Origin of the sequence: Rhodovulum marinum, from assembly GCF_004343075.1 — a bacterium.
GTDB classification, from domain to species: Bacteria; Pseudomonadota; Alphaproteobacteria; order Rhodobacterales; family Rhodobacteraceae; genus Rhodovulum; species Rhodovulum marinum.
In genome coordinates, this window is sequence record NZ_SLXP01000005.1 from 187711 (window position 1) to 243549 (window position 55839).

The 55839-nt window shown below is 68.6% G+C and carries 54 protein-coding genes, 1 tRNA gene, 1 pseudogene and 1 riboswitch (2 of these 57 cut by a window edge); of the genes and pseudogenes, 31 read left to right on the forward strand and 25 right to left on the reverse strand.

The window, feature by feature from the left end:
* The 13 genes from rpsA to miaB form a co-directional block, all read right to left on the reverse strand.
* Positions 1–491 carry the beginning of a 30S ribosomal protein S1 gene (rpsA, locus tag EV662_RS09910; protein WP_132462000.1) on the reverse strand. Its footprint begins 1192 nt before the window's first position, so only the first 491 of its 1683 coding nucleotides appear in the window; the start codon lies at positions 489–491; its stop codon lies off the left edge, out of view.
* Positions 492–721: 230 nt separating this feature from the next.
* The gene (locus EV662_RS09915) at positions 722–1720 is read right to left on the reverse strand and encodes an aldo/keto reductase (protein ID WP_132462001.1); all 999 of its coding nucleotides are present in this window, start codon (positions 1718–1720) and stop codon (positions 722–724) included.
* A 1-nt stretch (position 1721) separates the two neighbouring features.
* Complete coding sequence (gene cmk, locus EV662_RS09920) at positions 1722–2339, reverse strand: (d)CMP kinase (RefSeq protein ID WP_132462002.1); 618 nt, start codon at positions 2337–2339, stop codon at positions 1722–1724.
* A complete protein-coding gene (gene aroA, locus EV662_RS09925; RefSeq protein ID WP_132462003.1) occupies positions 2336–3688 on the reverse strand; it encodes a 3-phosphoshikimate 1-carboxyvinyltransferase in 1353 nt (450 codons plus the stop codon). Before aroA ends, cmk begins: the two co-directional genes overlap by 4 nt.
* 144 nt (positions 3689–3832) lie before the next feature.
* Entirely contained in the window at positions 3833–4555 is a 723-nt protein-coding gene (gene trmB, locus EV662_RS09930; protein ID WP_132462004.1) for a tRNA (guanine(46)-N(7))-methyltransferase TrmB, read from the reverse strand.
* Positions 4556–4703: 148 nt separating this feature from the next.
* Positions 4704–5870 carry a methionine adenosyltransferase gene (gene metK / locus EV662_RS09935; RefSeq protein ID WP_132462005.1) on the reverse strand — a complete coding sequence of 389 codons (1167 nt, stop codon included), beginning with the start codon at positions 5868–5870 and terminating at the stop codon, positions 4704–4706.
* A 7-nt stretch (positions 5871–5877) separates the two neighbouring features.
* A riboswitch (SAM-SAH riboswitch) is annotated at positions 5878–5926 on the reverse strand.
* Between the two features lie 41 nt (positions 5927–5967).
* Positions 5968–7482 (reverse strand): apolipoprotein N-acyltransferase, encoded by a 1515-nt coding sequence (gene lnt, locus EV662_RS09940; protein WP_132462006.1) that lies wholly within the window; start codon positions 7480–7482, stop codon positions 5968–5970.
* Between the two features lie 4 nt (positions 7483–7486).
* Positions 7487–8377: a transporter associated domain-containing protein gene (locus tag EV662_RS09945; protein ID WP_132462007.1), complete on the reverse strand. Its 891-nt coding sequence runs from the start codon at positions 8375–8377 to the stop codon at positions 7487–7489.
* Between the two features lie 37 nt (positions 8378–8414).
* Positions 8415–8915 (reverse strand): rRNA maturation RNase YbeY, encoded by a 501-nt coding sequence (gene ybeY, locus EV662_RS09950; protein ID WP_132462008.1) that lies wholly within the window; start codon positions 8913–8915, stop codon positions 8415–8417.
* 170 nt (positions 8916–9085) lie between these two features.
* Positions 9086–9523 carry a GFA family protein gene (locus EV662_RS09955; protein WP_132462009.1) on the reverse strand — a complete coding sequence of 146 codons (438 nt, stop codon included), beginning with the start codon at positions 9521–9523 and terminating at the stop codon, positions 9086–9088.
* Positions 9524–9873: 350 nt separating this feature from the next.
* A complete protein-coding gene (locus tag EV662_RS09960; RefSeq protein ID WP_165915573.1) occupies positions 9874–10890 on the reverse strand; it encodes a PhoH family protein in 1017 nt (338 codons plus the stop codon).
* Positions 10891–11049: 159 nt separating this feature from the next.
* A complete protein-coding gene (locus tag EV662_RS09965; RefSeq protein ID WP_132462011.1) occupies positions 11050–11523 on the reverse strand; it encodes an NUDIX hydrolase in 474 nt (157 codons plus the stop codon).
* A 253-nt stretch (positions 11524–11776) separates the two neighbouring features.
* Positions 11777–13099: a tRNA (N6-isopentenyl adenosine(37)-C2)-methylthiotransferase MiaB gene (gene miaB, locus EV662_RS09970; RefSeq protein ID WP_132462012.1), complete on the reverse strand. Its 1323-nt coding sequence runs from the start codon at positions 13097–13099 to the stop codon at positions 11777–11779.
* 128 nt (positions 13100–13227) lie between these two features.
* On the opposite strand from miaB, the gene EV662_RS09975 reads away from it, so the two are divergent.
* The gene (locus EV662_RS09975) at positions 13228–14106 is read left to right on the forward strand and encodes a glycosyltransferase family protein (protein WP_132462013.1); all 879 of its coding nucleotides are present in this window, start codon (positions 13228–13230) and stop codon (positions 14104–14106) included.
* A gap of 10 nt (positions 14107–14116) precedes the next feature.
* A complete protein-coding gene (locus EV662_RS09980) occupies positions 14117–14713 on the forward strand; it encodes a DUF2238 domain-containing protein (protein WP_132462014.1) in 597 nt (198 codons plus the stop codon).
* Between the two features lie 6 nt (positions 14714–14719).
* On the opposite strand, the gene irr is transcribed toward EV662_RS09980, so the two are convergent.
* On the reverse strand, positions 14720–15163 hold the full coding sequence (gene irr / locus EV662_RS09985) for a Fur family transcriptional regulator Irr (protein ID WP_132462015.1): 444 nt from the start codon (positions 15161–15163) through the stop codon (positions 14720–14722).
* A gap of 154 nt (positions 15164–15317) precedes the next feature.
* Here irr and fabA point away from each other — a divergent pair, with 154 nt between their 5' ends.
* From fabA to EV662_RS10005, 4 genes are read left to right on the forward strand one after another with little or no spacing between them, the layout of a single operon-like run.
* Positions 15318–15827: a bifunctional 3-hydroxydecanoyl-ACP dehydratase/trans-2-decenoyl-ACP isomerase gene (fabA, locus tag EV662_RS09990; protein ID WP_132462016.1), complete on the forward strand. Its 510-nt coding sequence runs from the start codon at positions 15318–15320 to the stop codon at positions 15825–15827.
* A 41-nt stretch (positions 15828–15868) separates the two neighbouring features.
* Positions 15869–16345 (forward strand): YfbU family protein, encoded by a 477-nt coding sequence (locus EV662_RS09995; protein ID WP_243695821.1) that lies wholly within the window; start codon positions 15869–15871, stop codon positions 16343–16345.
* A 1-nt stretch (position 16346) separates the two neighbouring features.
* Complete coding sequence (gene fabB, locus EV662_RS10000) at positions 16347–17576, forward strand: beta-ketoacyl-ACP synthase I (RefSeq protein ID WP_132462018.1); 1230 nt, start codon at positions 16347–16349, stop codon at positions 17574–17576.
* Between the two features lie 6 nt (positions 17577–17582).
* Positions 17583–18371 (forward strand): enoyl-ACP reductase FabI, encoded by a 789-nt coding sequence (locus tag EV662_RS10005; protein ID WP_132462019.1) that lies wholly within the window; start codon positions 17583–17585, stop codon positions 18369–18371.
* Between the two features lie 33 nt (positions 18372–18404).
* Here EV662_RS10005 and EV662_RS10010 read toward each other — a convergent pair whose 3' ends face one another.
* The 4 genes from EV662_RS10010 to EV662_RS10025 all read right to left on the reverse strand — a co-directional run bounded on the left by EV662_RS10010 (position 18405) and on the right by EV662_RS10025 (position 21647).
* Positions 18405–18860, reverse strand: coding sequence for a hypothetical protein (locus EV662_RS10010; protein WP_132462020.1), 456 nt, complete (start codon positions 18858–18860; stop codon positions 18405–18407).
* 122 nt (positions 18861–18982) lie between these two features.
* Positions 18983–19933: a 1-phosphofructokinase family hexose kinase gene (locus EV662_RS10015; protein WP_132462021.1), complete on the reverse strand. Its 951-nt coding sequence runs from the start codon at positions 19931–19933 to the stop codon at positions 18983–18985.
* Positions 19934–20206: 273 nt separating this feature from the next.
* The gene (locus EV662_RS10020) at positions 20207–21133 is read right to left on the reverse strand and encodes an MBL fold metallo-hydrolase (protein ID WP_132462022.1); all 927 of its coding nucleotides are present in this window, start codon (positions 21131–21133) and stop codon (positions 20207–20209) included.
* Positions 21134–21236: 103 nt separating this feature from the next.
* Positions 21237–21647, reverse strand: coding sequence for a metallopeptidase family protein (locus tag EV662_RS10025; protein ID WP_132462023.1), 411 nt, complete (start codon positions 21645–21647; stop codon positions 21237–21239).
* A gap of 81 nt (positions 21648–21728) precedes the next feature.
* Here EV662_RS10025 and gltX point away from each other — a divergent pair, with 81 nt between their 5' ends.
* Positions 21729–23048: a glutamate--tRNA ligase gene (gltX, locus tag EV662_RS10030; protein ID WP_132462024.1), complete on the forward strand. Its 1320-nt coding sequence runs from the start codon at positions 21729–21731 to the stop codon at positions 23046–23048.
* 104 nt (positions 23049–23152) lie between these two features.
* On the opposite strand, the gene EV662_RS10035 is transcribed toward gltX, so the two are convergent.
* Entirely contained in the window at positions 23153–24811 is a 1659-nt protein-coding gene (locus EV662_RS10035) for an NAD+ synthase (protein ID WP_132462025.1), read from the reverse strand.
* A 199-nt stretch (positions 24812–25010) separates the two neighbouring features.
* Here EV662_RS10035 and EV662_RS10040 point away from each other — a divergent pair, with 199 nt between their 5' ends.
* The 3 genes from EV662_RS10040 to EV662_RS10050 all read left to right on the forward strand — a co-directional run bounded on the left by EV662_RS10040 (position 25011) and on the right by EV662_RS10050 (position 28538).
* Positions 25011–26387 (forward strand): 2-isopropylmalate synthase, encoded by a 1377-nt coding sequence (locus EV662_RS10040; protein ID WP_132462067.1) that lies wholly within the window; start codon positions 25011–25013, stop codon positions 26385–26387.
* Between the two features lie 148 nt (positions 26388–26535).
* A complete protein-coding gene (locus EV662_RS10045) occupies positions 26536–27003 on the forward strand; it encodes an NUDIX hydrolase (RefSeq protein ID WP_132462026.1) in 468 nt (155 codons plus the stop codon).
* Between the two features lie 53 nt (positions 27004–27056).
* The gene (locus EV662_RS10050; RefSeq protein ID WP_132462027.1) at positions 27057–28538 is read left to right on the forward strand and encodes an inorganic phosphate transporter; all 1482 of its coding nucleotides are present in this window, start codon (positions 27057–27059) and stop codon (positions 28536–28538) included.
* A 9-nt stretch (positions 28539–28547) separates the two neighbouring features.
* On the opposite strand, the gene EV662_RS10055 is transcribed toward EV662_RS10050, so the two are convergent.
* The 3 genes from EV662_RS10055 to EV662_RS10065 form a co-directional block, all read right to left on the reverse strand.
* Entirely contained in the window at positions 28548–29819 is a 1272-nt protein-coding gene (locus tag EV662_RS10055; protein WP_132462028.1) for an NAD(P)/FAD-dependent oxidoreductase, read from the reverse strand.
* A gap of 160 nt (positions 29820–29979) precedes the next feature.
* Positions 29980–31509 (reverse strand): cryptochrome/photolyase family protein, encoded by a 1530-nt coding sequence (locus EV662_RS10060; protein WP_132462029.1) that lies wholly within the window; start codon positions 31507–31509, stop codon positions 29980–29982.
* On the reverse strand, positions 31503–32174 hold the full coding sequence (locus EV662_RS10065) for an SDR family oxidoreductase (protein WP_132462030.1): 672 nt from the start codon (positions 32172–32174) through the stop codon (positions 31503–31505). The genes EV662_RS10060 and EV662_RS10065 overlap by 7 nt, the downstream gene beginning before the upstream one ends.
* Positions 32175–32490: 316 nt before the next feature.
* Here EV662_RS10065 and EV662_RS10070 point away from each other — a divergent pair, with 316 nt between their 5' ends.
* The 7 genes from EV662_RS10070 to EV662_RS10100 all read left to right on the forward strand — a co-directional run bounded on the left by EV662_RS10070 (position 32491) and on the right by EV662_RS10100 (position 40845).
* Entirely contained in the window at positions 32491–34050 is a 1560-nt protein-coding gene (locus EV662_RS10070) for a 2-isopropylmalate synthase (protein WP_132462031.1), read from the forward strand.
* A gap of 252 nt (positions 34051–34302) precedes the next feature.
* Positions 34303–35340, forward strand: a complete 1038-nt coding sequence (locus EV662_RS10075) for a rod shape-determining protein (protein ID WP_132462032.1) — start codon at positions 34303–34305, stop codon at positions 35338–35340.
* A 36-nt stretch (positions 35341–35376) separates the two neighbouring features.
* Positions 35377–36294 carry a rod shape-determining protein MreC gene (gene mreC / locus EV662_RS10080; protein ID WP_132462033.1) on the forward strand — a complete coding sequence of 306 codons (918 nt, stop codon included), beginning with the start codon at positions 35377–35379 and terminating at the stop codon, positions 36292–36294.
* The gene (locus EV662_RS10085; protein WP_132462034.1) at positions 36287–36826 is read left to right on the forward strand and encodes a rod shape-determining protein MreD; all 540 of its coding nucleotides are present in this window, start codon (positions 36287–36289) and stop codon (positions 36824–36826) included. Before mreC ends, EV662_RS10085 begins: the two co-directional genes overlap by 8 nt.
* A complete protein-coding gene (mrdA, locus tag EV662_RS10090; protein ID WP_132462035.1) occupies positions 36823–38769 on the forward strand; it encodes a penicillin-binding protein 2 in 1947 nt (648 codons plus the stop codon). The genes EV662_RS10085 and mrdA overlap by 4 nt, the downstream gene beginning before the upstream one ends.
* Positions 38766–39911 carry a rod shape-determining protein RodA gene (gene rodA, locus EV662_RS10095; protein ID WP_132462036.1) on the forward strand — a complete coding sequence of 382 codons (1146 nt, stop codon included), beginning with the start codon at positions 38766–38768 and terminating at the stop codon, positions 39909–39911. Before mrdA ends, rodA begins: the two co-directional genes overlap by 4 nt.
* Position 39912: 1 nt before the next feature.
* Positions 39913–40845: a 2-hydroxyacid dehydrogenase gene (locus EV662_RS10100; protein ID WP_132462037.1), complete on the forward strand. Its 933-nt coding sequence runs from the start codon at positions 39913–39915 to the stop codon at positions 40843–40845.
* Between the two features lie 111 nt (positions 40846–40956).
* On the opposite strand, the gene EV662_RS10105 is transcribed toward EV662_RS10100, so the two are convergent.
* Together EV662_RS10105 and EV662_RS10110 are read right to left on the reverse strand one after the other, a co-directional pair.
* Positions 40957–41733 (reverse strand): SseB family protein, encoded by a 777-nt coding sequence (locus tag EV662_RS10105; RefSeq protein ID WP_132462038.1) that lies wholly within the window; start codon positions 41731–41733, stop codon positions 40957–40959.
* A 37-nt stretch (positions 41734–41770) separates the two neighbouring features.
* The gene (locus EV662_RS10110; protein ID WP_132462039.1) at positions 41771–42370 is read right to left on the reverse strand and encodes a uracil-DNA glycosylase family protein; all 600 of its coding nucleotides are present in this window, start codon (positions 42368–42370) and stop codon (positions 41771–41773) included.
* A 79-nt stretch (positions 42371–42449) separates the two neighbouring features.
* Between EV662_RS10110 and EV662_RS10115 the strand changes: the two genes are divergently transcribed.
* The 14 genes from EV662_RS10115 (at position 42450) to EV662_RS10180 (ending at position 55063) form a co-directional block, all read left to right on the forward strand.
* On the forward strand, positions 42450–42794 hold the full coding sequence (locus tag EV662_RS10115) for an ArsR/SmtB family transcription factor (RefSeq protein WP_132462040.1): 345 nt from the start codon (positions 42450–42452) through the stop codon (positions 42792–42794).
* The gene (locus EV662_RS10120; RefSeq protein ID WP_132462041.1) at positions 42787–43830 is read left to right on the forward strand and encodes a permease; all 1044 of its coding nucleotides are present in this window, start codon (positions 42787–42789) and stop codon (positions 43828–43830) included. Before EV662_RS10115 ends, EV662_RS10120 begins: the two co-directional genes overlap by 8 nt.
* A gap of 77 nt (positions 43831–43907) precedes the next feature.
* Positions 43908–45200 (forward strand): Na+/H+ antiporter NhaA, encoded by a 1293-nt coding sequence (locus EV662_RS10125; protein ID WP_132462042.1) that lies wholly within the window; start codon positions 43908–43910, stop codon positions 45198–45200.
* A gap of 179 nt (positions 45201–45379) precedes the next feature.
* Positions 45380–46039 (forward strand): ABC transporter ATP-binding protein, encoded by a 660-nt coding sequence (locus EV662_RS10130; protein ID WP_132462043.1) that lies wholly within the window; start codon positions 45380–45382, stop codon positions 46037–46039.
* Positions 46023–47654 carry a KpsE/RkpR family capsule polysaccharide export protein gene (locus EV662_RS10135; RefSeq protein WP_425057006.1) on the forward strand — a complete coding sequence of 544 codons (1632 nt, stop codon included), beginning with the start codon at positions 46023–46025 and terminating at the stop codon, positions 47652–47654. Before EV662_RS10130 ends, EV662_RS10135 begins: the two co-directional genes overlap by 17 nt.
* Position 47655: 1 nt before the next feature.
* The gene (gene kdsA, locus EV662_RS10140) at positions 47656–48489 is read left to right on the forward strand and encodes a 3-deoxy-8-phosphooctulonate synthase (RefSeq protein ID WP_132462045.1); all 834 of its coding nucleotides are present in this window, start codon (positions 47656–47658) and stop codon (positions 48487–48489) included.
* A gap of 82 nt (positions 48490–48571) precedes the next feature.
* A tRNA-Gln gene (locus EV662_RS10145) sits at positions 48572–48646 on the forward strand.
* A 449-nt stretch (positions 48647–49095) separates the two neighbouring features.
* The gene (locus EV662_RS10150; RefSeq protein ID WP_207903608.1) at positions 49096–50097 is read left to right on the forward strand and encodes a TRAP transporter substrate-binding protein; all 1002 of its coding nucleotides are present in this window, start codon (positions 49096–49098) and stop codon (positions 50095–50097) included.
* A gap of 1 nt (position 50098) precedes the next feature.
* Entirely contained in the window at positions 50099–50602 is a 504-nt protein-coding gene (locus EV662_RS10155; RefSeq protein ID WP_207903609.1) for a TRAP transporter small permease, read from the forward strand.
* Positions 50599–51852, forward strand: a complete 1254-nt coding sequence (locus EV662_RS10160; RefSeq protein ID WP_132462046.1) for a TRAP transporter large permease — start codon at positions 50599–50601, stop codon at positions 51850–51852. Before EV662_RS10155 ends, EV662_RS10160 begins: the two co-directional genes overlap by 4 nt.
* A gap of 277 nt (positions 51853–52129) precedes the next feature.
* Complete coding sequence (locus EV662_RS10165; protein WP_132462047.1) at positions 52130–53134, forward strand: AraC family transcriptional regulator; 1005 nt, start codon at positions 52130–52132, stop codon at positions 53132–53134.
* A gap of 108 nt (positions 53135–53242) precedes the next feature.
* Positions 53243–54070, forward strand: a complete 828-nt coding sequence (locus EV662_RS10170) for a Rossmann-fold NAD(P)-binding domain-containing protein (RefSeq protein ID WP_132462048.1) — start codon at positions 53243–53245, stop codon at positions 54068–54070.
* A gap of 25 nt (positions 54071–54095) precedes the next feature.
* A complete protein-coding gene (locus EV662_RS10175) occupies positions 54096–54524 on the forward strand; it encodes a DUF4345 domain-containing protein (RefSeq protein WP_132462049.1) in 429 nt (142 codons plus the stop codon).
* Positions 54525–54604: 80 nt separating this feature from the next.
* Complete coding sequence (locus EV662_RS10180; RefSeq protein ID WP_132462050.1) at positions 54605–55063, forward strand: GNAT family N-acetyltransferase; 459 nt, start codon at positions 54605–54607, stop codon at positions 55061–55063.
* Between the two features lie 127 nt (positions 55064–55190).
* Here EV662_RS10180 and htpX read toward each other — a convergent pair.
* Positions 55191–55839 (reverse strand): annotated as a pseudogene (gene htpX / locus EV662_RS10185) (zinc metalloprotease HtpX); it runs 233 nt beyond the window's last position.

Sequence of the window (55839 nt, forward strand, 5' to 3'; positions counted from 1 at the left end):
ATCTTGAGGATCTGGAAGGGCTGTTTCAGACCCATCAGCGGGCCGGCATCGCGCACCGGGCGCACATCGACCTGGCTGCCGGGCAGGAACGCCACGGCGCCGCCCAGATCGACGGTGAAGCCACCCTTGACGCGGCCGAAGATCGCGCCCTCGACGCGGGCCTCGCCGGCATAGGCCTTTTCGAGACGGTCCCAGGCCTCTTCGCGGCGGGCCTTGTCACGGCTGATCGACGCCTCGCCCCGGGCGTTCTCGACCCGGTCGAGATAAACCTCGACCTCGTCGCCGACGGCGATTTCCGGGGCCTCGCCCGGGTTGGCGAATTCTTTCAGATCGACGCGGCCTTCCATCTTGTAGCCGACATCGATGATGGCCTGGCCCGCCTCGACGGCGATGACCTTGCCCCTGACGACGCTGCCCTCGGCAGGCGTGTCGATTTCGAAGCTTTCGTTCAGGAGGGCTTCGAATTCCTCCATGGATGCGTTGCTAGCCATACGGTCTAAAGTGTCCTTCTGGGGTTTTCCGGCCGCGCGGTTGTCTCCGCCGGTCTTTCAGTTGGTCTGCGGCGCCGTCCGAAGAGGATGGAGGGGTTTCAATACGACAAAAGGGCCGGTGCAGTCCCCGACCCTGCTCGTCGCATCGTCTCCGCGGTTCTTCGTCCGTCTCGACGCGCGCCTTTTAAAGGGGTGCGGGCCATGAATCAAGGGGAAACGGGGCGCGGCGATCAGCAATACCGCTCGATGCCGACCCATTGCATCGGGCCGTAGCGGTCACCATGGGCCCAGCCCACCGGCAGCGCGGCCTCGATCGCGGCAAGGGCGTCCGGGGCCAGCCGCAGGCCGGCGCCGCAGGCCAGGTCGCGGAAATGCGCGACCGACCGGGTGCCGGGGATCGCCAGCACATGGCCCCCGCGCGACAGCACCCAGGCGATGGCAAGGGCCGCGGCCGGTTCGCCCATCTCGCGGGCCAGCGCGCGCAGCCGGTCGGTGGCGGCGATGTTGGCCGCGTGGTTGGGCGCCTGAAAGCGCGGGTTGCCCTTGAGAAACGGCAGGCCCTGCGCCACGTCCAGCGGGATCGGCGCATCGGTCAGCAGCGACCGGCCCACCGGCGAGAAGGCGACCAGCGCGGTGCCCAGGTCCGCACAGGCCTGCACCAGGCCCAGCTCGGGCGCGCGGGTGGCCAGCGAATATTCCGATTGCACCGCGGCCACCGGATGCACCGCCGCCGCCCGGCGCAGCGAACCCGGCGCGATCTCGGAAAAGCCGATGGCGCGCGCCTTGCCCTTGCGCACCAGCGCGGCGAGCGTTTCGGTGACCTCTTCGATGGGCAGGCGGTCGTCGCGGCGGTGGACATAGAACAGGTCGACCGCCTCGATGCCCAGCCGCGCCAGGCTCTGGTCCAGCTCGCCCTCGAGATAGGCGGCGGAATTGTCGATCACCCGCCGGCCCTGCGCATCGCTGGTGATGCCGGCCTTGGTGGCGATGGTGAAATGGGCCCGCGCGCCCTGCCGCGTTTTCAGATAGCGCCCGATGGCGGTTTCCGACCGGCCCGCGCCATAGACATTCGCGGTGTCCAGATGGGTGATGCCCAATTCCATCGCCGCGTCGAGAATGGCGTGGCTTTCGGCCTCGGTCGTGGGGCCGTAGAAATCGGCGAACGACATGCCGCCGATGCCCAGCGCCGAAACCTCCGCGCCGTCGCGGCCCAGCCGGCGGCGGTCCATCTCAGCCCTGCCCGGCGCGGCGGCGGTCGATCTCGGCGATGGCGGCGGCCACGGCCTGGTCGATGGACAATTGCGAGGTGTCCAGGATCACCGCGTCCCCGGCCGGTTTCAGCGGCGCGGCGGCACGCTCGCTGTCGCGCGCGTCGCGCTCGCGCATCTCGGCCAGCACCTCGTCAAAGGTCGTCTCGATGCCCTTTTCGGCCAGTTCGCGATACCGGCGTTCGGCGCGCACCGTGTCCGAGGCCGTCACGAACAGCTTGGCCGCCGCCTCGGGGCAGATCACCGTGCCGATGTCGCGCCCGTCCAGCACCGCGCCGCCCGCACGCGCGGCAAAGGCGCGCTGGAAATCCACCAGCGCCGCGCGCACCTGCGTGATCGCGGCGACCTTGCTGGCGGCCTGCGCGACCTCGGGGCGGCGCAGGTCATCGCGGTCAAGGTCGGCCGGATCCAGCGTTTCGGCCGCCTCGACCGGGTCCAGCCCGTCCAGCATCCGCGCCCCGACGGCCCGGTACAACAGCCCCGTGTCCAGATGGGCAAAGCCGAAATGCGCGGCCACCGCGCGGCTGATCGTGCCCTTGCCGGCGGCGGCGGGGCCGTCGATGGCGACCGTGAAACTCATGCCTCGGCCCGCGCGAAGACCGCGCCCAGCCCTTCCATCAGCGGCTCGAACACCGGGAAGGAGGTGGCGATGGGCGTGCAATCGTCGACGGTGACGGGGTTTTGCGCCGCCATCCCCGCGCAAAGGAACGACATCGCGATCCGGTGGTCCAGGTGGGTGGCACAACGCGCCCCCCCGGGCAGCCCCCCCGGCCCCATCCCGGTGACCGCCATCCAGTCCTCGCCCGTCTCGACCCGCGCCCCGCAGGCGATCAGCCCCTCGGCCATGGCCGCGATCCGGTCGCTTTCCTTGACCCGCAATTCCCGCACGCCGCGCATCATGGTCACCCCTTCGGCGAAACAGGCCACCACCGACAGGATCGGGTATTCGTCGATCATGCTGGGCGCGCGCTCGGGCGGCACCTCGATCCCCTTCATCGCGGGCGAGAAGCGGGCGCGCAGGTCGGCCACCGGCTCGCCCCCCTCCTCGCGCGGGTTCTCATAGGTCAGGTCCGCCCCCATCTCGCGCAGCGTGTCGAACAGCCCCGCCCGCGTCGGGTTCAGCCCGATGCCCGGCACCAGCACGTCCGACCCCTCGGTGATCAGCGCGGCACAGACCGGGAAGGCGGCGGAACTGGGGTCGCGCGGCACGGCGATGGTCTGCGGACGCAGCTCCGGCTGGCCGGTCAGGGTGATGACGCGGCCCTCGTCCGTGTCCTCCACCCACAGCGCCGCGCCGAACCCCGCCAGCATCCGCTCGGTATGATCGCGCGTCGCCTCGCGCTCGATCACCACGGTTTCGCCCGGCGCGTTCAGCCCCGCCAGCAACACCGCCGATTTCACCTGCGCCGAGGGCACCGGTACGGCGTAACGCACCGGAACGGGGTCCGCCGCCCCCACGATGGTCATCGGCAGCCGCCCGCCCGCGCGCCCATACGCCGCCGCACCGAACAGCGCCAGCGGATCGGTCACCCGTCCCATCGGACGGCCCCGCAGCGAGGCGTCGCCGGTGAAGGTCGCGGTGATCGGCGACGTCGCCATCGCCCCCATGATCAGCCGCACGCCGGTGCCGGAATTGCCGCAATCGATCACGTCCCCGGGTTCGGCAAAGCCGCCCACGCCCACGCCATGCACCACCCATTCGCCCGGGCCCAGGTGGCTGACCTCGGCCCCGAAGGCGCGCATCGCCCGGCCCGTGTCCAGCACGTCCTGCCCTTCCAGCAACCCGGTGATCCGCGTCTCGCCCACCGACAGCGCGCCCAGGATCAGCGCGCGGTGGCTGATCGACTTGTCGCCCGGCACCTCGGCGGTACCGCTCAGCGGCCCCGCGCGCCGCGCGGTCATCGGGATCGGGTCGCCATGGGCGGACATCGGTAGGCTCCTCTCGCACGGGATCGCGCCCCAGCGGATTACCTAAACCGGACGGGTGCGTCCAGCCTCGCCCGCCCCCCCTTCAGGTCAGCGCGCGCCCCTGCCCTTCTTCTTGGTCCAAATACCCATGCCCCCGGCCCCGCCTCACCGACGCCGGAAGGTCAGGTAATGCGGCACCCGCCCCTCGCGCAGGGCCTTCTGCTCGTAGCGCGTCGAGATCCAGTCGCCCCACGGCGCCCGCCAGTCCGCCGGCCCCTCGGCCAGCCAGTCGAACCCGGCCCGCGGTACCTCGACCAGGGTCTGGCGCACGTAATCGGGAATGTCGGTCGCCACCCGCAAAACCGCGCCGGGCCGCATCACCCGGTGCAGCGGGCCCAGGAACTCGGGCGTGACGAAACGGCGGCGGTGGTGCTTCTTCTTCGGCCAGGGATCGGGATAGAGCAGGAAGGCGCGGGCAATGCTGGCCTCGGGCAAGACGTCGAACAGGTCGCGCACGTCACCCGGGTGGACGGCCACGTTCTCCACCCCCGCGTCGCGGATCTTGCCCAGCAGCATCGCGACGCCGTTGATGAAGGGCTCGCAGCCGATGATCCCCACCCCGGGGTTTTGCGCGGCCTGGTGGACCATGTGCTCGCCCCCGCCGAAACCGACCTCCAGCCAGACCTCGCGCCCGCCGAAGCGCGCGTCCAGGTCCAGCGGCCGGCGCTCGGGGTTCGCATCCCAATCGACCGGACCGGGCGAAAGCGCGTCCAGGTCGCGGTCCAGGTAATCCCTCTGGCGGTCGCGCAGGGTCTTGCCATGGCGGCGGCCATAGAAATTGCGCCATGCGCGGCGCGGGCGATCGGCGGTCGGGCGGGTGTCGGTCATGGGGCGCGGCCATAGGCCCCGGCCGCGCGCGGGTCAAGCCTCGGCCGACAGTGGCACGCCGGGGCGGACGGGGCGCAACGTGAAAAGGGGGCGCGCGCCGCAAGGCGCGCGCCCCCCCGGGCGACGGGCGTCAGCCCGGCGCAATCCCTCAGATCGCGGCCTTCAGCTCCGCGGCCAGGTCGGTGCGTTCCCAGCTGAACCCGCCATCGGCCTCGGGGGCGCGGCCGAAATGGCCATAGGCCGCCGTCCGGGCATAGATCGGCCGGTTCAGGGTCAGGTGCTCGCGGATGCCGCGCGGCGTCAGGTCCATCACCTGGGCCACCGCCTTCTCGATCACCTCGTCGGGCACCTCGCCGGTGCCGTAGCTGTCGACATAGATCGACAGCGGCTTGGCCACGCCGATCGCATAGGACAGCTGCAGCGTGCATTTCTTCGCCAGCCCCGCCGCGACCACGTTCTTGGCAAGATACCGCGCGGCATAGGCCGCCGAGCGGTCCACCTTGGTCGGGTCCTTGCCGGAGAACGCGCCGCCGCCATGGGGGGCCGCGCCGCCATAGGTATCGACGATGATCTTGCGCCCCGTCAGCCCCGCGTCGCCGTCCGGGCCCCCGATCACGAAGGTGCCGGTGGGGTTCACGTGCCACTCGGTCTTGTCGTGCAGCCAGCCCTCGGGCAGGACCTCGCGGATATAGGGTTCCACGATCTGGCGGATGTCGTCCGAGGTCTGGCTTTCGCTTTCATGCTGGGTCGACAGCACGATCGAGTCGACCGCCACCGGCTTGCCGCCCTCGTAGCGCACGGTCAGCTGCGACTTGGCATCGGGGCGCAGGGTCGGTTCCTTGCCGGATTTGCGCACCTCGGCCAGGCGGCGCAGGATGGCGTGGGAATACTGGATCGGCGCGGGCATCAGTTCCGGCGTCTCGTCGGTGGCAAAGCCGAACATGATCCCCTGGTCGCCCGCCCCGTCGCGGTCCACCCCTTGCGCGATATGGGCGGATTGCTCGTGCAGGAAGTTCAGCACGTGGCAGGTGTTCCAGTGGAACTTGTCCTGTTCATAGCCGATGTCGCGGATGCAGTCGCGGGCGATCTCGCCGATGCGGCCCATGTAGTTCCTGAGCCGGTCGCGATCCGAAAGACCGACCTCGCCGCCGATCACCACCATGCCGGTGGTCGCGAAGGTTTCGCAGGCGACGCGGGCGTTCGCCTCCTCGGCGAGGAAGGCGTCGAGGATCGCATCGGAAATCCGGTCGCAGACCTTGTCGGGGTGGCCCTCCGAAACGGATTCGGAGGTGAAGAGATAGTTCTGGCGGGTCATGGAATAGCGCTCCGTTGTGAAATCCCCGCCACGCCAGGAAGCCGTTGTGGCGGTTCGACCGACCCCGCTTACGCCCGTGCCCGGGGGGAATCAATCGCTATTTCCGGCGCCGGGCTGCGACCAAGACGGCCAGTGCCGCCGCCAGCCCCAGCGCGCCCGGCCCGTCGCCCGTCCGCGCATAGACCGTGGGCGGCAGCGCGGCGGGCAGCGGCGCGGTCAGGTGGCCGGCGGTGTTCAGGGGCAGGCTGTGGGTGATCCGCCCGCGCGCGTCGATCACCGCCGAGACGCCCGTATTGGCCGCGCGCAGCAGCGGCAGCCCCTGTTCCACCGCCCTGAGCCGCGCCAGCGCGAGGTGCTGGAACGGCCCCGAGCGTTCGCCGAACCACGCGTCGTTGGTGATCTGCGCGATCCAGCGCGGCCGCCTGTCCACGCGCAAATCCTGCGGGAACACCGCCTCGTAGCAGATCAGCGGCAGCGCGGCGCCCAGCCGCGGCCCGAGATCCAGCACAACCGGCCCCGGCCCTGCAGCATAGCCAAAGCTGTCGCGCGCCGCCAGCCCGCGAAAACCCAGCCGCCCCAGCACCCCGCCGAAGGGGATGTATTCGCCGAAAGGGACCAGGTGGTGCTTGTCATAGAGATGCGTGACCGCGCCGCCCGGCCCCAGCACCGCGAGGCTGTTGAAGGTGCGCGGCCCCTCGCTGCGCTGGATGCCCAGCATCACCGGCACGCCGCCCGCCTGCTCGGCGATCAGGGCCGGCGCGCCGCCCGCGCGGTTCAACAGGTAGGGCACCGCGGTTTCGGGCCAGACGATCAGGTCGGGCGCGGGGTCGGACGGCGCGGCGGTGAAGGCCAGCTGGCGTTCCCAGAACACCGGGATCATGTCGCGGCGCCATTTCAGGTGCTGGGCGGCGTTGGGTTGCACCAGCCGGATCTGCGGCGGGTCGGGGTCGGCGGGCATCGGCGCGTCGAGCCTGAGCGCCCCCCACAGCCCCGTCCCGGTGACCAGCAGCGCGGCGAGGGTCGCACCCAGCGCCCGCCCCGGCCCGATGGGCAGGATCAGAGGCAGCGCGGCGGACAGCGTCGCCAGAAGCGTCAGCCCGGTCTGCCCGGTCAGCGCGGCCAGTTGCATCTGCGGCGCGCCGATCCAGATATGCCCCGGCAGCGCCCAGGGAAACCCCGTCAGCACGTAGCCGCGCGCCAGCTCCGCCGCCGGCAGCGCCAGCGCGAAGGCCAGCGCCCGGCCGCGCGGCCCGCGCCCGGCCCAGCCCGCGAACGCGCCCGCCGCCCCCCAGAACAGCGCAAGCCCCCCCGCCATGAACACCAGCGCGAAGGGCGCCATCCAGCCATGGGTGCGGATATCCACCAGGAAAGGTTCGACGATCCAGGACAGCGCCAGCGCGAACTGCCCCGCCCCGCCCGCCCAGGCCGCGAGCGCCGCCGCCCGCGGGCCCGGCGCGCGCGCCACCAGCCAGGTCAGCCCGGCCAGCCCCGCCAGCGCCACCGGCCACAGCCCGAAGGGCGTCTGGCCCAGCGCCACCAGCAGGCCCAGCCCGAAAGCGGCCACCGGCCTGCGCGCCAGCGCCTGCGGGAAACGGGGCAGGCGCGCGGTCATCGGGTCAGTTGGCCCCCGCGGCGGGCGCGCGCACGCGCAACCGCTTGATCCGCCGGGGGTCGGCGTCGATCACCTCGAACTCGGCGCCGGTTTCGTGGCGGATCACCTCGCCCCGCGTGGGCACCCGCCCGGTCATCATGAACACCAGCCCGCCCAGCGTGTCGACCTCTTCCTCGTCCTCGCCCTCGACCAGGCGCAGGCCGATCTCGGCCTCGAAGGCGTCGAGCGGCGCGCGCGCCTGGGCAAGGTAGACGCCGGGCTTTTCCACCGTCCACAGGGCGCCCTCGTCGACGTCGTGCTCGTCCTCGATCTCGCCCACGACCTGTTCGATCAGGTCCTCGATCGTCACCAGCCCGTCGACCCCGCCATATTCGTCGATCACCAGGGCCATGTGCATCCGCTGGCTTTGCATCTTCTGCAACAGCACGCCGATCGGCATCGAGGGGGGGGCGTACAGCAGCGGGCGCACCATCTCCTTGAGCACGAAGGGCGTGCCCTTGCCGTTGAAGCCGTGGCGCAGCGCGAAATCCTTGAGGTGGATCAGGCCCACCGGCGTGTCCAGCGTGCCGTCATAGACCGGAAGCCGCGTCAGCCCCGATTCGCGGAACACGCGCACCAGCTCGTCCTTGTCGATATCCAGCGGAACGGCCTCGATCTCGGCCTTGGGAACGGCCACGTCCTCGACCCGCAGCCGGCTGAGATTGCCGATGCCCAGGGGCAGTTGCGACCGCGCCGCGCCACTGGCGGCGCCCGCTTCGACGTCGTCATCGGACGAATCGCCTGTCGCGGGCATGAAGGCGGCCACGAACCGGCCCAGAATGCCCCGGTTCTCAAGTGTTTCGGTGTCTTGCGCGCCCTGCGCGGCGCTAGACGACCCGTCGGTCTCGTCGCCCATCAATCCTTACCAAAATGCGCGGGCACGGCGCCCGTGTTCAGCCATATGGGTCAGCCACCCCGAGTTTGGCAAGTAGTTCCACCTCGAGCGTCTCCATGCGGGCGGCATCTTGCGGACGGATGTGATCGTAACCCAACAGGTGCAGGCATCCATGTAGCACAAGATGGGTAACGTGGTCGTTAAGGGCGATGCCCTGCGCCGCGGCCTCGCGCGCGCAGGTGTCATAGGCGATGGCGATGTCGCCCAGTTCCAGCGCCATGCCGGGGGGCGGCGGCGTGGGGGTGCCGGGCGCGGCGCCGTCGGCCTCGGGGGCCAGGTCCTCGGCCGGCCAGGACAGCACGTTGGTGGCGGCGGGCTTGCCGCGGAACTCGGCGTTCAGCGTGGCGATGCGGGCATCGTCGCAGGCCAGCAGGCTGATCTCGCAGGTTTCGGGGTCCAGCCCGTGATGGGCAAGCGCGGCATCGCAGGCGGCCTCGGCCAGCGGGGCCAGCCCGGCCGCCTCCCAGCGGGTATCCTCGAACAGAATCTCGACACTCATGGGCCGGGGTCTAGCCGGGATCGGCGCCACGCGTAAGGGGGCGACGCGTCCAGAGGGGTCCGCGGGACCGAAGAATCCCGCGGACCCGGGTTCCGCGCCCGGGTCGCGTAGGCAGGCGACCCAAGGTCGGCAAGGGGTCGCGCGGAACCGTTCCTGGGGCGTCCCGGCGATCAGGACGCCTGGGGCCAGACGAAATCCGGGCGCAGCCCCTCGTGCACCGGGCGGCCGTCGGCCGGCTTGGGCACGCCGGTCTTGGGATCGTAGAAGGCGTGATAGGTCGCCGGCATCCCCGCGGGCGGATAGCCCATCAGGTTGGGCACAATCACCCGGATGCGGTGCTGCTTGTCGTCCAGCATGATCGGCGCGCCGCAGGTCTTGCAGGTGCACAGTTCCAGCGGGCCGTCGGGGTTTTCGCTGTTGAACGGCTGGCGGTTCATGTTGTGCTCGTTCACGCCGTGCAGGTCGCCATGCTTGAAGAACACCACATGGGTGGTGGGCTGGCCGGTGACGCGCTTGCAGACCGAACAGTGGCAGGTGTGGTTGTCGATCGGGTCGTGGTCGGACCAGGTGCGCACATGTTCGCAGCCCCCGACATATCTGTGAGACATCGCTTTTCTCCCTCGCGCGGGCGGCGGGCCGCCGCCCGGTGGCCCGGGCTCCTCCTGCCCGGGATGGCCAAAGATACGCCCGGGATGACCGAACCGTCGATCTGGACTTTGGTCTGCGGTGAGGCGGAGGCGATCGCTCTTCTGCCGAAAACCAGACCACCCGGCGCCGGATACCGGCCCATTCGATATGGCGCGCGCGGTCGCGCAGGGGAAACCCCCGCCTGCCTTCTACTGGCTCCAAGTATCCCGGGGGTCCGGGGGCGGCGCCCCCGGCTGGTCGCCTTGGCGCAGCCAAGGCGAAACCCGAATGACCGGCACCGCCCCTGCTGCCGCGCCCGTCCCGCCCGCGCCTAGCTCTGTGCCCCGTCGGCGTCGTAGGCCTCGATGATCTTCGCCACCAGCGGATGGCGCACGACATCCTTGGAGGTGAAATAGTTGAACGAGATCTTCTCGATCCCGGTCAGCAGGCGCTCGGCATCGGCCAGCCCGCTGGCCACGCCGCGCGGCAGGTCGACCTGGGACCGGTCGCCGGTGATCACCATGCGCGAGCCTTCGCCGAGGCGGGTCAGGAACATCTTCATCTGCATGGTGGTGGCGTTCTGTGCCTCGTCCAGCACCACGAAGGCATTGGCCAGCGTCCGGCCCCGCATGAACGCCAGCGGCGCGATCTCGATGCGCTTTTCCTCGATCAGCTTGGCGACCTGCTTGCCCGGCAGGAAATCGTTCAGCGCGTCGTAAAGCGGCTGCATGTAGGGATCGACCTTGTCCTTCATGTCGCCGGGCAGGAAGCCCAGGCGTTCGCCCGCCTCGACCGCGGGGCGGGACAGGATGATCCGGTCGACATGGCCGCCGATGAACATGTTCACCGCGACCGCGACCGCGAGATAGGTCTTGCCGGTGCCCGCGGGCCCGATGCCGAAGGCCAGCTCGTTTTCGTAAAGCGCGCGGACATAGGCCTTTTGCGCCTCGGTGCGGGGTTCGATCAGCTTCTTGCGGGTGTGGATTTCGACGCGCCCGCCCTGGAACATCTCCAGCTGGTCGCCCGGGTGGCTGCCGGTGCCGTCGCCGGAATCGCCCAGCCGGATCGCGCCGTCGATATCGCCCGCATCCACGCCCTTGCCGGACTCGAGCCGGCCGTAAAGCTGTTGCAGCACCACCGCGGCCTGGCCCCGCGCCGCGCCCTCGCCCACCACGGCCAGCAGGTTGCCCCGGCGCAGGATGTGAACGCCCAGCTTGTGTTCGATCTGCGCGAGATTTCGGTCGAATTCACCGCAGAGGTCGATCAGCAGGCGATTGTCGGGGAATTCGAGACGGGTCTCGTGAACGGTGTCCGAGTCCGTGGGCGGGGTCAGGGCACTGATTCCCAAGAACGACTCCCTTCGTTCATGCTCGCACAGATATGGTGCCAACCGGTCCTTGAAACCGCAAGCAATAGCTGCGCGGTTTTCGCGAATTGATACAAAATTCACCCGCGCCGTCCCCGGCGGGGCCATCGCGCGGGCAGGCCCGGCACGCGCGCCCCCGTCTCAGGCGCCCTTTTTCAGGGCGCGCAGTTCGGGCTGTTTGCGGGGCTTGTCGGCCAGCCGGCGCAGCAGCGCGGCCAGGTCGGGTTCGTCCACGCGGCGGGCGGCGGCACGCGCCTTGAACCAGCGCCGCTTGCGCGCGCGCCGCTCTTTCCAGTCGCGTTTCAGCCGGTCGACCAGCATCGGGAACACCACCACCTCGCAGGGCACCGAGGTGCCGTCATCCAGCAGCTTGTCATAGCGGTAGGTGCCGATCGGGTCGGTGCCGACCTGGCCCACGGCGCCGGCCTCTTCCAGGGCCTCGATGCGGGCGGTTTCCCACGGGCGGTCGGCGTCGATGCGCCAGCCCTTGGGCATGACCCAGCGCCCCGTCCCGCGCGAGGTGACCATCAGCACCCTTAGCGCGCCCTTGCCGTCCCATTGCACCGGCAAGGCCGCGATCTGCGCGCCGGTCTTGCCGTTCCCGTTTCCTGCCATGTCCGCCCTGCCCGCCCGGCACCCGCCGGGGTTTTCGTTCGCCTCATGCCGCGTCGCGCCCGTCCGTCCCCCCGGACGTGGCATGCGGCCCGACGTGGAGGGGTACGCGGGATTTTCAAGAGAGCACGCCGCGGCCGGCGCCATGAGACGGCGAAATTCCTTGCAATCGGTTAAAATTGTCCCGTTTCCGGCGCAAAACGCGGGCCGCGGGGCGGTTTCGCCCGCGCGGGCGGCGCCGGATGCAGACCCCGCCTCAGGTGGCGAGGCGGCCGGCCAGAGAATTCGGCGCCGCGGCGATGATCTCGACGGGTGCGATCCGGCCCAGCCAGTCGGTGCCCGCCTCGACATGGACGGCCTGCAAGTGGTCGGACTTGCCCACCACCTGGCCCGGCATGCGGCCCGGTTTCTCGAACAAGACGCCCACGGTGCGGCCGACCATGGCGCGCTGCGCCTCTTCCTGCTGGGCGTTCAACAGGGCCTGAAGCCGGGCGAGGCGGTCGGATTTCACGTCCTCGTCGACCTGGTCACGCTCGGCCGCGGGGGTGCCGGGGCGGGGCGAATACTTGAAGGAATAGCACTGGCCGTAGCCGACGGCGCGCACCAGCGCGAGGGTGTCCTCGAAATCGGCATCAGTTTCGCCGGGAAAGCCCACGATGAAATCGCCCGACAGCAGGATGTCGGGCCGGGCGGCGCGGATGCGTTCGATCAGGCGCAGGTATTGCTCGGCCGTATGTTTCCGGTTCATCGCCTTGAGGATGCGGTCGGACCCCGACTGCACCGGCAGGTGCAGGTAGGGCATCAGTTCCGGGCAATCGCCATGGGCGGCGATCAGGTCGTCTTCCATGTCGTTGGGGTGCGATGTGGTATAGCGCAGCCGGTCCAGCCCGTCGATCTTCGCCAGTTCCCGGATCAGGCGCGCCAGGCCCCAGGTGCCGTCCGGCCCCGCGCCATGATAGGCGTTGACGTTCTGGCCCAGGAGCGTGAGTTCCCGCACGCCCCGGTCCACCAGCTCGCGCGCCTCGTCCAGGATGCGGGCGGCGGGGCGCGAGACCTCGGCGCCGCGGGTATAGGGCACCACGCAGAAGGCGCAGAACTTGTCGCAGCCTTCCTGCACGGTCAGGAACGCGGTGGGGCCGCGGCTGGCCTTGGGGCGGCCGCCCAGCCGGTCGAACTTGTCCTCTTCGGGGAAATCGGTATCCAGCGCCTTTTCGCCGCTCCGGGCCCTGGCCTCCATCTCGGGGAGGCGGTGATAGCTTTGCGGGCCGACCACCAGGTCGACCAGCGGCTGGCGGCGCAGGATTTCCGCGCCCTCGGCCTGGGCGACGCAGCCCGCCACGCCGATCTTGAGGTCCGGGTTCGCGGATTTCAGCCCCTTGAGGCGCCCCAGTTCCGAATAGACCTTTTCGGCGGCCTTTTCGCGGATGTGGCAGGTGTTCAGCAGGATCATGTCGGCGGTTTCGGGCGTGTCGGTGGTGACGTAACCCGACGCGCCCAGGGCCTCGGCCATGCGCTCGCTGTCATAGACGTTCATCTGACAGCCATAGGTCTTGATGAAAAGCTTCTTGGGGGTGGTCATGGCGCGGTTCCCGGGGCTGGTCTGAGCCGGGTTCCTACACGAAACCCGCCCTGCCCCGCAACGCTTGCATCGGGGGCGGGATTGTCGGACGCTGCGGGCCAACGACAAGGGGCAGCAGGGGCAAACCCATGGCGCCAGAGCGGTATGACGGCCTGGACGATTTCCTGAAACGCGGGCGCGGGGCGCTGGCGCAGGGGCCCGTCGCGCTGATCTTCGTCGAGGACCTGGCCGAGATCGACAGCACCGTGGCCCACCACGCCGGGCTGGGCTTTGCCGCGATCGTGCTGTTCACCCCCGACGGGGTGGAGCTGGACGCCGAAACCGCCGCCCGCGTCCACCGGGTGCGGCTGGACACGCTGGGCGACGGCGCCGTGCCCGCCGCCGTCAACCGGGTGATCGCGGCCGCGCCGGGGCTGTGGCTGTATTACTGCTATAACGCCGAATACCTGTTCTTCCCCTTCTGCGAGACGCGGACCGTGGGCGAGATGCTGGCCTTTCACGCCGAGGAACGCCGCGACGCGATGCTGACCTATGTGGTCGACCTGTACGCGGGCGACCTGGAACGGTTCCCCGACGCGGTTTCGCGCGAGACGGCAATGATCGACCGGTCGGGCTATTACGCGCTGGCGCGTCCCGACCCGGCCAACCATGGCCACCCCAAGGAACGGCAACTGGATTTCCACGGCGGGCTGCGCTGGCGGTTCGAGGAACATATCCCCAAGGACCGCCGCAGGATCGACCGGATCGGGCTGTTCCGGGCCAGGCGCGGGCTGCACCTGCTGGAAGAGCACCTGTTCGACGACGAGGAATACAACACCTATGCCTGCCCCTGGCACCACAACCTGACGGCGGCGATCTGTTCGTTCCGCACCGCCAAGGCGCTGAAGACGAACGCGGGGTCGACCTTCGACATCGCGGATTTCAGGTGGCGCGGCTCGGTGCCGTTCGCGTGGTCATCGCAGCAATTGCTGGATCTCGGGCTGATGGAGCCCGGGCAATGGTTCTGAGGAGACGGGCATGAGCATCAAGCGCGCGGAATGGGCGGTTTTCTTTTTCACCATGGCCTATATCGCGGGCTTCGCGGCCTGGTTCTTTTCGAACGGGAATTACGAGTTCGTCTGGTACGTCGCCACGATGCTGGCGATGATCACGCTGGTGGCGCGGGGCCTGCGCAAGGCCGAGTTCCCGACGGGGCTTCTCTGGGCGCTCAGCCTGTGGGGGCTGGCGCATATGGCGGGGGGCGGCGTGCCGGTGGGCGATAGCGTGCTGTATTCCTGGGTGATCTGGCCGCTGGTCGGCAGCGGCGAGATGACGATCCTGAAATACGACCAGGTGGTGCATGCCTATGGGTTCGGCGTGACGGCCTGGCTGTTGTGGCACCTGATGGTGCGCCATTTTCCCGGCACCGCGGACAGCTGGACCGCGCTGACCTATCCGGCCTTCGGGGCAATGGGGCTGGGCGCGCTGAACGAGATCATCGAATTCATCGCGGTGCTGGTGTTCCCCGATACCAATGTCGGGGGCTATTACAACACCGCGCTGGACCTGGTGTTCAACGCGGCGGGCGCGATCATCGCCGTGACGATGATCGCGCTCTCGCGGCGGTTCAGGTAGGCCGGGTCAGGAGACCTTGCGCAGCCGGATGACCACGTCGACCTTGGAAATCTCGGCGCCTTCCGGGGCCTCCGGCAGGCGAGAGATCTCGACCGAGCCATGGGGGGCGTCGGTCAGGTGGCCTTCGTCTTCCCAGAAGAAATGGGCGTGGTCGTCGACGCGCGTGTCGAAATAGCTCTTGGTGCCGTCGACCATGACTTCCTGCATCAGGCCCGCGTCGCAGAAGGCCCGAAGCGTGTTGTAGACCGTCGCAAGCGACACCTTTTCGCCGGTCGCGCAGGAGGCGGCGTAAAGGGTTTCTGCCGTGACGTGACGATCCTGCCCGTCGCCGATCAGAAGGGCGGCGAGGCTGACGCGCTGGCGCGTCGGGCGCAAGCCGGCCTTGGACAGCCAGCGGCTGCTGCGGTCGACCGCGTCCGGGTGGGTGGGATTATCATTGAGCTGTGCCATGCGTACTATATGGTCATCCGAGTTTCAGAATTCAAATGATTCCGACTTGCAGCGGCGCTTTGGCGCGGCAACCGGGCACTATTGCCACTCGCTGAGGGCGGGTGTTACAGGGGGCGGGACGCGAGAAACGCCGCAGGCAGGGGGCCAGGCCCGCATGACCGACTACCCGACGAGCTTTGACCGGGACGACCTTTTGAAATGCGCACGGGGCGAACTGTTCGGCCCCGGCAACGCGCAATTGCCCGAACCGCCGATGCTGATGATGGACCGGATCACCGACATCAGCGCCGATGGCGGCCCGCATGGCAAGGGCCACGTGGTGGCCGAATTCGACATTCACCCCGACCTGTGGTTCTTTTCGTGCCACTTCCCCGGCAACCCGATCATGCCGGGCTGCCTGGGCCTGGACGGGCTGTGGCAGCTGACCGGGTTCAACCTGGGCTGGCGCGGCTGGCCGGGGCGCGGCTATGCGCTGGGCGTGGGCGAGGTGAAGCTGACCGGCATGGTGCGGCCCGACCGCAAGATGCTGACCTATCACGTGGATTTCACCAAGGCCGTGCAGACCCGCCGGCTGACCATGGGCGTCGCCGATGGCCGGGTCGAGGCCGATGGCGAAACCATCTACCAGGTGCGCGACATGAAGGTCGCCCTGTCCGAAAGCTGACGAGGGAAACAATGCGAAAATTGTCGAACTTTGAGAAGCTTATGGTCCTCTTGACCGCGAGCCAAAAAAAGGAGGGCTACTGGGTTGACATCGATCTCGTAGCCGAACTGGTAGCGTATGGAGACGAATGGGCTCTTTCGTGGAAGTACCAATGGTTCGATGAAGAAGACCACCCCAAAGACCCTATCGTTTCAGAAACCGTCAAGATTTTCGAGATGATGCGGCATGCCAAGAACAGCGCCGAAGAACTCGGGAAGCCGGAGTTGTTCAACGACCTCTATTTCGATGGCTTCGATGGGAACAACGACGAACATCACGGAATAGCGCAAGTGCTGGTCAACAAATTGGACCGTTTTACGGACATCCCCAATGCGGCCAGCAACTCCCACTCGGCAGGCTCACTTCCCCGATACCGGGCAATGCTTAAACGATACGCGCCGATCAAAGAAGAACTTTTGGCTGGCGCTCAATACAAACTGATGAGTGAAGAGCAACTCAAGATACTAGCGGGAGAATAACATGCGCCGCGTCGTCATCACGGGGCTGGGCATCGTCTCGCCCATCGGCAACACGGTGGCCGAGGTCGAGGCATCCCTGCGGGCCGGCCGGTCCGGCATCCGCTTTGAACCGGCCTATGCCGAGAACGGGTTCCGCAGCCAGGTCGCGGGGATCCCGCAGATCGACCTGGAAGCGTTGATCGACAAGCGCCAGCTGCGGTTCATGGGGCCGGGCGCGGCCTACAACTTCATCGCCATGGACCAGGCGATCAAGGATTCCGGGCTGGAAGACAGCGACGTGTCGAACGAGCGCACCGGCCTGATCATGGGGTCCGGCGGGCCGTCGACCTCGAACTTCTTCACCGCGCACCAGATCGTCAAGGAAAAGGGCAGCCCGAAACGGATGGGCCCGTTCATGGTGACGCGCTGCATGTCGTCGACGAACTCGGCCTGCCTGGCCACGCCGTTCAAGATCAAGGGCGTGAACTACTCGATCACCTCGGCCTGTTCCACGTCGGCCCATTGCATCGGCAACGGCGTCGAACTGATCCAGATGGGCAAGCAGGACATCGTGTTCGCCGGCGGCGGCGAAGAGGTGGACTGGACGCTGTCCTGCCTGTTCGACGCGATGAACGCGCTGTCGTCGAAATACAACGACACGCCCGAGACCGCCTCGCGGCCCTTCGACGCCACGCGCGACGGGTTCGTGATCGCGGGCGGCGGCGGCACCGTCGTGCTGGAGGAACTGGAACACGCCAAGGCGCGCGGCGCCAAGATCTATGCCGAGGTGACGGGCTATGGCGCCACGTCCGACGGCTATGACATGGTGGCCCCTGCGGGCGAGGGCGGCGAGCGGTCGATGAAACTGGCGCTGTCGACCCTGCCCGAGGGCCGCAAGATCGACTATATCAACGCCCACGGCACCTCGACCGTGGCGGGCGACGCGACCGAGATCAAGGCCGTGCGCAACGTCTTCGGCGAGGGGAACGTGCCGCCCATCGCCTCGACCAAGTCGCTGACCGGGCATTCGCTGGGCGCGACCGGCGTGCACGAGGCGATCTATTCGCTGATCATGATGGACAAGGGGTTCATCGCGGCCTCGGCCAACATCACCCAGTTGGACCCCGAGATCCACGAGGGCGAGATCGTCACCGAACTGCGCGAGGGCGTCGAGATCGACAGCGTGCTGTCCAACAGCTTTGGCTTTGGCGGCACCAATGCCTCGCTGGTGATGAGCAAGTATCAGGGGTAAGCGCCGATGCCTGAACTGATGAAGGGAAAGCGCGGGCTGGTCATGGGCGTCGCCAATGACCGGTCGATCGCCTGGGGCATCGCCAAGGCGCTGGCCGACGAGGGCGCGGAGCTGGCCTTTTCCTACCAGGGCGAGAATTTCGGCAAGCGGGTGGAACCGCTGGCCGCCAGCGTGGGGTCGTCCTTCCTTGTCGACGTGGACGTGACCGACGACGCCTCGCTGGACCGTTGTTTCGGGCGGCTGGAACAGGAATGGGGCAGCCTCGATTTCGTGGTCCACGCCATCGCCTATTCCGACAAGACCGAGCTGACCGGCCGGTTCATCAACACCACGCGCGAGAACTTCAAGAACAGCCTCGCGATCTCGTGCTATTCGCTGATCGACGTGGCGCGGCGCGCGCAGCCGCTGATGCCCAATGGCGGCACGATCCTGACCCTGACCTACCAGGGGTCGAACAGGGTGACGCCGTTCTACAACGTGATGGGCGTGGCCAAGGCGGCGCTGGAATCCACCGTGCGTTACCTTGCATCCGACCTGGGCCCCGAGGGCATTCGCGTCAACGCCATTTCCCCCGGCCCGATGAAGACGCTGGCCGGGGCGGCCATCGCCGGCGGGCGCAAGACCTATCGCCATACCGAGATGAACGCGCCGCTGCGCCAGAACGCGACGCTGGAATGCATCGGGGGGACGGCGGTCTACCTGGCGTCCGATCACGGGGCCTGCACCACGGGCGAGATCATCACCGTGGACGGCGGTTATCACGTGCTGGGCATGCCCCGGTTCGAGAACATCTGAGGGCGGCGGGCGCCGGCGGAACAAGCGGCCCGATCAGGGAAACGTGTGCCGCGGCGCCCGGCCCGTACGCTGCTGCCAGTGGCGAAAGGCGCGGGCCTCGACATCGAGGGCGGTCTTCAGGCCCGCCGCTTCGAACCGGGTGACATGGTCCCGCAGCGCCGCGGGGGCCAGTTGCCATTTCCGGGCCACCTGGCGCAGAAGGCTGTCCTCGTCGATGTCAAAGCCCCGCTCCCTGACCCAGCCGACGACGCGACAGTAATTCGCCGCGGCGGCATCGCACCGGACACGCTCGGGCGTCAGCGCGTCCAGCGCCGCCCCGCGCTTCAGCTTGGGCGCGTTTTCAAGCGCACCGGACAACCACGCGGCCATCGCGATGCGGGTCCGCCTGGAAACCGGGTCTTCGTGCAACAGCAGCGCGACAAGGTCCGAAGGTTCGCCGCATACCGCACGCCAAACCTCGACCGGATCGGCGAAGTCGTATTCGTGCATGTGGTCTCCCTCAAAGGCACGGCCATCTTGTCGCATATTGGCCCGTCGCGCAATCGACCGCGATCAAGGCCCCGCCCCGGCCAAGCCCGCGGCATCGCGATGATCGCCCGCCCCGGCCCGCCTCAGGCCAGCCGGGTCACCGGGCAGCGGTCGAACAACGCCTCGGTATCCTCGCGGGTGCACAGCGCCGTGGCATCGGTCATCACCGCCGCGCTGGCCGCTGCCGCGCCCCATTGCAGCGCCACGGCCAGGTCGTCGCCGCGCCCCAGCGCCAGCGCGAAGGCGCCCAGGAAACTGTCGCCCGCGCCCACCTTGGAGCGCACCGGCACCCGTGCCGCCTCGGCATGCAGCCGCAGCCCGTCCGCGGCCAGGACCGACCCGTCCCCGCCGCGCGCCACCACCACCACCGAGGCCACCCCCCGCGCCACCAGTTCGGCCGCGAAATCCGCGCTTTCGGTGCGGCCGTCCAGCCGCCGCCCCGACAGCGCCCGCGCCTCGCTCCGGTCCATCCGCAACAGGAAGGGCGGGCTGTCGGTGCCCTCGGCCAGCCGGGTCAGCGCCGGGCCCGAGGTGTCGACGATCAGCCGCGCGCCGCGCTTGGCCAGCTTGTAGCCGATGCAGCAGGCGATATCGTCGGGCAGGCCCTTGGGCACGCTGCCCGACAGCACGACATAGCCGTTCTCGGGCACCGCGGTGGTGATCGCCGCCAGGATCGCCTTGAGGCCCGCGGCGTTCCAGATCGGGCCCGGCAGCACGAAACGGTATTGTTCGCCCGTGGCATCATCGGTCACCGCCAGGCTCAGCCGCGTCTCGCCCGGGGCCTGCAGCGGGATCAGCCGGATGCCCTCGTGCTCCAGAAGCGCCTTGAGCTTGTCGCCGTTATGCCCGCCCAGCGCGACCAGCGCGCGGCTTTCCCCGCCCAGCAGGCGGATCGCGCGGGCGACGTTGATCCCGCCGCCGCCCGGGTCGGTCACCGCCGGGGCACAGCGCAGCTTCTCCCCCGGCACGACATGGGCGACCGAGGTCGACAGGTCCACGGTGGGGTTCAGCGTGACGGTCAGGATATCGTTCATGGGCGGCGGCGGCTCTGCTTTTTCGGGTCGCCGGAGAGTGACACCCCAGGCCGCAGAGGCCAAGCCCGTACGGGGTCGCATGCCCGGAACGGCGGCCCGGCGCCGGATGGCCGCCACGCCGGGCACGGCGCGCAGGCACGGGGCCAGTACCACGGCAACGGGCCGGGGGCGTCAGCCCCCGGCCCCGGTCGCCTTGGCGAAGCCAGGGCGAAACCTCTTTCCCGCCGCGCACCGGCACGGGAAACGCCGCCCGCGCCCGCCGGGACAGCGGCCTCAGCCCAGCATCATCTGATAGCTGGCCGGCACATAGTGGAACCCCTCGCCCCGCGTCTCGACGAAGCCGTAGCCCGGGAACGGCATGTGATAGCCGATGAAGGGGATCTTGTCGGCGGCCATCATGTCCAGCATGCGCCGGCGCGTGGCCGCGGCGGCCGCCTTGTCGCGGTCATACAGCACCTCCCAGTCGGGATGGGCCAGCGACCAAACATAATGGTTGGCGAAATCCGCGCCGATCACCAGCGCCTTGCCCTCGCTTTCCAGCATATAGGCCATGTGGCCGGGCGTATGCCCGAAGGCGGCCATCGCGGTGACGCCCGAGGCGACCGTGCCGCCATCCTCGACGAAGGTCGTCTTCTCGGCCAGCGGGCGCATCTTGGCCTCGAAGGTCTCGTTTCCCGACATGTCCCAGGCATCGAACTCGGCCGCGCCGGTGTAATAGGCGGCCCCCGCAAAGGTTTCGCCCGCCTCGCCCGACAGCCCGCCGACATGGTCGCCATGCATGTGCGTGATGACCACCTTGTCGATCTGGTCGGGCGCATAGCCGGCCGCGGCCAGCGCGGCGGTGGTGCCCTCGGGCGACAGCCCGGCGTCGAACAGGATCAGCTCGGCCCCGGTGTTCACCACCGTCGGCGTGAAGAAGAACTGCGCCTTGTCGGTGGGGATCATGTTGGCGGCCGAAACCTCGGCAAAGCGGTCGGGTTCGACATTCAGGCCGAAGATCTTCTGCGGCTCCTCGACGGTACGGGTGCCGGCCAGAAGCGTCGTCACCTCGAAACCGCCAAGCTGGAATCGATTGAATTGCGGCATCGCCGCGCCCAGCATCGGCGCGGCGGCCCGCGCGGTGCCCGCGGTCGCCGCCGCCAGCGGCAGGGCGGCGCCCGCCATCAGCGCCTGGCGGCGGGTAAGGCTCGTGCGTGTCATCGGGGATCTCCCTGGTTGTTCCCAGGGGGAAACATAGCCGCAAACGCGCGGCTTTCCACCGGGCGGCCAGGATCTGCGGTGCGGATGCACAGCGCCTGTGCGCCTATTCCCACCAGCGGTCGATCGCGGCGATATCGTCGTCGGACCAGCCGAAATGATGCGCGAATTCATGCACCAGCACATGCGCGACCAGCGCCGGCAGCGGCACCTCCTCGCGCTCGACCCATTCGTCCAGGATCGGCCGGCGGAACAGCCAGATCGTGTCGGGGCGGTCGGGCTGGTCCATCACCGATTTCTCGGTCAGCGGGATGCCGTCGTAAAGCCCGGTCAGCTCGAACGCATCGTCGATCCCCATCTCGGCGAGGATGTCGTCAGGGGCGAAATCCTCGACCCGGATCGCGACGGCGCGGGCCGGCGCCCGGAACGGGTCGGGCAGCGCCTCGCGCGCCTCGTGGGCAAGTGCCGCGATCTCGTCGAGGCTGGGGGGCGTGGTCAGGGGGCGAAGATCGGTCATCCGGGGTCTCGGTCGCTTTGCCCCTCATATGGACAAAACCGCCCGTCTGTGAAAGAGCGTCGCGCGAACTAGGAGAGTGCCATGACCACCGTCACCCGCTTTGCCCCCTCGCCCACCGGCTATCTGCATGTCGGCAACCTGCGCACGGCGCTGTTCAACTTCCTGATCGCCCGGAAAACGGGGGGCACCTTCATCCTGCGGCTGGACGATACCGACCCGGAACGCTCGAAACAGGAATATGCCGACGCGATCATGGCCGACCTGGAATGGCTTGGCCTGACCTGGGACCGGGTGGAACGGCAATCCGCACGGCTCGACCGCTATCACGCCGCCGCCGACGCGCTGCGCGACGCGGGCCGGTTCTACGAATGTTTCGAGACGCCCACCGAACTGGACCTCAAGCGCAAGAAACAGCTGAACATGGGCAAACCCCCGGTCTATGACCGCGCCGCACTTGCGCTATCGGACGCGGACAAGGCCCGGCTGCGCGCCGAACGGCCGGGGCACTGGCGCTTCCTGCTGAACCAGGAGCGGATCGAGTGGACCGACGGCATCCTCGGCGACATCTCGATCGACGCGGCCAGCGTGTCGGACCCGGTGCTGATCCGGGGCGACGGGCAGGTGCTCTACACGCTGGCCTCGGTGGTGGACGACACCGAGATGGGCGTGACCCATATCGTGCGCGGCTCGGACCACGTGACCAACACCGCGACCCAGATCCAGATCATCGAGGCGCTGGGCGGCGGCGTGCCGGCCTTCGCGCACCATTCCCTGCTGACCGGCCCGCAGGGCGAGGCGCTGTCGAAACGCCTGGGCACGCTGTCCTTGCGCGACCTGCGCGCCCGCGGGGTGGAACCGCTCGCCCTGTTGTCGCTGATGGCGCGGCTGGGGTCGTCCCAGCCGGTCGAGCTGGCCGAAAGCATCGACCAGCTGGCCGAGGGGTTCGACCTGGCACAGTTCGGCGCGGCCCCCACCAAGTTCGACGAGAACGACCTGTTCCCGCTGACCGCGCGGCACCTGCACAGCCTGCCCTTCGCCGCGGTGCAGGACGAGATCGCCGCGCTGGGCGTGCCGTCCGACATGGCCGAACGCTTCTGGACCGTGGTACGCGAGAATATCGGCACCCGCGCCGAGATCGCGGACTGGTGGGCGCTCTGCCGCGATGGCGCGACGCCGGTCGTCGACGCGGAGGACCGCGATTTCATCGCCCAGGCGCTGGCACTGCTGGGCGAGCCGCCCTATGACGCCGACACTTGGGCCGCCTGGACCGCGGCGGTCAAGGACAAGACAGGGCGCAAGGGCAAGGGGCTGTTCATGCCGCTGCGCAAGGCCGTGACGGGCCGTGCCAGGGGGCCCGAGCTGGCCGACCTCATGCCGCTTCTGCAGAAAAAGCCGGGCTGAGGCCCACCGCCGCACCGCCCCTGTCTTCTTCTGGCCCCAAGTATCCCGGGGGAGTCGCCCCTCCGGGGCGACGGGGGCAGCGCCCCCTGCCCGGCCAGCCGCCCCTAGCTGTCGTCGCGCCAGCGGTTGACGATGGGATAGCGGCGGTCCAGCCAGAACGCGCGCGGGGTCAGGCGCGGGCCCGGGGCGGACTGGAAGCGCTTGTATTCGCTGATATAGACTAGGTGTTCGACGCGCTTGACCACCTCGCGGTCAAAGCCCTGCGCCACCAGGTCCGCCACCGATTTCTCGTCGTCGATCAGCCCCTGCAGGATCCGGTCCAGCACGTCATAGGGCGGCAGGCTGTCCTCGTCCTTCTGGTCTTCGCGGAGTTCCGCCGAGGGCGGCTTGTCGATCACGCGGGGCGGCATCACCTCGCCCGCGGGGCCCTTCATCCAGGGCCGGTGATTGGCATTGCGCCAGCGGCAGGTCTCGAACACCCGGGTCTTGTACAGGTCCTTCAGGGGGTTATACCCGCCCGACATGTCGCCGTAGATGGTGGCATAGCCCACCGCCACCTCGGACTTGTTGCCGGTGGTCAACAGCATCTCGCCGAACTTGTTCGACAGCGCCATCAGGATCAGCCCGCGCAACCGGGACTGGATGTTCTCCTCGGTCACGTCCGGCGCGGTGCCCGCGAACAGCGGCGCCAGCGCCTCGGTCACCGCGGCGCGGGGGCCGGCGATCGGCACCTCGTCCAGCCGGCAGCCCAGCGCGCGGGCCACCGCCGCGGCATCCTCCAGCGAGTGGGCCGAGGTGTATTCGGAGGGCAGCATCACGCAGCGCACGTTCTCGGGCCCGATCGCGTCGGCGGCGATGGCGGCCACCAGCGCGGAATCGACACCGCCCGACAGCCCCAGCACCACCTTGGAAAACCCGCTCTTGCCCAGGTAATCGGCCAGCCCCGTCACCATCACCCGGTAATCCTGTTCCCAAGGATCCGGGTGGGGCACGCAGGCGCCGGTCTCGGCGCGCCAGCCCTGGGGCGTGCGGGTGAAATCGACATGCACGATCTCTTCGTCGAAGACGGGCATCTTGACGGCCAGCTGCCCGCCGGGGTTCAGCACGAAACTGCCGCCGTCGAACACCTGGTCGTCCTGCCCGCCCACGAGGTTGAGATAGACCAGCGGCAGCCCGGTCTCGACCACGCGGGCGACCATGTGCGACAGCCGCACGTCGAACTTGTCGCGGAAATAGGGCGACCCGTTCGGCACCAGCAGGATCTCGGCCCTGGTCTCGGCCAGGGCCTCGGCCACGTCCTCGTACCAGGCATCCTCGCAGACCGGCGTGCCGATGCGCAGCGGCCCCACCGAATAGGGCCCGTTGATCGGCCCGCTGTCATAGACGCGGCGTTCGTCGAAGACGCCGTCATTGGGCAGGTGGTGCTTGAAGATGCGGGCGGTGACCGCGCCGTTCTGGCAGACATACCAGGCGTTATAAAGGTGCCCGTGCGCGGCATAGGGCGCGCCGATGCCCAGCGCGGGCCCCTGCGCGCAGTCGCGGGCCAGCGCCTCGACATGGGCCATAGCGTCGGCGGTGAAGGCGGGCTTCATCACCAGGTCCTGCACCTGGTAGCCGGTCAGGAACATCTCGGGCAGCGCCACCATGTCGGCGCCCGCGCGGCGCCCCTCGTCCCAGGCGGCGCGCGCCTTTGCCGCATTCGCGGCAAGCGCCCCGGTGGTGGGGTTCAACTGCGCCAAGCTTAGGCGGAACCGATCTGCCATGGGCATCCCCGTCTCGTCGTCACCGCGTCTTAGCAGACTGACGCGCAAGTGAAAGCCGACATCTGGCGAAAACCGTTGTAAGCCCGGCGCGGCTCAATTACGGTTTGGGCGCTTTCAGGGGAACCGGGGCGCGGCAGAGGGGGCTCAGGTGCACAAGGCTGGCAAGGCAATCGCACATCTGGCGGTGGCGGGCGTCCTGATGGGCGCGGCGCCGGGCTTCGCGCAGGACGGGGGCGATGTCGTCACCCGCCAGTACGAGGACGGCGGCATCTACGAAGGCACCTTCAAGGACGGCAAGCAGCATGGCCGCGGCACCTACCGGCTGCCCAACGGGTACGAGTATACCGGCGAATGGGTCGACGGCCGGATCGAGGGCGAGGGCATCGCCCGGCTGGTCAACGGGTCGGTCTACGAGGGCGAATTCCTGGACGGCAAGCCGCATGGCCTGGGCAAGATCACCTTTGCCGATGGCGGCACCTACGAGGGCGAGTGGGAGGACGGCAAGATCACCGGCACCGGGGTCGCCGTCTATGCCAACGGGGTCCGCTACGAGGGCGAGTTCCGCAATGCCGTCCACCATGGCGTGGGCACGATGACCAGCCCGAACGGCTATGTCTACGAGGGCACCTGGGTCAACGGCGTCAAGGACGGCAAGGGCAAGATCACCTATCCCGGCGGGCGCGTCTACGAAGGCGAGATGATGCAGAACCAGCGCGCCGGAAAGGGCACGCTGACCACGCCCGAGGGGCTGACCTATGCCGGCGCCTGGAAAGATGGCGAGATGAACGGCCTGGGCACCCTGACCCAGCCCAATGGCGACATCTACGAGGGGCTGTTCGTCAACGGCGAACGGCATGGCACGGGCAAGGTCACCTATGCCAATGGCGATGTCTACGAGGGCGAGTACCGGAACGACAAGCGCCACGGCAAGGGCAACTTCGTGGGCACCGACGGCTATCGCTATGAGGGTGACTGGGTCGCGGGCCGGATCGAGGGGATGGGAACGCTGACCTATCCCGACGGGTCGGTCTATGTCGGCCAGTTCCGCGACGACCTGCCCGACGGCCAGGGCAAGGTGACCTATGCGGACGGTTCGACCTATGAAGGCACGTGGAAGGCCGGCGTGATCGAGGGCGAGGGCAAGGCGACCTTTCCCAATGGCCTGGTCTACGAGGGCCAGTTCAAGGACGCCGCCTATGACGGCCAGGGCACGATGACCCACGAGGGCGGCTATACCTATTCCGGCGCATGGCAGAACGGGCTGCGCCACGGCGAGGGCACCGCGACCTATGCCGACGGCTCGGTCTATTCGGGCAGCTTCGTCAAGGGCCAGCGCGAGGGCCAGGGCACGATCACCATGCCCGACGGGTTCAGCTATACCGGCGGCTGGAAGGCGGGCAAGTTCGACGGCCCGGGCACCGCGACCTATGCCAATGGCGACACCTACGAAGGCATGTTCGCCATGGGCAAGTACGAGGGCGAAGGCGTGATGCGCTATTCCGATGGCGAGGTGCGCGCGGGCACCTGGCGCAACGGCGTGCTGACCACCGGCGCCGAGGCCGCCGCGACCGAGTAACCCGCCGCCGCAGGGGCGGCGTGGCTGCCCCCCCTTGGCGCCCCCGGCATGGCGCGCGGCGGGGCCACATCGCGCCACGGCGGCCTTGCGCAGGTGCCGGGTTCGGTGATACCAGCCGCTTTTTGAATGCTGTTGCACCGGGCACGCGATGCTGAAACAGGTCTGGACCACGCTGATCCTGCCGCTTCTGGGGCGCCCGTCGCGATTCCAGGTGGCGGCCCTGTGCTATCGCAAGACCGGTGGCGCGCCGGAAATCCTGCTGATCACCTCGCGCGAGACGCATCGCTGGATCCTGCCCAAGGGCTGGCCCAAGGCGGGCTATGACGCCTCGGGCATGGCCGCCGAAGAGGCCTGGGAAGAGGCCGGGGTGAAACCCCGCCACGTCTCGCCCACGCCGATCGGCCAGTACCGCTATGACAAGCGGCTGAAGGGCGGCGTGCCGGTGGCCACCGATGTCAACGTGTTCGCCATCGAGGTCGAGGCGCTGGAGGACCATTTCCCCGAGATGGCCGAGCGCGAGCGCCGCTGGATGAGCCCCGCCGAGGCCGCCGAGGCGGTGGACGAACCCGAGTTGAAGGCGTTGCTGCGCAAGCTTCCCGCAGAGCTTTCCGCATGAGGCGCCGGGCGCCCGCAATCCCCCGCTGACAAGCCCAGGAGGCCCGCGCCCCCGTGACCGACACAGACAAGACCCACCAGTGGCGCACGCTGGACAAGGACCTCAACCGCCTGTCGCGGGTGGAATACGCCACCATGCATGTCGCGCGCCCGCTGGTGGGCGTCGGCGTGTCGCTGGCCTTCATCGTGCTGGCCGCGCTGCTGGCGATGGTGCTAACCCAGCACAGCCCGGGGTCGCTTTTCATCGTCGCGGCGGCCGGGTTCGGGGCCTACATGGCGCTGAACATCGGGGCGAACGACGTCGCCAACAACATGGGCCCGGCGGTCGGCGCCAATGCCCTGTCGATGGCCGGCGCCATCGCCATCGCCGCGATCTTCGAAAGCGCGGGCGCGCTGATCGCGGGGGGCGACGTGGTCTCGACCATCTCGAAGGGGATCATCGCCCCCGAAAGCGTGCCCGATGCCGGGGTCTTTACCTGGGCGATGATGGCGGCGCTTTTGTCGGCGGCGATCTGGGTGAACATCGCCACCTGGCTGTCGGCGCCGGTTTCGACCACGCATTCGGTGGTGGGCGGCGTTCTGGGCGCGGGCGTCGCGGCGGCGGGTGTTTCGGCGGTGAACTGGCCGACGATGGGCGCGATCGCGGCCAGCTGGGTGATCTCGCCGCTGTTGGGCGGGCTGATCGCGGCCGCCGTTCTGGCCTTCATCAAGTGGCGGGTGATCTATGTCGAGGACAAGATCGCGGCGGCGCGCACCTGGGTGCCGGCGCTGATCGGGCTGATGGCGGCGGCCTTCGCGGCCTACCTGGCGCTGAAGGGGCTGAAACGGGTGGTCGATATCGACCTGGCCCACGCCCTGGGGATCGGCGCGGGCGTTGGGCTGGCGGCCTGGCTGGTGGCGATCCCGGCGATCCGGCGCCAGTCGCGCGGGATGGAGAACCGCAACAAGTCGCTGAAGGCGCTGTTCGGCGTGCCGCTGGTGATCTCGGCGGCGCTTTTGTCCTTTGCCCACGGGGCGAACGACGTGGCCAACGCCGTGGGGCCGCTGGCGGCCATCGTGCACGCGCAGGAATTCGGCGCGGTGGCGGGCAAGGTGGCGATCCCCGCCTGGGTGATGGTGATCGGGGCCTTCGGCATCTCGTTCGGGCTGGTGCTGTTCGGGCCCAAGCTGATCCGCATGGTGGGCAGCCAGATCACCAAGCTGAACCCGATGCGCGCCTATTGCGTGGCGCTGTCGGCGGCGATCACGGTGATCGTGGCGTCCTGGCTGGGGCTGCCGGTCAGTTCCACCCATATCGCGGTGGGCGGCGTGTTCGGCGTGGGGTTCTTCCGCGAATGGCACGCGGAACGGCGCGCGCGCACGATCAACCTGAACCGCCCGCCGGCCAAGCGCCTGCCCGCCGAGGAACGGCGCCGGCGCAAGCTGGTGCGCCGGTCGCATTTCATGACCATCGTGGCGGCCTGGGTGATCACCGTTCCGGCGGCGGCCCTGATCTCGGGCGGGATGTTCCTGGCGATCCGCGCGGTTCTGGGCTGATGCCCGGCCTCAGGCCTTGATCTTGGTGATCTTCAGCGTCTTCATGATGAATTTCTCGTAGAACGGCTCGCTGACGCCGGTGCGCACCTTGCGCATGAAATACCATTCGAAGGCCAGCTTGGCCCAATGCACCCAGCGCCCCTTGGACGTCCAGGCGACGTTGCGCGGCGGGTTCTGCGGCATCGCCAGGAACGCCGCGCCGCGGTCGCCGAAATCGGCCAGGCACAGCGCGTTCCAGGTGGGCTGCTCGATCGGCGCGGCCCCCGCGATCACCCGCGGCAGGTTGTGCGCCGTCGCGGTCACCATGCTTTCGATCATGAACCCGGTCTTTGGCACGCCGGTCGGCACCGGGGTGGCCACGGGCGGCGCGATGGCGATGCAGACCCCGATGGCGAAGATGTTCGGATAGGCCGGGTTGCGCTGGTATTCGTCGGTCAGGATGAACCCGCGCGGGTTCACCAGCCCCTCGATCCCCCGCACCGCCGGGATGCCGCGGAAGGCGGGCAGCATCATCGCGTATTTGAACGGTTCCTCGCGGGTCTTCTTGGGCTTTCCGTCGTCGTCATGCTCGGTAAAGAAGACGCGGTTTTCCTCGAACCGGTCGACCTTGGCATTGGTGACCCAGCGGATATCGCGTTCGCGCAAGAGCGACTCCAGCATCCCCTTGGTGTCGCCCACACCGCCCAGGCCCAGGTGGCCGATATAGGGTTCCGAGGTGACGAAGGTCATCGGCACCTTGTCGCGGATGCGCCGCTTGCGCAGGTCAGTGTCGATGGTCAGCGCGTATTCATAGGCCGGGCCAAAGCAGGACGCCCCCTGCACCGCGCCCACCACGATCGGCCCCGGATTGGCGCAAAAGCTCTCCCACTTGTCGCCAGAGGCGGCCGCGTCCTCGATATGACAGACCGAATGGGTATACGCCTTCGGCCCGAACCCCTCGATCTCGTCAAAGGCGAGATCGGGCCCGGTGGCGATCACCAGATAGTCGTAGGTGACGCTTTCCCCGCTTTCCAGTTCGATCCGGTTTTCCGCGGGGTACAGCCGTTTCGCCCCGTCGCAGACGAACCCGATGCCGCGACGCTTCATCACCGGGGCAAGGTCGACGGTGATCTCGTCCTTGCTGCGCCAGCCGACCCCGGCCCAGGGGTTCGAGGGGGTGAACTGGAAATAGGGCTTGTTCGAGATGACCGTGATCCGGTCGTCGGGCCCCAGCGTTTCCTTCAGCTCATAGGCCTGAAGCGTGCCGCCCAGCCCCGCGCCCAGAACAACCACATGCGCCATCGGTCTTTCCTCCGCGTTGGGCGGCAGCGGATTCGCAGATTGCCCGGGAATCGGGCAGGCCGCCCTGAACATATTCAAAATTCAGAATGGACCCGGAACGCGGATTCTCAAAGTCCTATTTCTGCGACATATGTTTTTCACGCGCAGGTTGCGCGGGCGATCAGACCGTTTCGCCTGCCGAAAGACGGTCGAGGATCGCCTGCGCGCCGTCCAGAACCGCGGCGCGGCGGTCGGCCGCCATCCGGTCCCAGGTGCGATACATCTGCGCCATGCGCGGGTTGCCCTGGAACCGGTCGCGGTGGCGGTCGAGAAATCCCCAGTAAAGCAGGTTGAACGGGCAGGCCCCCGCGCCCGTCTTCTGCGTCACCTTGTAGGCGCAGCCCCGGCAATAGTCGGACATCTTGCTGATATAGTTGCCCGAGGAAATATAGGGCTTCGACGCGATGATCCCGCCATCGGCGAACTGGCTCATGCCCACCGTGTTCGGCGCCTCGACCCATTCATAGGCATCGGCATAGACGGCGAGATACCATTCGTGCAGCTCGGTCGGGTTCACGCCCGCCAGCAGCGCGAAATTCCCCGTCACCATCAGCCGCTGGATGTGGTGGGCATAGGCCTCGTCCCGGGTCTGGGCGACGGCATGGGCCACGCAGTTCATCCGCGTTTCGCCGCCCCAATAGAAATCGGGCAGTTTCCGCTGGTGGTTCAGCGCGTTCCGGCGGGGATAATCCGGCCCTTCGCGGTAATAGATGCCGCGCACGTATTCACGCCAGCCGAGGATCTGGCGGATGAACCCCTCGACCGCGTTGATCGGCGCACGGCCCGCCCGGTATTCGGCCTCGGCCCGCCTGCAGATGTCCAGCGGGTCCAGCAGCCCCGCGTTCAGATAGGGCGAGATCACCGCGTGATAGAGGAAGCGGTCGCCCTCCAGCATCGCGTCCTGGTAATCGCCGAAACAGGGCAGCGCGTGTTCCAGGAAATGGTCCAGCGCCGTGTTCGCCTGGTCGGCATCGGTGGCGAACCAGAACGGGCGCAGCCGGCCGAAATTGTCGGGAAAGCGGCGTTCCACGAGGTCCAGCACCGCGTTCACCGTCTCGTCGGGGTCGAATTTCAGCGGACCTTCGCGGAACAGGTCATCCGAGGCGGGCTTGCGGTTGTCGTGGTCGAAATTCCACTTGCCGCCCGCGGGGTCGTCACCCTCCATCAACAGGCCGGTCTTGCGGCGCATTTCCCGGTAGAAATACTCCATCCGCAGGCTCTTGCGACCCTCGGCCCAGGCATCGAATTCGGCATGGCTGGCGATGAACCTGGTATCGGGGAGTTGGCGCACCTTGATCGGCGCATGGCTCAGCGCCTCGATCAGCCGCCATTCGCCCGGTTCGGTGGCCAGCACGCTGTCGGCGCCCTCGGCCTCGGCCCGGCGCAAAAGTTCGCCGACGATGGACTGGCTGTTCTCGGCGTCATCGAGGCGGGTATAGGCCACGCGCCAGCCGTCCCGTTCCAGCCGGGCGGCGAACTTGCGCATCGCCGCCAGGCAAAAGGCGATCTTCTTGGGGTGGTGGCGAACATAGGCGGCCTCGCCCATCACCTCGGCCATCACCACCAGGTCGCGCGCCTTGTCGGCCTCTTGCAGCGCCGACAGCCCGGGCGACACCTGGTCGCCCAGGACCAGGACAAGGCGGCTCACCACGGCACCCGTTCGCCGGCCCAGTCGAAGAACCCGCCCGTATCGGCGGGCGTCAGCCCGTCGATCACCCGGATCAGGTTCGCCGCCGCCTCGGCGGGCGGCACCGTCTTGTGCCGGCCCGCATAGGCGGCGGTAAAGGGCGTTTCCACCGTGCCCGGGTGCAGCGCCACGCAGATCGCGTGCTTGTGCGACCGGCCCAGCTCGATCGCCGCCGAATGCAGCCCCTGGTTCAGCGCGGCCTTGGCCATGCGATAGGCATACCAGCCCCCCAGCCGGTTGTCGCCGATCGACCCCACCCGCGCCGACAGCGCCGCGAAGACCGAACGCCGGTCCCGCGGCAAAAGCCGGACGGCATGTTTCAGCACGATCATCGGGCCGATGGCATTCACCGCGACCTGGTCGGCCAGCGCCGCGGGCGACACCTCCCGCAAGGCCTTTTCCGGCGGATGCCCCGCCCCCTGCAACGCCCCCGTCGCCACGACCACCAGGTCGAACGGCCCCTCCAGCGCCCCCAGCACCCGTTCCACGCTGGCCTCGTCCGTCACGTCCAGGCCGTCGCCCGACCGCGACAGCCCGACCACCGCCCCCACGCCCGGCCGCTCGGCCAGGGCCGCGCCCATCGCCGCCCCGATCCCGCCGCTCGCCCCTATGATCAAGGCCCGCTCCATGCCGCCTCCAGCTAGGGCGAACGCCCTGACCTTCCATCTTCTTCTGGCCCGAAATATCCCCGCCGGAGGCGCATATCGACGCCCGGACCCCGCGTCGAAAGATGCTTTCCCTCGGCCCCGCCTGCCCCTATACTACGCGCCATGAACCGCCAAGCACATATGACCCCGGCCGCCCCGCGCCTGCCGCGCGCGCTGCCGCTTGGCCTTCTGCTTCTCCTTAGCCGCCTCTGAGCGTGCCGTTCCGGCGCGACCGCTCAGAGGATACGCCCGCAGCGCCACACCCCCCACGGCTAAGGTTCAGACGAGAGATTCAGCCATGACCGACACGACCAAGCAGGACCGCGTCCTGATTTTCGACACCACGCTGCGCGACGGCGAACAAAGCCCCGGCGCGACGATGACCCATGACGAGAAACTGGAAATCGCCGCGATGCTCGACGAGATGGGCGTCGATATCATCGAGGCGGGCTTCCCGATCGCCTCCGAGGGCGATTTCGAAGCGGTGCGCGACATTGCAAAGCAGGCGCAGAACGCGGTGATCTGCGGGCTGGCCCGCGCGCAACTGCCCGATATCGACCGGGCGTGGGAGGCGGTAAGGCACGCCAAACGGCCGCGCATCCACACCTTCATCGGCACCTCGCCCTTGCACCGCGACATCACCAAGCTGACCCAGGACGAGATGGTCGAGCGGATCGAACAGACCGTGACGCACGCCCGCAACCTGTGCGACAACGTGCAATGGTCGCCGATGGACGCGACGCGCACGGAACACGACTACCTCTGCCGGGTGGTGGAAACCGCGATCCGCTGCGGCGCGACCACGATCAACATCCCCGACACGGTGGGCTATACCGCGCCGCGCGAAAGCGCCGACCTGATCCGCATGCTGCTGGAACGCGTGCCGGGCGCGGACCGGGTGATCTTCGCCACGCACTGCCATAACGATCTGGGCATGGCCACGGCGAACGCGCTGGCCGCGGTCGAGGCGGGCGCGCGACAGATCGAGTGCACGATCAACGGGCTGGGCGAACGCGCAGGCAACACCGCGCTGGAAGAGGTGGTGATGGCGCTGAAGGTGCGCAACGACATCATGCCCTTCACCACCGGCATCGACACGACCCGCATCATGGGGATCAGCCGCAAGGTCGCGACGGTGTCCGGTTTCGCCGTCCAGTACAACAAGGCCATCGTCGGCAAGAACGCCTTTGCGCATGAATCCGGCATCCACCAGGACGGCGTGCTGAAGAACGCCGAAACCTTCGAGATCATGCGCCCCGAGGATATCGGGCTGAACGCCACCAACCTGGTGATGGGCAAGCATTCGGGCCGCGCCGCGCTGCGCGCCAAGATGAAGGAACTGGGCTACGACCTGGGCGACAACCAGCTGAAGGACGTCTTCGTGCGGTTCAAGGCGCTCGCCGACCGCAAGAAGGAGGTCTACGACGACGACCTGATCGCCCTGATGCGCGACAGCGACCTGGATGCGGAACACGACCGGCTGCAGGTCAAGTTCCTGCGCGTGATCTGCGGCACCGAGGCGCCGCAATCGGCCGACCTGATCCTGTCGATCGACGGGGTGGAACACCGGGTGACGGCGCAGGGCGACGGGCCGGTGGACGCCACCTTCAACGCGGTCAAGCAACTGGTGCCGCACCACGCGCACCTGGAACTTTACCAGGTGCACGCGGTCACGGGGGGCACCGATGCCCAGGCCACCGTCAGCGTGCGGCTGCAGGAAGACGGGCATATCGCGACCGGCCAGGCGTCGGATACCGACACCGTCGTGGCCAGCGCCAAGGCCTATGTGAACGCCCTGAATCGGCTGATGGTGCGGCGCGAAAAGACCCGGCCGGACGAGGCCAAGGCCGCCGTCTGATCGGCCGACCGCATCCGGGGGCGGCGTCCTGGGCGCCGCCCCTTCCCTTGCGAATGCAGGAAAACTGCAAGGATTTGCCGGTGAATTGCCGGGCTCGCCCCAAGCGATTGTTCGAAAAGTGAAAGCGGCGGAAAGGCGCCGTGTCGCGCCCGAATGCGCCCTTTACCCCGATGGGCGCGACCGCCTATAACATGACCCGGCCCGATGGACGGAATCGCGGGCTTTTTTCTCCAATTTCGGGTGGTCGCGCACATGGTAAGTTTTGGCGGTTTGTTCTCGTCGGATATGGCGATCGACCTCGGCACGGCGAACACGCTGGTCTATGTCAAGGGGCGCGGCATCATCCTGAACGAGCCCTCGGTGGTCGCCTTCCACGTCAAGGACGGCCGCAAGCAGGTTCTGGCCGTGGGCGAGGATGCCAAGCTGATGCTGGGCCGCACGCCGGGCAGCATCGAGGCCATCCGGCCGATGCGCGAAGGCGTGATCGCCGATTTCGACGTGGCCGAGGAGATGATCAAGTTCTTCATCCGCAAGGTCCACAAGCGCACCACCTTTACCAAGCCCAAGATCATCGTCTGCGTGCCCCATGGCGCGACGCCCGTGGAAAAGCGCGCGATCCGGCAATCGGTGCTGTCGGCGGGCGCGCGCCGCGCGGGGCTGATCGCCGAACCCATCGCGGCGGCCATCGGCGCGGGCATGCCGATCACCGACCCCACGGGCAGCATGGTCGTCGATATCGGCGGCGGCACGACCGAGGTGGCGGTGCTGTCCCTGGGCGACATCGTCTATGCGCGGTCCGTGCGCGTGGGCGGCGACCGGATGGATGACGGCATCATCAACTACCTGCGCCGCCAGCAGAACATCCTGATCGGCGAGGCCACCGCCGAGCGCATCAAGACCTCGATCGGGTCGGCGCGGATGCCCGATGACGGGCGCGGTGCGTCGATGCAGATCCGCGGGCGTGACCTGTTGAACGGCGTGCCCAAGGAAATCGAGATCAACCAGGCCCAGATCGCCGAGGCGCTGGCCGAACCCGTCCAGCAGATCTGCGAGGCGGTGATGACCGCGCTGGAGGCGACGCCCCCCGACCTGGCCGCCGATATCGTGGACCGCGGCGTGATGCTGACCGGTGGCGGCGCGCTGCTGGGCGAGTTGGACCTTGCGCTGCGCGAGCAGACGGGTCTGGGGATTTCGGTCGCCGACGAGTCACTGAATTGTGTGGCGCTGGGGACCGGCAAGGCGCTGGAATATGAAAAACAGCTCCGGCATGTGATAGATTACGAAAGCTGATCCCCGGGCAGGCCGCGCGCCGCTAGCGAGGCAGACTTGGCCGCAGACCGCAACTCACATCTCGATTATGCCCGCCCGATCCGGCGTATCCTGATCGGTGGCACGATCTTTGTGCTTCTCGCCCTGTTCGTTCTGTGGCGGATCGACAGCCCGCGGGTGGAACGGTTCCGCGCGGCCCTGGTGGACGCGGTGGTGCCCAGCTTCGACTGGGCGCTGGTGCCGGTGACCAAGGGCGCGGAACTGATCGAGGGGTTCCAGTCCTATGCCCGGCTTGCCGAGCAGAACCAGGAATTGCGCCGCGAATTGCGCCAGATGAAGGCCTGGAAAGAGGCCGCGCTGCAGCTGGAGCAGGAAAACGCCAAGCTTCTGGACCTGAACAAGGTGCGTCTGGACCCCAAGCTGACCTATGTGACCGGCGTGGTGATGGCCGATAGCGGCTCGCCCTTCCGGCAGTCGGTTTTGTTGAACGTGGGGGCGCGCGACGGCATCTTGGACGGCTGGGCCACCACCGACGGGCTGGGGCTGGTGGGGCGCATCTCGGGCGTGGGGCAGAATACCGCGCGGGTGATCCTGCTGACCGATTCCAACAGCCGCATCCCCGTCACGATCCAGCCCTCGGGCCAGCGCGCGGTTCTGGCCGGCGACAACTCGGCCGCGCCGGTGCTGGATTTCGTCGAGGACCCCGCGCAGGTGCGCCCCGGCGACCGGGTGGTGTCCTCGGGGGATGGCGGCGTGTTCCCGGCGGGGCTTCTGGTCGGGCACGTGGCCCTGGGCCGCGACCAGCGGCTGCGCGCGCGGCTGGCCGCGGAATACGACCGGCTGGAATTCCTGCGCGTGCTGCGCAGCCACGCCAACGAGGTGATCCGCGACCCCGGCGCCCTTGTGGCCCCCGCGCCCATCGGCCCCGCGCCCATCGGCCTGCCCGCCGCGGCGCTGGAGGCCGGCGATGGTTGATCCGCTCACGCTCGACCGCTGGACCTACCGGCTGATCTATGTCGCGGTGGCGGGGGTCGTGGTTTTCGTGCAGATCCTGCCGCTGGAAGAGCGCAGCGGCATCCTGCCCGGCCCCGACTGGATGCTGTGCCTGACCTTTGCCTGGCTGCAGCGCCGCCCCGATTACCTGCCGCCCTGGCTGATCGCGGGGGTCTTCCTGATGCTCGACATGCTGCTGATGCGGCCGCCGGGCCTGTTGACGGCCTTTGCGCTGATCGGCGCGGAATTCCTGCGCGCGCGCCAGCAGGTCTCGGTCGAGACGCCGTTCGGCCCGGAATGGCTGCAGACGGCGGGCACCGTGGCGGGCATCTTCCTGGGCCTCTGGACGGTGCTGGCGCTGTTCGGCGTGGCCGAGGCGAACCTTGGCCTGTTGGCGGTGCAGGCGGTGATGACGGCGCTGGCCTATCCGCTGGTGGCGCTGGCCTCGCGCTATCTGTTCGGGGTGCGCCGGGTGACGCCGGGCGAGTTGGACCCGCGGGGGCTGACGCGATGAAACGATCGCCCAAGGATACCGAGGAAAGCGGCCGCCGGATCAGCCGCCGCGCGCTGATCCTGGGGGGCACGCAGGCGGTGTTCGTGACCGCGCTGGCGCTGAGGATGCGGCACCTGCAGGTGACCCAGGCCGACGAATTTCGCCTGCTGGCCGAGGAAAACCGCATCAACATCCGCCTGATCCCGCCCGCGCGCGGGCTGGTCTATGACCGCGTGGGCCATATCGTCGCCGAGAACGAACAGAATTACCGCATCGTCGTGGTGCGCGAGGATGCCGGCGACCCCGAGGAGGCGCTGGCGCGGCTGACGCGGCTGGTGCCGCTGGACGAGGACACGATCGAGCGCGCGATCCGCGAGATCGAACGCCACAGCCCGTTCGTGCCGGTGACCATCGCCGACCGCATGCGCTGGGAGGACGTGGCGCGGGTGGCGGTCAACGCCCCCGTCCTGCCCGGGATCAGCCCCGAGGTGGGGCTGTCGCGGTTCTATCCCCTTGGCCCCGATTTCGCCCATGTGGTGGGCTATGTGGGCCCCGTGTCGGATTACGACCTGTCCCAGATCGAGGACCCCGACCCGCTGTTGCAGATCCCGCGGTTCCAGATCGGCAAGACCGGGATCGAGGCCAAGCACGAGGAACGCCTGCGCGGCAAGGCCGGCACCCGCCGGATCGAGGTGAACGCCGCGGGCCGGGTGATCCGCGAGCTTGACCGGATCGAGGGCCAGCCGGGCAGCGACCTGCAACTGACCGTCGATGCGGGGTTGCAGAACTTCATCCGGGCGCGCCTGGGCGAGGAAAGCGCGGCCGCCGTGGTGATGGACCTGGCCGAGGGCGACCTGCTGGCCATCGCCTCGTCGCCCAGCTTCGACCCGAACAAGTTCGTCCGCGGCATCTCGGTGCCCGATTACCGCGCGCTGACCGAAACCCCCTATCGGCCCCTGTCGAACAAGACGGTCCAGGGCGCCTATCCGCCCGGCTCGACCTTCAAGATGATCACCGCGCTGGCCGCGCTGGAGGCCGGCGAGGTCACCGCCGACGAAACCGTCTGGTGCCCCGGTTTCCTGAAACTGGGCACGCGCCGGTTCCATTGCTGGAAACGCGGCGGGCATGGCCACATGGACCTGTTCGAAAGCCTGCAACAATCCTGCGACGTGTATTACTACGACATCGCCCAGCGCGTCGGCATCGACAGGATCGCCGAGATGGCGCGCAAGCTGGGCCTGGGCGAGGCGCATGACCTGCCACTGTCGGCGGTGGGCGAGGGCCTGGTGCCGGACAGGGCGTGGAAACGCGCGCGCTATGGCGAGGAATGGCGCATCGGCGACACGCTGAACGCGGCCATCGGCCAGGGCTATGTGCTGGCCACGCCGCTGCAACTGGCGGTGATGAGCGCGCGGATCGCCACCGGGCGCGCGATCGTGCCGCGGCTGGTGAAATCCATCGACGGGGTGGAACAGCCCCCGGTGCCGGGCGGGCCGCTGGACGTGAACCCGGCGAACCTGGCGCGGATCCGCCGCGCGATGGACGCGGTCGTGAACACCCGGCGCGGCACCGCCTGGGGCAGCCGCGTGGTCGCCGCCGAGATGGCGATGGCGGGCAAGACCGGCACCAGCCAGGTCAGGAACATCACCGCCGCCGAACGCGCCGCGGGCGTGTTCCGCAACGAGGATTTGCCCTGGGAACGGCGCGACCACGCCCTGTTCGTGGCCTATGCGCCGACCGAGGCGCCGCGGATCGCGGTGGCGGTGGTCGTCGAACATGGCGGCGGCGGGTCCAGCGCGGCCGCCCCCATCGCCCGCGACATCACGCTGCGCGCGCTGTATGGCGACGTGCCACCGCTGAGCGCCTATCCCGAGCGCGACCGCTGGAAGATCGACGAACGGATGCGCGGGCTGGACCTGCGCGACCCGGGCGGCCCGCCCGCCAGCGGACGGAGCCGCGCGTGAGTTACCTGGAATATACCGTCAAGCGGGTGCCCACAGGGGCGTCCAAGGTGCTGTATGTCAACTGGGCGCTGGTGCTGTTGCTGTGCGCGGTGGCGGCGATCGGGTTCCTGATGCTCTACTCGGTGGCGGGCGGCACGCTGGATCGTTGGGCCGAACCGCAGATCAAGCGGTTCGCGCTGGGGCTGACGGTGATGTTCGCGGTGGCCTTCGTGCCGATCTGGTTCTGGCGCAACGTGGCGGCGCTGGCCTATGGGCTATCGGTGCTGTTGCTGCTGGCGGTCGAATTCTTCGGCGAGGTGGGCATGGGCGCGCAACGCTGGATCGACCTTGGATTCATGCGGCTCCAGCCGTCCGAACTGATGAAGATCACCCTGGTGATGATGCTGGCGGCCTATTACGACTGGCTGGACATCCACAAGGTTTCGCGCCCGGTTTTCGTGCTGATGCCGGTGGCGCTGATCCTGCTGCCGACCTTCCTGGTGCTGAAACAGCCCGACCTGGGGACCGCGCTTCTGTTGATGGCGGGCGGCGGGATCCTGATGTTCCTTGCCGGCGTGCACTGGCTGTATTTCGCGGTGGTGATCGCGCTGGGCGCGGGGCTGGTGACGGCGGTGTTCCTGAGCCGCGGCACCGAATGGCAGCTGCTGAAGGATTACCAGTATCGCCGCATCGACACCTTTCTCGACCCGGGCACCGATCCCTTGGGGGCGGGCTATCACATCACCCAGTCCAAGATCGCGCTGGGCTCGGGCGGCTGGTCGGGGCGCGGCTTCATGCAGGGCACGCAATCGCGGCTGAACTTCCTGCCCGAGAAGCATACCGATTTCATCTTCACCACGCTGGCCGAGGAATTCGGCTTTCTCGGCGGCGTGTCGCTTCTGGCGCTCTATGTGCTGATCATCGTGTTCTGCATCAGTTCGGCGATGAAGAACAAGGACCGGTTCTCGTCGCTGCTGACGCTGGGGATCGCGGCGACGTTCTTTTTGTTCTTCGCGCTGAACATGTCGATGGTGATGGGAATGGCGCCGGTGGTCGGCGTGCCCCTGCCGCTGGTGTCCTATGGCGGCTCCGCGATGCTGGTGCTGATGGCGGCCTTCGGGCTGGTGCAAAGCGCGCATATCCACCGGCCAAGGGGGCGCTGAGATGTTGACGGTGTTGTTCGCGGCCCGGGACGGGCTTTGGGAAGCCTACCGGGCGCCGCTGACCCGCGCGCTGGCCGAGGCGGGGATCGCGGCGCGCGTGGTGACCGAAACCGACGCCCCCGAAACGGTGGATTACATCGTCTACGCCCCGAACGACCGGCTGACGGATTTCACCCCCTTCACCCGCTGCCGCGCGGTCCTCAGCCTGTGGGCCGGGGTGGAGCGGATCGTGACCAACGAAACGCTGACCCAGCCGCTGTGCCGGATGGTGGATTCGGGGCTGGAGGAGGGCATGGTCGAATGGGTGACGGGCCATGTGCTGCGCCATCACCTGGGGATCGACCGGCAGATCTGCGCGCGCGCGCCGTCCTGGGAGCAGGTGGTGCCGCCCTTGGCGCGCGACCGGACGGTGGCGGTGCTGGGGCTGGGGGCGCTGGGGCGGGCCTGCGCGCAGGCGCTGGCCGGGCTGCGGTTTCGCGTCTCGGGCTGGAGCCGCACCCCGCGCGCGATCGAGGGGATCGCCTGCGACCACGGGGCGGACGGGTTGCGCCGCGTGCTGGAACGGGCCGAGATCGTGGTGCTGTTGCTGCCGCTGACCGCCGAGACCGAGAGCCTGATGGATGCCGAGCGGCTGGGCTGGCTGCCCGAGGGCGCGGTGCTGATCAACCCCGGGCGCGGCGCGCTGATCGACGACGCCGCCCTGATCGCGGCGCTGGATGCGGGGCGGCTGGGCCATGCGACGCTGGACGTGTTCCGCACCGAGCCCCTGCCCGCCGATCACCCGTTCTGGGCGCATCCACGGGTGACGGTGACGCCGCATATCGCGTCCGAAACCCGGCCCGACAGCGCGGCCCGCGTGATCGCCGAGAACATCCGCCGCGGCGAGGCGGGCGCGCCGTTCCTGTTCCTGGTGGACCGGTCCCGGGGGTACTAGGGGGTGCTCCCGCCCCCGGCCGGCACGGGCCTGCGGCCCGCTTGTCCGGGGTTGGGGGTGGCGCGCGACCCTTCGGGCCGCGCGGGGGGTATTTCGGCCAAGAAGACGGGATCAGCGCAGGCGCGGTGGGGCGTCGGTATCGTGCAGCGGGACCGGGGTTTCGGGCGCCGGGTCGGGCAGGTCGATGCGCAGGCCCAGCCGGGAGAGGCGCGCCGCGGCCGGGTGGTCTGCGGCGAGGAAGGCCAGGTCGAGCGCGGCCTCGTCGAGCCCGCTGAAGCGGAGCGCCTCGGCGATGGCGCGGGCGAGCGCGGGTTCGGCGCCGGGGCGGGCATCGAGCACGGCAAGCAGCAGCGTGTCGCTGCCATCGGCGTGGCGGAGGCCGGCGAGGATGGCGCCCGCCGCCAGACCCGCGGCGTCTGCAAGGCGGGCGTCGAGCGTGGCGACGAGCGCGTCCGGCAGGGCGCGGGGGGCAGTGATCGCCTCGGGGCGGATCTGGACGGGCTCGGGCGCGGGGGTCAGCGTTTCGGCCCACCAGTCGACCGCGGCGGCGGGCAGGAGTTCGGCGTGCGCGGTGCCCAGATTGATGCCCAGGCCCAGCCCCTGCCCGGCCAGCATCCCCGCCAGCGCCCGGCCCGGCAGCGCGGCATAGGGCGCGGGCGCGCCGGTGAAGGCGGTCAGCCGGGTTTCCCGGTCGAAGGCCAGCACCACGGGGCCGTCGTCGAGGTCGAAGACCCGCGGCGCGATGCGGTCGCCATCCGGTTCATGGTCCAGCAGCAGGACGAGTTCGGCCGCCGAGAGCGCCCCGTACCAGCGCAGGCGGGGCGCGGGGTCGTCGGGGGCGGCGGCCATGGCGGCCTGGGCGCGGTCGAGGGGGGTTGTGTCGGTCATGCGGGGGATCCGTCGGGGACAGGGGCACAAGGGGCGGTCATGCCAGCACCCGGGCCACGCGGGCGCGCAGGGCGGGGAGCAGATCGGCCTCGAACCAGGGGTTGCGTTTCAGCCAGGCGGTGTTGCGCCAGGACGGGTGCGGCAGCGGGAACACCCGGGGCGCATGGGTGCGCCAGTCGGCCACCGTGGCGGTGACGCCGCCGCGCGCCGCCGCACCCAGGTGCCATTTCTGGGCATAGCCGCCGATCAGCAGGGTCAGCGGTACCTCGCCCAGCGCCGCCATCACGCGGGCGTGCCAGGTGTCGGCGCATCGGCGGGGTGGCGGCAGGTCGGCGCCTTTCGCGTCATAGCCCGGAAAGCAGAAGGCCATGGGCAGGACCGCGACGCGCGACAGGTCGTAGAAGGTGGCCATGTCGATCCCCGTCCAGGCGCGCAGCCGGTCGCCCGAGGGGTCGAAGAACGGCTTGCCGGCCTTGTGCACGCGCATCCCCGGCGCCTGCCCGCACAGAAGGATGCGCGCGCCGGGGGCGAACCAGGGCACGGGCCGGGGCGCGTGCGCCGTGGCGGTCGCGGCGAAACGGTCCGCGCAGAGGCGGCAGGCGGCGATTTCGTCCGAAAGGCGGGCGGGGGCGGTCATGGCCCCGATCTAGGCCGGTTCGGCGCGGGGCGCAATTCGGGGCTTGCTTTCATTTCGATATCTCTAGAAACTTGGAACCATGAATCAGGTGGCGCAAGACGACATCACCCTGGCCCGCATGGCCTCGGCCTTTGCGGCGCTGGGATCCGAACAGCGGCTGTCGGTGCTGCGCACGCTGGTGCGCGCGGGGCCGGGCGGCCTGCCGATCGGCCAGCTGGGGGCGCGGTCGGGGATCACGGGATCGACCCTGACCCACCACGTCAGGATCCTCGCGCAGGCGGAGCTGGTGACCCAGACCCGGCAGGGCCGGTCGATCATCTGTGCCGCGGCCGCCTATCCCGAGATGCGCGCGCTTTCGGATTTCCTGCTGTCGGAATGCTGCGCCGACGCGCCCTGCCCGCATGACGAGGGACACCATGGCTGATCTCACCGGAACCCCCGGCGGGCTGCCCGCGCTGTGGCGGCGGGTGGACAAGGCGTGGCTGGCGATCCTGCTGGTGCCACTGTTGGTGGCGCTGTTCGATCCGGGGCAGGCCTGGCCCACGGTGCGTTTCGCCCTGGGCGCGCTGGGCCATACCCTGCCCTTCATCGTCTTCGCCGTGCTGGCGGTCGCCTATCTCAAGGCCAGCGGGGCCGAAACGCTTCTGGCGCGCGCCTTCGAGGGGCGCACGGCGCGGATGATCGTCCTTGCCGCCCTGCTGGGCGGGCTGTCGCCCTTCTGTTCCTGCGAGGTGATCCCGTTCATCGCCGCCCTTCTGGCGGTCGGCGCGCCGCTGGCGGCGGTGATGGCGTTCTGGCTGGCCTCGCCCTTGATGGACCCGGCGATGTTCCTGATCACCGCCGGAACCCTAGGCACCGATTTCGCCGTGGCCAAGACGCTGGCCGCGATCTCGATCGGGCTGATGGGCGGGTTCGCCACCTATGCGCTGGCGAACAGCCCGGTCTTTGCCGACCCGCTGCGCCCGCGCAAGGCGGCGGGTTGCTCGTCCTGCGGCTGCGGGGCGAAGCCCGCCTTTTCCGGCCGGCCCGTCTGGCGGTTCTGGGCCGAGGCGCCGCGGCGCGACACCTTCCGCGAGGCGGCCGTTGAAAACGCGCTGTTCCTGGGGAAATGGCTGCTGCTGGCCTACATGATCGAGGCGCTGATGCTGCATTACGTGCCTGCGGACGCGGTGGCGGCGGTGCTGGGCGGCGAAGGGATCAAGCCGATCCTGCTGGGCGCGCTGGTGGGCGGGCCGGCCTACCTGAACGGCTATGCGGCGGTGCCGCTGGTCGACAGCCTGCTGCAACAGGGCATGAGCGACGGGGCGGCGATGGCCTTCGTGATCGCGGGCGGGGTCAGTTGCATCCCGGCCGCCATCGCCGTCTGGGCGCTGGTCAAGCCGCGGGTCTTTGCCGCCTATGTGGGGTTCGCCAGCCTCGGCGCGGTGATCGCGGGGCTGAGCTGGGGCGCCATCGCCTGAACAGGCCCCGCGCAGTTGCCCACCCTGCCCCGTTCGATTAACCAGCGGTCAACGCCCCCAGGAAAGGACCGCCGCGGATGTACCGCGTTTGGGATTTCATCACGACCTATTCGATCCTGCTGATCGCGGGCGCGGTCGCGGCGCTGACCTGGGCCAACTTGGCGCCGGGGTCCTATCACGACTTCGTCGAGTTCGTGCTGGCCGAGGATTTCATCATCGGCCACGCGCACGAGGTCGAGGGCGAGATCCGGCGCACGCTGACCCTGCATTACCTGGTCAACGACGTGCTCATGGCGCTGTTCTTCGCCATCGCCGCCAAGGAGGTGTGGGAGGCGATCATCCTGCGAAACGGCGCGCTGAGGGGGCGCAAGGCCGCCACGCCGCTGATCGCGACAGCGGGCGGCATGCTGGGGCCGGTGGTGGTCTACCTGGGTCTGGCCGCGATCCTCGGGTCCGATACCTATGACGCGGTGGCGAATGGCTGGGCGATCCCGACGGCCACGGATATCGCGTTTTCCTATGTGGTGGGGCGGATCGTGTTCGGCGCGGGCCACCCGGCGGTGCGGTTCCTGCTGTTGCTGGCGATTGCCGACGATGCGGGCGGGCTGTTGATCCTGGCGATCTTCTACCCCTCGGCCGCACTGGCGCCGGGCTGGCTGTTGCTGTCGGGCGGCGCGGCGCTGGGCGTGTTCACGCTGTTCAACTGGCTGCCGCGGGTGCTGGACCGGGGCGACCAGGTGCGGCCGCGCTCGACCTGGGTGCGGCGGCACCTGGGGCTGTTGCCCTATGCCATCGCCGGCGCGGCCAGCTGGTACGGCTTTCAGCAGGCGGGGCTGCATCCCGCGCTGGGCCTGTTGCCGGTGATCCCGGCGATCCCCCATGCCGACCGCGCCTTCGGCATCTTCGCCGAGGCCGAGCGGTATTTGACCGACCTGCTGAACCGGGCCGAGCACCTGTTGAAACTGCCGGTCGAGATCGTCCTGTTCCTGTTCGGGCTATGCAACGCGGGGGTGGAATTCGGCGCGATCGGCACGCCGACCTGGCTGGTGCTGGCGGCGCTGGTGATCGGCAAGCCGCTGGGCGTCGGGCTGTTCGGCTGGATTGCCGCACGGCCCCTGCGGCTTGGCCTGCCGCGTGGCATGGGGATGGCCGACCTGGTGGTGACCGGCTGCGTCGCGGGGATCGGGTTCACCGTGTCGCTTTTCATCGCCTCGGTGGCGTTCACCGGCGGCCAGACCCTGGAAGGGCTGGACGTGCAAGGGGCCGCCAAGATGGGCGCGCTGTTCAGCTTTGCCGCGGCGGGGATCGCGATCCTGGCCGGGCGCGCGCTGGGCGTCAGACGTGTCCCCGACCGGGTGGCGTCAACCTGACGGTAATCTGAATGGCGCCAAGCTGGCAAATTACACGGCGCGGTGTTGCCTGGCCGAACGCTTTCGCGTGGCGCCACAGCGGCTTGGGACATAATATGGCCGTAAAGGCCCGTTAGATTACGAAACGGAAACAACGGCCCGGCGCGACCGGGTCACGGGCCGAGAGGCACGGGCAAGGGATGCTGGAGTTCATCGAGGTCAGCAAAAGCTTCTGGACGGGCAAGCAGCGCAAGGTGATCCTTGACCGCGTGTCGTTCCGCGTGGAACTGGGCAATTCGCTGGGCATCCTGGCCCCGAACGGCACCGGCAAGACCACGCTGATCAACATGATGGCCGGGCTGGAAAAACCCGATGAGGGGCGGATCCACCGCGGCTGCCGCATCTCGTTCCCGCTGGGCTTCATGGGGGGCGTGGTCAACCGCCATACCGGCACCGAGAACGCCCGCTATATCGCCCGGCTCTACGGCCTCGATCCCGACTATGTCGAGGCGTTCTCGCGCTGGCTGTGCGGTATCGGCGAATATTACGACATGCCCGTGGGCACCTATTCCTCGGGGATGCGGGCGCGGTTCACCTTTTCGCTGATGCTCGCGCTGGATTTCGACATCTACCTGATCGACGAGGGGATGCCATCCACCACCGATGTCGAGTTCAACCGAAAGGCCGGCGCGATCCTGCGCGAACGGCTGGAAAGCACGACCGTGGTGATCGTTTCGCACCAGCCCGCCACGCTGGAGAAATTCTGCCGCACGGCGGCGGTCCTGCACCACGGGCAATTGCACATGTTCGACAGCCTGGAAGAGGCAAAGCAGCTGTATGACTATGAAACCCAAGGCTAAGAAGTTCCGCATCCGCCGCGGCGAGGCGCCCGGCCCGCGCGCCGGGCAGCCGGCCGGCCACGAACAACCCCCCACCCGTGCGGACGGCGCGGGCGACGCCCCCGTTCCCACCGGCACCCAGACCGCCCCGGCGGGCGGCGCGGCCGCACGCCCCGCCACGACCCGGACGGCCGACCAGGAAATCGATGCGATCCGGCGCGAGGGCCTGACCGGGCGCCAGCTGCGCATGGCCCGGCGCGTCGCCCAGAAACACGGGCTTGCGCCGACCTCGGATTACGACGCCGTGCGGCTGTTGCGCCACAAGGGGGTCGACCCGTTCCAGCGCGCCAACATGCTGGAACTGGTCCGCAGCGAGGCCGCGGGCGCCGCCGGCACCGGCAAGGTCCAGCTGCCGCGCACCGTGCCCCAGCCCAGGCGTGGCGTTCCCACGACCGGCGATGGGGCGCCCGCCGCCGGCCCGCGCGACAGCCGGATGCGCGAGGTGCGCGAAATCCAGATGGATATCGCCCGCCGCCGGCGCCGGGCCTTCGTACTGATGATGGCCCGCCTGGCCGCCTTCGTGCTGCTGCCCACGGTGATCGCGGGCTATTACTACCACGCCGTCGCCACGCCGATGTACGCCACCAAGTCGGAATTCGTCATCCAGCAGGCCGATTCCCAGGCCGGCGGGGGGCTGGGCAGCCTGTTCCAGGGCACCGGGCTGGCGATGCAGCAGGATTCGATCGCGGTGCAAAGCTATCTGCAATCGCGCGACGCGATGCTGCGGCTCGACGACGACCTGGGCTTCCGCGCCCATTTCTCGCAGGATTTCATCGACCCGATCCAGAAACTGCCCCCCGATGGCAGCAACGAGGCCGCCTACAAGATCTACCGGAAGGCGGTCAAGATCGGCTATGACCCGACCGAGGGCATCCTCAAGATGGAGGTGCAGGCCGCCGACCCCGCGACCAGCGCCGCCTTTTCCGAGGCGCTGATTTCCTATGCCGAGGCGCGCATCGACGGGCTGACCCAGCGCCTGCGCGAGGACCAGATGGCCGGCGCGCGCCAAAGCTATGAAACCGCCGAGGCCCGCGTCGAGGAGGCCCAGCAGCGCGTGCTGACGCTGCAGGAAAAGCTGGGCGTGCTGGACCCGGTCAGCGAGACCAGCGCGCTGATGGGCCAGATCACCACCTTTGAAACCCAGCTGCGCGAAAAGCGCCTGCAATTGCAACAGCTTCTGGACAATCCCAGCCCCAGCCAGGCCCGCGTCGACGGGGTCGAGGGCGATATCCGCCGGCTCGAGGACCTGGTCACCGACCTGCGCGCCTCGATGACCGAAAGCGGTACGGCGGGCGGGTCGCTTGCGCGCGTGTCGGCCGAGCTGCGCATCGCCGAGGCCGACCTCGCCAACCGCCAGCTTCTGCTGCAGCAGGCGCTGCAACAGCTGGAAACCGCCCGGATCGAGGCCAACCGCCAGGTGCGCTATCTTTCGCTGGGCGTCAGCCCGGTCGCCCCCGACGAGGCGACCTATCCGCGCGCCTTCGAGAATACCGCGCTGGCCTTCCTGATCTTCGGCGGTATCTACCTTATGATCTCGCTGACGGTTTCGATTCTCAGGGAACAGGTATCCGCCTGACATGACAGATGTGACGATCGGCGGGCTGACCGTCGGAAACGACCGCCCGCTGACCGTGATCGCGGGCCCCTGCCAGCTGGAAAGCCTGGACCACGCGCTGATGATCGCGCGCGCGATGCGCGACGCCTGCGCCGCGGCCGGTGCGGGCTATGTGTTCAAGGCCAGCTTCGACAAGGCCAACCGCACCTCGCTCTCGGGCAAGCGCGGCGTCGGCATCGAGGCCGGGCTGGAGATCCTGGCCCAGGTCCGCGAATCGCTGGGCGTGCCGGTGCTGACCGACGTGCACACGCCCGAGCAATGCGCCCCCGCGGCCCGGGCCGTCGACATCCTGCAAATCCCCGCCTTCCTGTGCCGGCAGACCGACCTGTTGCTGGCCGCCGGCGAGTCGGGCGCAGCGGTCAACGTGAAAAAGGGCCAGTTCCTCGCCCCCTGGGACATGGCGAACGTGGTCGCCAAGGTCGAATCGACCGGCAACCGGCGCCTCCTGCTGACCGAACGCGGCACATCCTTCGGCTACAACACGCTGGTGGCCGACATGCGCGCGCTGCCGATCATGGCGCGCACCGGCTGGCCGGTGGTGATGGACGCCACCCATTCGGTGCAACAACCCGGCGGCCTGGGCGGGGCCAGCGGCGGCCAGCGCGAATTCGCGCCCGTCATGGCGCGTGCGGCGGTGGCGCTGGGCGTGGCCGCGGTGTTCATCGAAACCCACGAAGACCCCGACCGCGCGCCCTCGGACGGTCCCAACATGATCCCGCTGGCCGAGATGCCGGCGCTGATCGACACTCTGATGGCCTTCGATCGGCTGGCCAAGGCGCATCCGCTGCGCCCCTGACGGCCCCGTGCGCCCCATCGCGATTTTTCGCGCGATGGGGCTTGAAGCCGGCGCGCACCCGGCGTATCTACGCGCGCACCGTTGGGGTGTAGCCAAGTGGTAAGGCAGCGGTTTTTGGTACCGTGTACCGTAGGTTCGAATCCTACCACCCCAGCCATCTTCCACCATCCGATCTAGAGATAACGCGCGCCCGAGCCTCTGGCCAGCGACGTGCCGCATTCGATCCCCCCGGGTCGGATGACGGCGAGAGCGCCTGGGGCGCGGCCTTCGCACGGGGCCGAACCGGGACGGCGAATTGCGGACGGGTTTCATCGCCAATCGCCGATCGCGGCCGCGAGATTGCGGCTATCGATCCTGGGCCAGTCTCGCTTTTGGTTGCCCTGCGCCCGGCGCGGGGTATGGCGATGTCCTGCGCCGAGGCTGAGTTGCGGGGGGTGGCGCGGTCCGTCCGACCCCGCCAAGACGCGCAGGCATCGTCGCCATGTCCAGCAATCGCCGATGCCCCGCGATTTCCGATATGTGCCTTACACCACTGGCAGACCGTGATCGGTTGACGGGCGGACGATTTCAGCCGCATGAACGGGACCGACTCGGAAAGGAGAACCGATGATGATCAGAAGAAAGTTCCTTGCCGCCACCCTGGGCGCGACCGTTGCCCTGGGCGCGCTGCCCGCCGCCGCGTCCGATTTCGACGCGATGGAGCCCGTCACCCTGCGCCTGGCCCATGTGGTCAACGAACAGGACGGCTTCCACGTCGCCGCCGAGAAGTTCCGCGACCTCGTGGCCGAACGCACCGACGGCAAGGTGACGGTCGAGATCTTCCCCAACGCGACGCTGGGCGACGAACGCACGCTGCTGGAGGGCATGCAGATCGGCAGCGTGGACATGGGCGTCATCACCAACGGCCCCGTCGCGAATTTCGTCGAGGAAATGGCGGTGTTCGAACTGCCCTTCCTGTTCCCCTCGCGCGAGGCGGCCTATCAGGTGCTGGACGGCGAGATCGGGCAGGAACTGCTGGACCGGCTGGCGGACGTGAACCTCAAGGGCCTGGCCTATGCCGAGCGCGGGTTCCGCAACCTGACCAACAGCCAGCGCCCGGTGGCAAGCCCCGCTGACCTGGACGGGCTGCGCATCCGGGTGATGGAGAACCCGGTCTATACCGACACCTTCCGCGAACTGGGCGCCAACGCGATCCCGATGGCCTGGACCGAGGCGCTGACCGCGATGCAGCAGGGCACCATCGACGGGCAGGAAAACCCGGTCGGCGTGGTCCATTCCTTCAAGCTGAACGAGACCCAGACGTACATGACGATGACGCGCCACACCTATGCGCCGGCGGTCTTCGTGATGGGGATGCCGGCCTGGAACAAGCTGCCCGAACCCGCGCAAGAGGTGGTCGTTCAGGCCGCGCGCGAGGCGGCCGCCCATGAACGCGCGGTCAATGCCGAGATGGAGGCCAAGCAGCTGGAAGAGTTGAAGGCCAGCGGCATGGCGGTGATCGAGGATGCGGACCTGTCGGCTTTCCAGGCGGCGGTGGCGCCGGTCTACGAGAAGTACGGCGCGCGCTTCGGTGACTATCTCGACCGTATCCGCGCCGAGCTGAACTGACGTGCTGCGCCTCTTCGGCCTGGTGGACCGCGCCATCGGCGCGGTCCTGCGCCCCGTCCTTGCGGCGGGGATGGCGGCGCTTATCGCGGTGATCACGTTGCAGATCGTCTCGCGCGTGGCGTTCACCGCGGTGGGCTGGACCGAAGAGGTGGCGCGGTTCCTGCTGGTCTGGCTGACCTTCCTGGGTGCGGTTCTGGCCTGGCAGCAGCACCGCCATATCGCGGTCGGCGTGCTGGTCGACGCCCTGCCCGAACGCGCCGGGCGCGTTGTCTCGGGCGTGGCGCTGGTGGCGGGACTTGTCTTTCTTCTGGCGCTTGCGTGGATCGCGCAGGACTACAGGGCTTTGCAAAGCTTTCAGAAATCGGCATCGCTGCGCCTTCCGATGTCGTATGTCTACGCGGTGATCCCGATCAGCGCCCTTCTGATGGCGCTGCTCGCGTTGTCGGACCTGGTGCATCTGGCGGTCACCGGGAAACGGCCACAACCCTCGGAGCCCGTGGAATGAGCCTGCTGCTCTTCGGCCTGTTCTTCCTTCTGCTGCTGATGGGCCTGCCGGTCGCGCTGGCCATCGGGGCGGCGACCATGGTGGCGCTGCAGTCCGACGGCGTGCCGCTGTTGGTGCTGCCGCAGCAGATGTTCGCGGGCGTCAATTCCTTTGCGCTGGTGGCGGTGCCGATGTTCATCCTGGCGGGCGACATCATGGCCCAGGGGCAGGTCAGCGCGCGGCTGGTGGCGCTGGCCGATGCGCTGATCGGGTTTCTCAAGGGCGGGCTGTCGATCGTCTCGGTGCTGGCGTCCATGTTCTTCGCGGCGATTTCGGGCTCGGGCGCGGCGACCACGGCCGCCGTCGGTTCGACGCTGGTGCCGGAACTGACGCGCAAGGGGTACGACCCGGCCTCGGCGGCGGCGTTGATCGCGGCGGGGGGCACCATCGGCGTGGTGATCCCGCCCTCGGTGCCGATGATCATCTACGCCGTGATCGCGCAGGAATCGGTGTCGAAGCTGTTTCTCAGCGGGTTCCTGCCCGGCCTCGCGATGGGCCTGGGCCTGATCGCGCTGGCACTGGTTCAGGGGCACCGCCGCGCCTATCCGCGCGGCAGCGCGTTTTCGCCCCGCACAATCTGGCGCACCTTCCGGGCGGCTTTCTGGGGCCTGCTGACGCCGGTCATCATCCTGGGCGGCATCTTTTCCGGCATCTTCACCCCGAGCGAGGCCGCGGTGATCGCCGTGAACTACGCCATCATCGTGTCGCTTTTCATCTACCGCGACCTCGGGCTGGCCGACATCTACCGGCTGTTCGTGCGCGCCGCGGTGACCACGGCGGTCATCATGTTCGTGATCTCGGCCTCGGCCGCGCTGAGCTGGACCCTGTCGAACTGGCAGGTTCCGGTGCAGATCGCCGAGGTCGTGCTTGGGGTATCCTCGAACGGGCTGGTGGTGATCGCGCTGATGCTGGTGCTGATCCTGTTGACCGGCGTTTTCATCGAAACCGCCTCGGCCCTGATCATCCTGACGCCGATCCTCTTGCCGCTGGCGCTGCAACTGGGGATCGACCCGGTCCATTTCGGCATCATCATGGTCGTGGGGCTGGCCATCGGGATGATCACGCCGCCCGTCGCGATCAATCTCTATGTCGCGTCCTCGGTGACCGGGCTCGGGCTGGAGCGTATCTCGCGCGCGGTCGTGCCCTATCTCCTGGTCCTCCTGACCGTGCTTGTTGCGACCGCTTACATTCCCTTGTCCTGGACAAACTAGGAAAGACCTGCGCCCCGGCCACGGGGCAGCCGCGAGGGCTTTTCGCCACATCAGAATTCTCTCCATGCGCCCCCACACGGGCGGGCCGCGCCGAATCCGTGCGTGACGGGTTCCGATCCTCTCGGGTGACCCGGCCCGCACATCGATCTGAATGCGTGCCTGTGCTGCACGTGCGGGGTGGGTGCAAGGTTCGGCGAAAGCAGGACATCCCGTCCGTCTCGCGCCCAGGATCACGGCGCGCTTTGCGGCTCGCCACGCGCACCTTAGACTGCGGGGCATGGGGTATGTGACGTCGCTCTTCGCGCGCAAGGTGGTCGCCGCGGCGGGCAGTGGGGTTGATGCGGCGGCGATGCTGGCCGGCGTCGGGATCGACGCCGATGACCCGCTGGACCCCGCGCAGATGGTTCCGGCCGCGCGCTACTACGACATGCTCGAGAGGATCGCCGATCAGATCGACGCGACCGACCTGCCGGTGCGCGTGGGCGCCTCCATGCGGCTTGATGAATACGGCGCGCTTGGGCTCGCCTTCAAGGCGGCCACGACGCTTGGGGCGTCCTATGCGCGGGTGGAACGCTATGCGCGCCTGTGGTCCAGCGTCGTCGAATACGAGTTGCGCCCGGCGACCGGGGGCACGCTTTTCATCCTGCATCGGGCGGGCGAACGGCGGCTGGGGATGCGGCTGTCGAACGAGGCGACGCTTGCCAGCGCCGTGTCGATTGCGCGGCAGGTCTGCCCGGTGCCGCTCGCGCCGCTGGAGGTGCTGGTCCGGCATCCCGCCCCGCGCAGGGTCGCTGCGCACGAGGAGTGGTTCGGCTGCCCAGTGCGCTTCGGCGCAGACCTCGACGCGATCCTCTATGCCGACGAGGTGCTGGCCCGGCCCAACATCCTCGGGGACGAGGGGATCTCGCACTACCTCACCACGCATCTCGACGCGGAACTGTCCGAGATCACCCGCGAGCCCGACCTTGTCAGTCAGGCGAAAGCCGCGATCGCCCAGGCCCTCAGCGAGGGGGCGCCGAAGATGGCCGGGATCGCAAGCGGCCTCGGGCTCAGTGCGCGGTCCTTCCACAGGCGCCTGTCCGAGCACGGAATGACCTTTCAAAGCCTCACCGAGGAAACCCGCCGCGACCTCGCCGTGGGGCTGTTGCGGGACGAGCGCCATTCCCTGGCCGAAATCGCGTTCCTCACCGGTTTCTCCGAGCAAAGCGCCTTTACCCGCGCGTTCAAGCGCTGGGTCGGCACGACGCCCGCGACCTATCGCAAGGGGATCTCCCGCCACTGAAGGGTGCGTTGGCGGCGACGGTCAAAAGGCTGGCATCGTCGGTCAAGACCGCGCGGCCCCCCCGCGCCTATCCCTTGGCGACCGAAACCGAAGCCAGGGAGAGACCCGATGCAAGACCGACCGATCCTCGTCATCGGCGCAACCGGCAAGACCGGCCGCCGCGTCGCCAGCCGCATCAAGGCGCGGGGCCTTCCCGTGCGCCGCGGCTCGCGCAGTTCCGCAACACCCTTCGACTGGGAGGCGCCCGAGACCTGGGCGCCGGCGCTCCGTGGGGCGCGTGCGGCCTATGTCACCTATTTCCCCGATCTCGCCTTCCCCGGCGCCTTGGAAAAGCTGGAATCCCTTTGCGAGACGGCCCGTGACGTGGACGTCGAGCACCTCGTGCTGCTGTCAGGCCGCGGCGAACACCACGCGCGGCTGGGCGAAGAGGTGGTGCGCAATGCGGGCGTCGACTTCACCATCGTCCGGGCCGCGTGGTTCGCGCAGAACTTTTCCGAAGGCTATCTGCGTAATCCGGTCCTTTCTGGGGTCCTGCCGATGCCCGGCGGGGATGTCGCGGAACCCATCATCGATATCGACGACATTGCCGATGTCGTCGTCGCGGCGCTGGTCGAAGAGGGCCACAAGAGCGAACTTTACGAAGTGACGGGACCGCGGCTGATGACCTTCGCCGAGATGGCCGCAGAGCTTTCGCACGCAACCGGCCACGAGATACGGCATATCCCGATCAGCTTCGAGGAGTTCCACGCGAACATCGCCGACGCGGGCGGCACCTTCGTCGCCGACGTCTTCACCGCCATCGCGCGCGAAACGCTGGACGGGCGCAACGCCCACACCACGAACGGCGTGAGGCGCGCGCTCGGCCGTGCCCCCCGCGACTTCGCGGGTTTCGCCCGGGCCGCCGCCCGGAGCGGCGCCTGGACAAGCGCCGCCTGACACCACCCGATGAAAGGAGCATCACATGCGCCCCACCCTGCTCGAGAAGTTCGCACTCGGTCTCTCCGGCCTCACCGCGCTCACCATCGGCGCTTGCATCCTGTTGGTGCCGCACGCCTTCTACGCCAGCTACGGCATCACGCTTGGCGATGACGCCAGCCTGCTGAGCGAATTGCGTGCCCCCGGCGCCGGTCTAACGGGGTTCGGCCTTCTGATGCTGCTTGGCGTTCGGCGGAGCGCGGTCGCGCCCGTTTCCATGGCGGCGGCCCTGACGGTGTTTATCACCTTCCCGGTAGGGCGGCTGGTTGGGCTCGCGGTAGATGGGATGCCGTCGGGCAGTGTCATCGGCGCCCTCGTTGTCGAACTGATCATCGCCGCGCTCTGCCTTGCGGCCTTCCGCCGGCGTCTTTGGCAGCCGGCGCCCTGCCTCTCCACGGCGCAACCCGGGCGCTGAACCGGCTGCGGCGAAATGATCGCACCCGCCCCGCAAACTCCCATGGACGCTGTCGGCAATGAAGAGAGGGGAGAAGACACATGGATGAACCGCGTTACCGCCGGGCAACCGCCGCGGACCTGGCTGCGATTGTCACGATGCTGGCCGATGACGTCCTCGGTGCGTCGCGGGAAAGCGCCTCGCCGGCCCGGGAGGATTGCTACCGGGAGGCATTTGCCGAGATCGATGCCGACCCGAACCAGTTTCTTTGTGTGGTCGAGGACGGGCAACAGATTGTCGGAACCCTGCAACTCACCTTCATCCCCGGTCTCTCTCGCGGTGGCAGCAAGCGTGGACAGATCGAGGCGGTGCGGATCGCGAGCGATCGTCGGGGCGGCAAGCTTGGCGAAGCGATGTTTGCCTGGGCGATCAGCGAATGCCGGGCGCGCGGCTGTTCATTGGTCCAGCTCACCACGGACAAGGCCAGGACAGACGCCCATCGCTTCTATGACCGTCTGGGTTTTGAACCGACCCATATCGGATACAAGCGAAAGATCTAGGGAAGGGCGGGCAAGGTCTCCGACCACCCCGGCCACCTTCCCGATCCGCATGCCCGGGGCCAAGTGACCCCGGCCCCATTGGCGGGATCCCTCGCGGCCAACCGACAGGCGTGGGCCGCCGCGCGGCCTAGCCCCAGGGGCCGGCGAACGGTGCGCGCCCGGCGGCGGGCGCCTGCATCCCCGCCATCCGGCGCAGCGCGGCGACGCGGTTCTCGGTCGCGGGATGGGTCGAGAACAGGTTGTCGCGGGCGTGCGCGTGCAGCGGGTTGATGATGAACATGTGCGCGGTGGCCGGGTTGCGTTCCGCCGCGTCGTTGTCGATCCGCGCGGCGCCGGCCTGGATCCGCTCCAGCGCCGAGGCCAGCCACAGCGGATGGCCGCAGATCTCGGCCCCCGCCTTGTCGGCGGCGTATTCCCGCGTCCGGCTGATCGCCATCTGCACCAGCGCCGCCGCCATGGGCGCCAGGAACATCATCGCCAGCGTGCCCACCAGCCCCAGCCCGCCCTCGCGCCGCCCGCCGAAGAACAGCGCGAAATTGGCCAGCATCGTGATCGCACCCGCAAAGGTCGCGGTCACCGTCATGATCGCGGTGTCGTGGTTGCGGATATGGGCCAGCTCGTGCGCGATCACACCCGCCAGCTCCTCGCGCTACAGCGCCTGGATCAGCCCCGTCGTCACCGCCACCGCCGCGTTCTGCGGGTTGCGCCCGGTGGCAAAGGCGTTGGGCTGCGGCGTGTCGATCAGGTAGACCGCCGGCACCGGCATGTTCGCATTG

Bases quoted from the DNA above. Each gene is read 5' to 3' on its own strand.
- ybeY (WP_132462008.1), bottom strand. From the start codon at position 8,915: ATGAGTGTCGAGATTCTGTTCGAGGATACCCGCTGGGAGGCGGCCGGG.
- EV662_RS10065 (WP_132462030.1), bottom strand. From the start codon at position 32,174: ATGGAGCGGGCCTTGATCATAGGGGCGAGCGGCGGGATCGGGGCGGCG.
- lnt (WP_132462006.1), bottom strand. From the start codon at position 7,482: ATGACCGCGCGCCTGCCCCGTTTCCCGCAGGCGCTGGCGCGCAGGCCG.
- EV662_RS10085 (WP_132462034.1), top strand. From the start codon at position 36,287: ATGGTTGATCCGCTCACGCTCGACCGCTGGACCTACCGGCTGATCTAT.
- aroA (WP_132462003.1), bottom strand. From the start codon at position 3,688: ATGTCCGCCCATGGCGACCCGATCCCGATGACCGCGCGGCGCGCGGGG.
- EV662_RS09955 (WP_132462009.1), bottom strand. From the start codon at position 9,523: ATGTCTCACAGATATGTCGGGGGCTGCGAACATGTGCGCACCTGGTCC.
- EV662_RS10110 (WP_132462039.1), bottom strand. From the start codon at position 42,370: ATGACCGCCCCCGCCCGCCTTTCGGACGAAATCGCCGCCTGCCGCCTC.
- mrdA (WP_132462035.1), top strand. From the start codon at position 36,823: ATGAAACGATCGCCCAAGGATACCGAGGAAAGCGGCCGCCGGATCAGC.
- EV662_RS10020 (WP_132462022.1), bottom strand. From the start codon at position 21,133: ATGACACGCACGAGCCTTACCCGCCGCCAGGCGCTGATGGCGGGCGCC.
- cmk (WP_132462002.1), bottom strand. From the start codon at position 2,339: ATGAGTTTCACGGTCGCCATCGACGGCCCCGCCGCCGCCGGCAAGGGC.
- EV662_RS10035 (WP_132462025.1), bottom strand. From the start codon at position 24,811: ATGGCAGATCGGTTCCGCCTAAGCTTGGCGCAGTTGAACCCCACCACC.
- miaB (WP_132462012.1), bottom strand. From the start codon at position 13,099: ATGACCACCCCCAAGAAGCTTTTCATCAAGACCTATGGCTGTCAGATG.
- EV662_RS10175 (WP_132462049.1), top strand. From the start codon at position 54,096: ATGCGCCCCACCCTGCTCGAGAAGTTCGCACTCGGTCTCTCCGGCCTC.
- EV662_RS10120 (WP_132462041.1), top strand. From the start codon at position 42,787: ATGGCTGATCTCACCGGAACCCCCGGCGGGCTGCCCGCGCTGTGGCGG.
- EV662_RS10165 (WP_132462047.1), top strand. From the start codon at position 52,130: ATGGGGTATGTGACGTCGCTCTTCGCGCGCAAGGTGGTCGCCGCGGCG.
- EV662_RS10130 (WP_132462043.1), top strand. From the start codon at position 45,380: ATGCTGGAGTTCATCGAGGTCAGCAAAAGCTTCTGGACGGGCAAGCAG.
- trmB (WP_132462004.1), bottom strand. From the start codon at position 4,555: ATGACCGACACCCGCCCGACCGCCGATCGCCCGCGCCGCGCATGGCGC.
- EV662_RS10160 (WP_132462046.1), top strand. From the start codon at position 50,599: ATGAGCCTGCTGCTCTTCGGCCTGTTCTTCCTTCTGCTGCTGATGGGC.
- EV662_RS10040 (WP_132462067.1), top strand. From the start codon at position 25,011: ATGGGCGCGGCGCCGGGCTTCGCGCAGGACGGGGGCGATGTCGTCACC.
- EV662_RS09975 (WP_132462013.1), top strand. From the start codon at position 13,228: ATGGCGCCAGAGCGGTATGACGGCCTGGACGATTTCCTGAAACGCGGG.
- kdsA (WP_132462045.1), top strand. From the start codon at position 47,656: ATGACAGATGTGACGATCGGCGGGCTGACCGTCGGAAACGACCGCCCG.
- EV662_RS09980 (WP_132462014.1), top strand. From the start codon at position 14,117: ATGAGCATCAAGCGCGCGGAATGGGCGGTTTTCTTTTTCACCATGGCC.
- EV662_RS10025 (WP_132462023.1), bottom strand. From the start codon at position 21,647: ATGACCGATCTTCGCCCCCTGACCACGCCCCCCAGCCTCGACGAGATC.
- EV662_RS10100 (WP_132462037.1), top strand. From the start codon at position 39,913: ATGTTGACGGTGTTGTTCGCGGCCCGGGACGGGCTTTGGGAAGCCTAC.
- EV662_RS10015 (WP_132462021.1), bottom strand. From the start codon at position 19,933: ATGAACGATATCCTGACCGTCACGCTGAACCCCACCGTGGACCTGTCG.
- EV662_RS10180 (WP_132462050.1), top strand. From the start codon at position 54,605: ATGGATGAACCGCGTTACCGCCGGGCAACCGCCGCGGACCTGGCTGCG.
- fabA (WP_132462016.1), top strand. From the start codon at position 15,318: ATGACCGACTACCCGACGAGCTTTGACCGGGACGACCTTTTGAAATGC.
- fabB (WP_132462018.1), top strand. From the start codon at position 16,347: ATGCGCCGCGTCGTCATCACGGGGCTGGGCATCGTCTCGCCCATCGGC.
- EV662_RS10115 (WP_132462040.1), top strand. From the start codon at position 42,450: ATGAATCAGGTGGCGCAAGACGACATCACCCTGGCCCGCATGGCCTCG.
- EV662_RS10105 (WP_132462038.1), bottom strand. From the start codon at position 41,733: ATGACCGACACAACCCCCCTCGACCGCGCCCAGGCCGCCATGGCCGCC.
- irr (WP_132462015.1), bottom strand. From the start codon at position 15,163: ATGGCACAGCTCAATGATAATCCCACCCACCCGGACGCGGTCGACCGC.
- EV662_RS10005 (WP_132462019.1), top strand. From the start codon at position 17,583: ATGCCTGAACTGATGAAGGGAAAGCGCGGGCTGGTCATGGGCGTCGCC.
- EV662_RS10150 (WP_207903608.1), top strand. From the start codon at position 49,096: ATGATGATCAGAAGAAAGTTCCTTGCCGCCACCCTGGGCGCGACCGTT.
- EV662_RS09995 (WP_243695821.1), top strand. From the start codon at position 15,869: ATGGTCCTCTTGACCGCGAGCCAAAAAAAGGAGGGCTACTGGGTTGAC.
- EV662_RS10135 (WP_425057006.1), top strand. From the start codon at position 46,023: ATGAAACCCAAGGCTAAGAAGTTCCGCATCCGCCGCGGCGAGGCGCCC.
- EV662_RS10055 (WP_132462028.1), bottom strand. From the start codon at position 29,819: ATGGCGCATGTGGTTGTTCTGGGCGCGGGGCTGGGCGGCACGCTTCAG.
- EV662_RS09945 (WP_132462007.1), bottom strand. From the start codon at position 8,377: ATGGGCGACGAGACCGACGGGTCGTCTAGCGCCGCGCAGGGCGCGCAA.
- EV662_RS10010 (WP_132462020.1), bottom strand. From the start codon at position 18,860: ATGCACGAATACGACTTCGCCGATCCGGTCGAGGTTTGGCGTGCGGTA.
- EV662_RS10045 (WP_132462026.1), top strand. From the start codon at position 26,536: ATGCTGAAACAGGTCTGGACCACGCTGATCCTGCCGCTTCTGGGGCGC.
- EV662_RS10170 (WP_132462048.1), top strand. From the start codon at position 53,243: ATGCAAGACCGACCGATCCTCGTCATCGGCGCAACCGGCAAGACCGGC.
- EV662_RS09915 (WP_132462001.1), bottom strand. From the start codon at position 1,720: ATGGACCGCCGCCGGCTGGGCCGCGACGGCGCGGAGGTTTCGGCGCTG.
- EV662_RS10125 (WP_132462042.1), top strand. From the start codon at position 43,908: ATGTACCGCGTTTGGGATTTCATCACGACCTATTCGATCCTGCTGATC.
- EV662_RS10075 (WP_132462032.1), top strand. From the start codon at position 34,303: ATGGTAAGTTTTGGCGGTTTGTTCTCGTCGGATATGGCGATCGACCTC.
- EV662_RS09965 (WP_132462011.1), bottom strand. From the start codon at position 11,523: ATGGCAGGAAACGGGAACGGCAAGACCGGCGCGCAGATCGCGGCCTTG.
- metK (WP_132462005.1), bottom strand. From the start codon at position 5,870: ATGACCCGCCAGAACTATCTCTTCACCTCCGAATCCGTTTCGGAGGGC.
- EV662_RS10070 (WP_132462031.1), top strand. From the start codon at position 32,491: ATGACCGACACGACCAAGCAGGACCGCGTCCTGATTTTCGACACCACG.
- gltX (WP_132462024.1), top strand. From the start codon at position 21,729: ATGACCACCGTCACCCGCTTTGCCCCCTCGCCCACCGGCTATCTGCAT.